General features: G+C 45.8%; 39 protein-coding genes (2 of these 39 only partly in view). 17 read left to right on the forward strand and 22 right to left on the reverse strand.

Annotated features, from left to right (window positions below; all coding sequences use genetic code 11):
• Positions 1-737 carry the 3' portion of a GTPase/DUF3482 domain-containing protein gene (locus tag LJ740_RS04745; RefSeq protein ID WP_229527894.1) on the forward strand. It extends 637 nt beyond the left edge of the window, so 737 of the gene's 1,374 nt are visible here — the last part of the coding sequence; its start codon lies off the left edge, out of view; the stop codon is at positions 735-737.
• A 54-nt stretch (positions 738-791) separates the two neighbouring features.
• Here the strand turns inward: LJ740_RS04745 and LJ740_RS04750 are convergent, their stop codons facing one another.
• From LJ740_RS04750 to LJ740_RS04810, 13 genes are all read right to left on the reverse strand, one after another.
• The gene (locus tag LJ740_RS04750) at positions 792-1,055 is read right to left on the reverse strand and encodes a toxin-antitoxin system YwqK family antitoxin (RefSeq protein WP_229527895.1); all 264 of its coding nucleotides are present in this window, start codon (positions 1,053-1,055) and stop codon (positions 792-794) included.
• A 408-nt stretch (positions 1,056-1,463) separates the two neighbouring features.
• Complete coding sequence (locus LJ740_RS04755; RefSeq protein WP_229527896.1) at positions 1,464-1,751, reverse strand: hypothetical protein; 288 nt, start codon at positions 1,749-1,751, stop codon at positions 1,464-1,466.
• Positions 1,748-3,364: a PepSY-associated TM helix domain-containing protein gene (locus tag LJ740_RS04760; protein WP_229527897.1), complete on the reverse strand. Its 1,617-nt coding sequence runs from the start codon at positions 3,362-3,364 to the stop codon at positions 1,748-1,750. The genes LJ740_RS04755 and LJ740_RS04760 overlap by 4 nt, the downstream gene beginning before the upstream one ends.
• Entirely contained in the window at positions 3,365-3,652 is a 288-nt protein-coding gene (locus tag LJ740_RS04765; protein ID WP_229527898.1) for a hypothetical protein, read from the reverse strand.
• 324 nt (positions 3,653-3,976) lie between these two features.
• On the reverse strand, positions 3,977-6,112 hold the full coding sequence (locus tag LJ740_RS04770; protein ID WP_229527899.1) for a TonB-dependent siderophore receptor: 2,136 nt from the start codon (positions 6,110-6,112) through the stop codon (positions 3,977-3,979).
• 307 nt (positions 6,113-6,419) lie between these two features.
• A complete protein-coding gene (locus LJ740_RS04775) occupies positions 6,420-13,097 on the reverse strand; it encodes a pectinesterase family protein (RefSeq protein WP_229527900.1) in 6,678 nt (2,225 codons plus the stop codon).
• A 102-nt stretch (positions 13,098-13,199) separates the two neighbouring features.
• Positions 13,200-16,139, reverse strand: a complete 2,940-nt coding sequence (locus tag LJ740_RS04780) for a TonB-dependent receptor (protein WP_229527901.1) — start codon at positions 16,137-16,139, stop codon at positions 13,200-13,202.
• A 326-nt stretch (positions 16,140-16,465) separates the two neighbouring features.
• On the reverse strand, positions 16,466-17,740 hold the full coding sequence (locus LJ740_RS04785) for a pectate lyase family protein (RefSeq protein ID WP_229527902.1): 1,275 nt from the start codon (positions 17,738-17,740) through the stop codon (positions 16,466-16,468).
• 152 nt (positions 17,741-17,892) lie between these two features.
• Positions 17,893-18,519 (reverse strand): bifunctional 4-hydroxy-2-oxoglutarate aldolase/2-dehydro-3-deoxy-phosphogluconate aldolase, encoded by a 627-nt coding sequence (gene eda, locus LJ740_RS04790; RefSeq protein ID WP_229527903.1) that lies wholly within the window; start codon positions 18,517-18,519, stop codon positions 17,893-17,895.
• A 25-nt stretch (positions 18,520-18,544) separates the two neighbouring features.
• Complete coding sequence (locus LJ740_RS04795; RefSeq protein ID WP_229527904.1) at positions 18,545-19,573, reverse strand: pectinesterase family protein; 1,029 nt, start codon at positions 19,571-19,573, stop codon at positions 18,545-18,547.
• Between the two features lie 14 nt (positions 19,574-19,587).
• Complete coding sequence (locus LJ740_RS04800; protein WP_229527905.1) at positions 19,588-20,517, reverse strand: sugar kinase; 930 nt, start codon at positions 20,515-20,517, stop codon at positions 19,588-19,590.
• Positions 20,517-22,007, reverse strand: coding sequence for a UxaA family hydrolase (locus LJ740_RS04805; RefSeq protein ID WP_229527906.1), 1,491 nt, complete (start codon positions 22,005-22,007; stop codon positions 20,517-20,519). Before LJ740_RS04805 ends, LJ740_RS04800 begins: the two co-directional genes overlap by 1 nt.
• Positions 22,004-23,470: a tagaturonate reductase gene (locus LJ740_RS04810; RefSeq protein WP_229527907.1), complete on the reverse strand. Its 1,467-nt coding sequence runs from the start codon at positions 23,468-23,470 to the stop codon at positions 22,004-22,006. Before LJ740_RS04810 ends, LJ740_RS04805 begins: the two co-directional genes overlap by 4 nt.
• A gap of 258 nt (positions 23,471-23,728) precedes the next feature.
• On the opposite strand from LJ740_RS04810, the gene LJ740_RS04815 reads away from it, so the two are divergent.
• The 9 genes from LJ740_RS04815 (at position 23,729) to LJ740_RS04855 (ending at position 31,802) form a co-directional block, all read left to right on the forward strand.
• Entirely contained in the window at positions 23,729-24,493 is a 765-nt protein-coding gene (locus tag LJ740_RS04815; RefSeq protein ID WP_229527908.1) for an SDR family oxidoreductase, read from the forward strand.
• Between the two features lie 14 nt (positions 24,494-24,507).
• On the forward strand, positions 24,508-25,353 hold the full coding sequence (gene kduI, locus LJ740_RS04820; protein ID WP_229527909.1) for a 5-dehydro-4-deoxy-D-glucuronate isomerase: 846 nt from the start codon (positions 24,508-24,510) through the stop codon (positions 25,351-25,353).
• Positions 25,354-25,357: 4 nt separating this feature from the next.
• A complete protein-coding gene (locus LJ740_RS04825; protein WP_229527910.1) occupies positions 25,358-26,326 on the forward strand; it encodes a TRAP transporter substrate-binding protein in 969 nt (322 codons plus the stop codon).
• A 10-nt stretch (positions 26,327-26,336) separates the two neighbouring features.
• Positions 26,337-26,828 (forward strand): TRAP transporter small permease, encoded by a 492-nt coding sequence (locus LJ740_RS04830; RefSeq protein WP_229527911.1) that lies wholly within the window; start codon positions 26,337-26,339, stop codon positions 26,826-26,828.
• Positions 26,828-28,126 carry a TRAP transporter large permease gene (locus LJ740_RS04835; protein ID WP_229527912.1) on the forward strand — a complete coding sequence of 433 codons (1,299 nt, stop codon included), beginning with the start codon at positions 26,828-26,830 and terminating at the stop codon, positions 28,124-28,126. Before LJ740_RS04830 ends, LJ740_RS04835 begins: the two co-directional genes overlap by 1 nt.
• Positions 28,127-28,183: 57 nt before the next feature.
• Positions 28,184-29,221: a LacI family DNA-binding transcriptional regulator gene (locus LJ740_RS04840; RefSeq protein ID WP_229527913.1), complete on the forward strand. Its 1,038-nt coding sequence runs from the start codon at positions 28,184-28,186 to the stop codon at positions 29,219-29,221.
• Between the two features lie 3 nt (positions 29,222-29,224).
• Positions 29,225-30,034: a rhamnogalacturonan acetylesterase gene (locus LJ740_RS04845; RefSeq protein ID WP_229527914.1), complete on the forward strand. Its 810-nt coding sequence runs from the start codon at positions 29,225-29,227 to the stop codon at positions 30,032-30,034.
• 12 nt (positions 30,035-30,046) lie between these two features.
• Positions 30,047-31,024 carry a family 43 glycosylhydrolase gene (locus tag LJ740_RS04850; RefSeq protein WP_229527915.1) on the forward strand — a complete coding sequence of 326 codons (978 nt, stop codon included), beginning with the start codon at positions 30,047-30,049 and terminating at the stop codon, positions 31,022-31,024.
• Positions 31,025-31,166: 142 nt separating this feature from the next.
• Positions 31,167-31,802, forward strand: a complete 636-nt coding sequence (locus LJ740_RS04855) for an RpiB/LacA/LacB family sugar-phosphate isomerase (RefSeq protein WP_229527916.1) — start codon at positions 31,167-31,169, stop codon at positions 31,800-31,802.
• 56 nt (positions 31,803-31,858) lie between these two features.
• Here LJ740_RS04855 and LJ740_RS04860 read toward each other — a convergent pair whose 3' ends face one another.
• The 4 genes from LJ740_RS04860 to LJ740_RS04875 all read right to left on the reverse strand — a co-directional run bounded on the left by LJ740_RS04860 (position 31,859) and on the right by LJ740_RS04875 (position 38,487).
• Positions 31,859-34,384 (reverse strand): glycoside hydrolase family 88 protein, encoded by a 2,526-nt coding sequence (locus tag LJ740_RS04860; protein WP_229527917.1) that lies wholly within the window; start codon positions 34,382-34,384, stop codon positions 31,859-31,861.
• A gap of 20 nt (positions 34,385-34,404) precedes the next feature.
• Positions 34,405-35,847, reverse strand: coding sequence for a glucuronate isomerase (gene uxaC, locus LJ740_RS04865; protein WP_229527918.1), 1,443 nt, complete (start codon positions 35,845-35,847; stop codon positions 34,405-34,407).
• A 37-nt stretch (positions 35,848-35,884) separates the two neighbouring features.
• Positions 35,885-37,357, reverse strand: coding sequence for a glycoside hydrolase family 28 protein (locus LJ740_RS04870; protein ID WP_229527919.1), 1,473 nt, complete (start codon positions 37,355-37,357; stop codon positions 35,885-35,887).
• Positions 37,358-37,581: 224 nt separating this feature from the next.
• Positions 37,582-38,487, reverse strand: a complete 906-nt coding sequence (locus LJ740_RS04875; protein ID WP_229527920.1) for a diguanylate cyclase — start codon at positions 38,485-38,487, stop codon at positions 37,582-37,584.
• 577 nt (positions 38,488-39,064) lie between these two features.
• Between LJ740_RS04875 and LJ740_RS04880 the strand changes: the two genes are divergently transcribed.
• From LJ740_RS04880 to LJ740_RS04910, 7 genes are all read left to right on the forward strand, one after another.
• Entirely contained in the window at positions 39,065-40,471 is a 1,407-nt protein-coding gene (locus LJ740_RS04880) for a glycoside hydrolase family 28 protein (protein ID WP_229527921.1), read from the forward strand.
• A 90-nt stretch (positions 40,472-40,561) separates the two neighbouring features.
• Positions 40,562-43,264, forward strand: coding sequence for a TonB-dependent receptor (locus LJ740_RS04885; RefSeq protein ID WP_229527922.1), 2,703 nt, complete (start codon positions 40,562-40,564; stop codon positions 43,262-43,264).
• Between the two features lie 195 nt (positions 43,265-43,459).
• Positions 43,460-44,386, forward strand: coding sequence for a substrate-binding periplasmic protein (locus LJ740_RS04890; protein ID WP_229527923.1), 927 nt, complete (start codon positions 43,460-43,462; stop codon positions 44,384-44,386).
• A 379-nt stretch (positions 44,387-44,765) separates the two neighbouring features.
• A complete protein-coding gene (locus LJ740_RS04895; RefSeq protein ID WP_229527924.1) occupies positions 44,766-45,683 on the forward strand; it encodes a hypothetical protein in 918 nt (305 codons plus the stop codon).
• A gap of 283 nt (positions 45,684-45,966) precedes the next feature.
• Positions 45,967-47,877, forward strand: a complete 1,911-nt coding sequence (locus LJ740_RS04900) for a methyl-accepting chemotaxis protein (RefSeq protein WP_229527925.1) — start codon at positions 45,967-45,969, stop codon at positions 47,875-47,877.
• Between the two features lie 199 nt (positions 47,878-48,076).
• Positions 48,077-49,564 (forward strand): sigma-54 interaction domain-containing protein, encoded by a 1,488-nt coding sequence (locus LJ740_RS04905; protein WP_229527926.1) that lies wholly within the window; start codon positions 48,077-48,079, stop codon positions 49,562-49,564.
• Positions 49,565-49,683: 119 nt separating this feature from the next.
• Positions 49,684-50,523, forward strand: coding sequence for a helix-turn-helix domain-containing protein (locus LJ740_RS04910; RefSeq protein ID WP_229527927.1), 840 nt, complete (start codon positions 49,684-49,686; stop codon positions 50,521-50,523).
• Between the two features lie 83 nt (positions 50,524-50,606).
• On the opposite strand, the gene LJ740_RS04915 is transcribed toward LJ740_RS04910, so the two are convergent.
• The 5 genes from LJ740_RS04915 to LJ740_RS04935 form a co-directional block, all read right to left on the reverse strand.
• On the reverse strand, positions 50,607-53,687 hold the full coding sequence (locus LJ740_RS04915; RefSeq protein WP_229527928.1) for a ligand-binding sensor domain-containing diguanylate cyclase: 3,081 nt from the start codon (positions 53,685-53,687) through the stop codon (positions 50,607-50,609).
• A gap of 192 nt (positions 53,688-53,879) precedes the next feature.
• Positions 53,880-54,608, reverse strand: a complete 729-nt coding sequence (locus LJ740_RS04920) for a substrate-binding periplasmic protein (RefSeq protein WP_229527929.1) — start codon at positions 54,606-54,608, stop codon at positions 53,880-53,882.
• A gap of 86 nt (positions 54,609-54,694) precedes the next feature.
• Entirely contained in the window at positions 54,695-55,108 is a 414-nt protein-coding gene (locus LJ740_RS04925; RefSeq protein WP_229527930.1) for a type 2 periplasmic-binding domain-containing protein, read from the reverse strand.
• Between the two features lie 11 nt (positions 55,109-55,119).
• Complete coding sequence (locus LJ740_RS04930; protein ID WP_229527931.1) at positions 55,120-56,337, reverse strand: porin; 1,218 nt, start codon at positions 56,335-56,337, stop codon at positions 55,120-55,122.
• 21 nt (positions 56,338-56,358) lie between these two features.
• On the reverse strand, positions 56,359-57,671 hold the 3' portion of the coding sequence (locus LJ740_RS04935) for a methyl-accepting chemotaxis protein (RefSeq protein ID WP_229527932.1). It continues 316 nt past the right edge of the window; 1,313 of the gene's 1,629 nt are visible here — the last part of the coding sequence; its start codon lies off the right edge, out of view — the gene reads right to left on this strand; the stop codon is at positions 56,359-56,361.

A 57,671-nucleotide genomic window follows, 5' to 3' on the forward strand; every position in this document is an offset into this window, starting at 1 on the left:
GACGACAAAATCAATTACTGCATAGCGCCAGTATTCTGGAGCAATTGTTGCGGGACGTGTGCAGTTACAGCGTGGCACAAAAAGTCTTGTCTAAATCGCAAGCCAACACCCTAGCACTACCACTAAAACTGCAATTTGAGCAATGGATAAAACAGCGTGAGCAGGACGCCTTTAATCAGGTGTTATCGGTATACCAACACCAAAACACCGCACTGTCCGGCGATGAACTAACCTTTCCACCCAATCTGTTTGAGGTGGAACAATGGTATCTTTGGGGTCTGAACAAACAACAATTAATAGCCGCCACAGCACTAACCGGCGCCATGGGTGGCGCCACTTTGGACATAGTCACAGGTGGAAGTTCTTTGATGTTAGGTGCGCTGGGTGGTGGTGCAGTCGGTGCCTTTGGCGCAGCGATATTCCCCAATAAAATCGCCAGTATGAAAATAAAAGGCTTAAAAACCGGCGGTTGGAATGCATCCCATGGCCCCATGAAAAACGCCAACTTCCCCTACGTGATCCTTGGCCGCTTTTTATATTTCCACAAACAGGTTTGCAATCTCAACCACGCCAATCGCAGTGCCCTTTCCCTGTCCTCTCAGGATTTTCAGAAGATGGTGAGCAACATGGAAAGCGACCTGAAAAAATCCCTCAACGTTGCATGCGACAAACTGGTAAAGCAGCGACCACCAAAAGATTTAAGAGCGATTCTGACCCAGGTGATGAAGGCGTTTTAGCCGGAAAAACTGGTTTGCGAACTGTCCCGGTGAAAAACGTGCAACGAATTTGTGTTAACTCAACTCAACGGTAGCTTTTTGAGCGTTCTTTTTACCATCTTTCATATCAGTGACCTTGTAGACTGCTCCATTTTTATCGTATGTCGTCCACTCACCAACCTGGAAACCATTATCGAAACTACCTGAACGCATCCTTGTCCCATCTTTCCTATACCACTCCCAGTAGCCGACCGGAGTGTTACCTATCACCTGCCCCTTCGCCCAAAGCGATCCGTCTTTGTGACATTGTATAAATTCTTGTGGTGTTTCTTTACTCATCACTGATTTCGCCAAAAATTAGACTTTCACCTTACCGTCAATTAATACACTCATTGAGCCCGATAGTTATAGAGCCAAGCTATACCAGGCTAATACCAGTCAGTGTATAACCTTAACATAACACCCCTTTTAAAATGGTTAAATAACGCATCACGGTTCTGTTCGAAGTACGTTCATTGACGGTCTTCTAGATTCTCCGAATGAGGCTTATATTGACTCACGTCAGGGCTAAATGAGGGATGAAGGTGAACGCCCTTTCGAAAAAGCACCATCAAAGTACTGAGTACTCAATCTGACACCATCAGCTGTTTTTTACTCCTGCATGTTCGGCATTCAAAGCAACCTGGTGGCTCAAATAAAACTAGGGCTAAATAGCCCTGGTTGTTGAATTTAAACTTCAGTGAATCTTTATACAACCGATGCCGGTAGTTCACTCACCAGCCAACCGATAACCGTTAAGGCTCCGGCGTACATCAAAATACCGGCGTAGTTTGCCATCAGAGTTAACGCAATCAGCGGGAGTACCAGACTCCAGGCTAACCATTTTCTGGCCTGGACTGGCACCTGAATATCTACCCTGCGTTTAACATCTGATTTTTCAAATAGCTGTCTTCGTCTGGGGTCTGAGTGAGCCAACAACATCACAATCACAATGGCAAAGATAATAAAAGGTAATGTTTGTATCAGGTGATTCATGACATGGCCTCCTGTTGGTCCGCCAGCGTCTCTTCCTGAGCCGTATGTTTTTCGTTGCTGGCTTTCGCCCGATATAACCCAAACACGCACCAGGCACCACAAAACAGCATCGTCAGATCAATAAACAACATCGCTATCATGTCGTTTTGTGCCGCTTGCAGCCAGCCCACATCCGAGGTGACATAGCGAAACAGTGGCAACAACAAACAGAACAGGCCATTGGCTGCCAGCAGCAAGTTTTTCAGGGTATTCACATTTTTAATCAGCAGTGATACGAGCGTTATAACACCGGCGGCAATAACAAAAGATACCGGCGTCCAGAAACTTTGATTGAGGGCCAAACCGCCACTGATAAAAAAGCCAATAGCGCTGCTAAGGGAGCACAAAGGCAGCCCGTAAAAGCCCCAGACACAAAAACGACTAAACCAACGCCAGTCTGTTTCGGATTTTTCATTGCGGTAGGCGTATAACTGCAGGCCGGTCACGGTCACATAACAGGAGGCCACGCCTAAACTGATCCAGATGATTTTAGAAATCAACCCCGCAAAGGTTCCAAAATGAATGGGATAAATCAGAGACATTATGGCGCTGCCCGCAGAGGGTACTGTACCTACCTGAGGTTTGTATTCTTCAAACTCGCCATTGGTGCCGTTGTACACCAACTGTTCAAAACCGACGCCCCCTTCATTAGGCATAAAAAAGGTAAGCAGGCTGGCCGATTCGGTGCCCCAGTGAGACGCCACCACAAAAATAGGCGCAATGGACTCCCGCTGTGCGGAATCCGCCACCATAGTATTAATATTGGCAGACGCTAACGGTGCTTCGCTTTTTTCCTGCTGTTCGCCGACCAGGGTATGCATCATAGCTTCCTGATCACCGCCAAAGGCCACTACCGCCATGGCCGGTAAACCAAAGGCTGTCGCGAAACTGAAGAAGCTACCGGTAAAGGCCAGTAATATCGCAAACGGTATGCTCCAGGTTCCGGCCACAGTATGGGAATCTCGTTTCAGCGCTTTGCCGTCTCGTTGTTTGCGAATAGAGAACATGTCAGTAAACAAGTGACGGTGCATCATAAAACCAGATACCGCCGCAATCAGCATGGCCAGTCCGAGAATACCGGTAAGCAGTAATCCCCAGGGTGGCGGAATATGTAATTCTGTGTGAATTGCCACTAAGAACCGGCTAAGGGCGTTGCTGTCATCCTGTGCGTAGAGTTCGGAACTGAATCCCTCTTGCTGCAACACCACCTCACCTTGCGGATCGACAATGTATTGAATGCCATATTCGTCCATGTCACCGGATGGATTCTGGCGATGGGTATGAAAGAAATACACCAGTTGCTGGCGATGATTTTCATAGATGGAAATCTCTTCATGGTATTCAGCCGGTGTCTTTTCGGTTAGCCCTTTGATGGTGCCATCCAGATCACTGCTCAACATCAGATTGATGTGGTGATTGCTGTTAGACCATTCGCCGATTTCGTCTGAAACCACCGCCACAGTGCCGGTAAAGATTACCGCGTATAACAACATCCCCAGCACAATGCCCGACCAGGAATGTAGACTTAAAAGCGCTTTGGCTTTGGAACGAATCTCTGTGTTTTTATCAGTCATTTATGCACCCCAAAATTGCAACGCTAAAACAACGCTGTTCACCAGGAACAGCGCCAGCATAATCCATCCGGCTTTCGCTAACTTGTCGGTCAGATAAGTGTAGAAAAACAACGCCGACCAGATAAGTGGAAACATTACTAATGGCATCACGATGTTATTAACTTTGCCGGCACCCGGTGGGAACCAGGCAGCCATAGCCAACATGACAACCAATGCCACTACCAGCGTCACGGGTCCTGTGAGCCAGAAACGTTTACTGGCAAGGAAGGAATTAGATATAGAACTCAAAGCGTTTTCCTGGTCATTGCAATTGCTCTGGCTGTTGCGTGTTATCCACGACAAACTGAAAGCGATTACATTTGATTGATTAACTTTGCCCTAAGTTTACTAGATTGACGAAAAACTGAAAGTATTAATGAGAAGCATTATTAATTTTAATACGAGGATGTATTAAAACAGTGGTTGGCCTGGGCGTCGTTTGAAATATTCGGCGGGTCTCGCTCCGGAATGAGGTGGAACTTGGCAACTCAAACCGGAGCGAGACATACAGTGCTTAAGGAGACCCGTAAAAACCCTAAACACTGCCTACCGAACGCTTTACAATGTTGGCGATTAATAATCCCAACGCAATGTCAGACTGTAGTTGGTCGGGGAACCATAAAAACCCTGATCAGTACGCACAGAATTGATGTACTGCTCGTCCGTTATGTTTTCAAGGTTTAAAGCCAGTGCGATTTGTTCATTAAACTGATAACGCACGTAGCCACCTAATAGTCCGTAACTGTCCTGTGTTATACGGCCATACGCGGTATCGTTATATATTTCACTTTGCCATCTGACAGAAATACCGGCGTGCAGCTTTTCTTCCCATTGAGGCGAATAATCGGCCAATAGCTTGATGGTTCTGCGCGGAATAAAGGTTCTGGCTTCGTCGCCATTTTCATCATCCATAGTCAGCACGGTAAAACCACCCTGCAACGTCCATTCCTTATTCATCTTTCCGGAGAACTCTAACTCAAAACCATTAGAGTCAACGGTTACACCGCGATACAGGGCGTAGTTAAAGTCATCAGAATAATCGTCATCATCAATACCGTCGCCATCGCCATATTCAATGAATTCATACAAGTTTTCTTGTTCTGTTCTGAATACCGCTAAACTCACCAGGAAGTTATTATCGAAACGCTTCTTAAGGCCCATTTCATAACTGCGCCCTTCTGCCGAACCCAGTGGCTGTAAATCTTCGTTCAGGTAGTACTGAGGTTGATAAATATCACTGTAACTACCGTACAGGTTAAGATCTTCCATCACTTCCCAGGTAAAACCCAGGTATGGGCTGCTGCCGTCTTCTGTGGTAGACGTAGACGCGCCCCATGACTCACCTTCGTTTTCGTAATCAACGAAGCTGGCCCCAACGACTAATTCAAAGGCTTCGGTAACAGCCAGTTGCATAGCACCGTAAAAACGATTGAGGGAAATATCGGTAAATCCGGCTTCATAAGCTGGAGCCCATGCAGGTCTGGCAACTTCAGTGCCATTCCAACCAGGTAATCCAGGCATCACGTCAAAGCCGCTTAACGCGCCAAAGTCCATATCACTGGTTTCTGCGTCGGCTAAACTGACTCCCAGATTAAAAGTGTGCTCCAGTCCCCAGGCCATAAAGCTACCCTGCAGATTGTTATCCCAAATCAGGGTGTCTTCATCAGAGGTAAATTTACCCGGATAACCCAGCATACCTAAGCCTGTGTCAGCATCCAATCCGGTGTTGTAATAGGTGTAAAATAGTTCAGACTGATCTTCGTATTTAATGTGATTGACTTTACTGGTGTACTGTAAATCGTCGGTGATATACCAGCTCAGTTCGGCAAATGCGGTTTTATTCAGGGTATCCCAATAGGTCCAGTCCATTGCCGTTGTGGTGGCAACAGAAAAATCCGTTTGAGTACCGTCAGCATAAATTAATGGAATAGCACCCCAGGTTACACCATCGCTGTTGTTGTCCTGATGAGAATAGCCAAAGGTAATTGTTACATCGTCACTTAACTGTCCATCAACAACACCGTAAAAAACAGAGCGGTTGTTTGCATAGTGATCCAGCCAACTTTCTTTGTCCTGATGTACGACTACTGCACGTGCTGCCCAGCTACCAGATTCAGTCAGTGGCGTTGAAACATCGACAACAGCGCGTACATTTGACCAGCGACCTACAGTCAAATCAATACTGGCCTGAGTATCATTTCCAGGGCGCTTTCTGACATAGTTAACAGTACCGGATGGATTGCCTAATCCAGTAATAAGGCCATTTGAACCACGGATAAATTCCACTTTTTCATACATGGCGGTATCCAGATCACCAACAAAAATATCGCCAAACGGGATACCAGCACCATCAACATGCATACTGGTGATGTCAAAACCTCTGGCATTGAAATAGGTACGATCAGTTTCAGTGGAATCAACATTGATACCGGTTACATTTTTGAACAGGCTATTGATATCCGTCAGGTTATAGTCAGCGATGGTCTCGCCTTCCAGGATTGACAACGATTGCGGGGTATCGAAGCTATCCAGACCTAAACCTGTTGCACCTGAGCTAATACGTTGAATTCGGCTTTCTACAATGCGGATGCGTTCAATGCTTTTTTCTGCGTCTGCAGCAGTTTGCGCTTGAGTCGAATCGGTTGTTTGTGCTTCAAGGCTGAATGCCAACATAATTGGCGACAGTGCGAAAAAGTGCTTTTTAGTCATTCGGTTCTCTATAAATTGCGTGTGTTTATGTAAACGCCTACATTATAAATAGAGAAACAAACATTTCAATTGATAATTATTCGTATTTGCGTATTTATTTGCGTTATTTTTGTTTTTACTGTTATTTATCCAATAATTTACAGTCTAAAAAATGCATAGGCTAAAAATACACCCGGGATTCGGACAATCCCCTTTGTGGTCAATATAAAGCGAACTGAATTGAATTGAATTGAATTGAGAGACAAGTGTAGAAACTAAAAAACCACCTGCCGAAACAGGTGGTTTGATAAATTACATTGAGTGAAGGTTAATCCAGATATTCAATGCGCAGATTGTCCAGTACCACGGTACCGCCACTTTCTGTGCGCAGCTGAATAAAGGAGTTTGCGGTTGCCACCGGTCCTTCTACGGTTAAGGTTCCCAAACTTAATTCGGTAATTAGCGTCTGGTAGAATTTAGAACCGCCGCCCAGATGAGACTTACTGCTGCTACTGGTGTTGTTGTCCACATAGATCTGGAAGTTGTTGTCGGCATCCGGATCTAAAGTACTAACGACATCCACCACTATTCGGTACGGCTGGCTTAAATCAAAGACACCACTTACTGACGTGTCATCAGCAGACGTGTCTGTACCCGGATTGCTTTCGCCCAGGGTAAAGCGCGCACTGGTGAGCGATATCTCGCCATTTTCCAGTACTATGCCGCTGCCGCCGCCGGTAACGTTGTACAGTGGTGCACTGCTGTCTTCCGGTAATGATTTATAGTCGGCGCTGAAAAAGCTGTCTTTATCTGCCGCACTAAAGTCCTCAGCAAACGGCAGGCTAACGTCAGTCGCTTCACCGTTGCCTTCACCTTCACCACCGCCCTGCTCTATTGCCGGGATTTCCAGGCCAGACTGGTCGATTTTACCAACACCGGCATTGTTAATTACCTTGTTCTTCACCACATCAGCGGGATCCAACTGGTAATCGTAAGGCACTTCATAACTACTGGTTGGTTCGGCATCAGGTCCGGCACTCACGTCTCCGTCAGCCGGAGTTGACCAGACAACACCATCACCAAACAGGTTGCCAGAAGTATTCCAGTAACCAATTTGCTCAGAATAGAAGGATACGATGGGGTTTTTGGTATTTTCAAATACGTTATTTTGTATCTGTAATTCCGCTCCCATGCGCGAGTTCATACCGGATGAAGAGATGTTGTTATAGTAGTTGTTATACAAATGACCATAACCAAATCTGAACAGTGGTAAACGCGACTCGATATTCTCGAAGCGATTGTGATGGAAGGTAATAAAACGCTCAGTGTTACTGGTATCGTTATCCGTATGACCGTGCAACGAACCTTTCCAGTGATCGTGCAGGTAGTTGTAAGAAATGGTGATATAGCGCGCACCTGATTTGCTGTCGATCAGACCATCGTAATAGTCCTTATCAACATCCAGGGTGCTGTATAACTCGTTGTGATCAATCCAGATACGACTGGTGGTGGAGCCATCGTCATCGCCTTCAATGGAAATGGCATCTTTGCCGCCTGTCAACACATGATGAATTTTCAGGTTCTGAATAATGATGTTGTTGGCACGACGGATGGAAATGCCAATACCATCAAACTCACCTCTGTCAGCCACACCGATAATTGAAACGTTGTCCATATCTTTGATTTCGATAGAACGTCCCGAGCCACCGCTGTTGGCGTCAGTAATCGTGCCATCTACATAGATCGTCACCGGTACATTGGCGGCACTGGCAGTATCCAGCGCATTGATTAAAGACAGGCCGTTATCTACGGTAACCACAGTGCCACCGGCACCACCTGTTACCTCGAAGTTATAACCTGCGAAGCCCAGGTCTGTCAGGTCTTCTTCAATCGTTGGAGCTTCCACCGCAGAAGGTGTCCAGCCTGCGCCGCTGTCGTAGCCGGCAAATACCGCAGCCCGGGTGCTAAAGGCAACCGCTTCGTCCTGAGTCAGTATGTAGCCACCAGCTCGGGCAGAGAGATCCAGTGGGTTACCCTCTAAATCCATACTGCCATACTCACGCCAGCCGGCATTAGCAGTGGCAGGGTCCGGATTCGGTGCAGGTTGACCATTAATACCATTGTAGGCCCAGCCCACGCCCGCAATGTGTGGCCCGAACTTATTGTTGATCAGGGTCACGTTATCAAAGTAGTTGCTGTTACCGCCACTGCGCGCGATGTAAGTAGAATCATCTAACACCAGGTTACCTAATGGACCAGGGCCAGAGGTAAATTCACTGTTCAGGAACACAAACCCCGGATCATCGGCATTTTGAACACGAGCCTGCAATACATAGCCACCAGGGCTATCTTCATCGGCACCGTATTTAGAATCACCAATGCTACGGATCTCACTTTCTTCAAATAATGCAGCTGTGGCATAACCCCAGATAAAGTCCACATTACCTGCCACCAATGAGTTGTAGAACCAGGCATAACCTTTTAACAGTAGCGTATCTTGCTCACTGTAGAAGTTCATGTTGTTGGCTGTCAGACGACCAGTACTATTGAAATATATGGTTTCCGCCTGATTAGAGTTGACGTTATCCCGAATATGACTGTTTTTCAGGGTAAAGTTGTTGAGCAACAGGTTGTCGGCACCTTCCACTAAGAAGACGCTACGGCCTCCTCCTGGCGTGCCAGTGCTCAGCGGCTCGCTGCCACCTGTGCCGCCATTAAAGGACTCATAGTTGTCGTAATACACCAGGCTGGCTGCGCGATCTTCACCCTGAATGGTGAGATTGTTTTTGTTGCGCAGGTACAGAAGTTCGTTGTATTGGCCGGATTTAATGGTAATGGTGGCAGCGTCATCTCTGCCCACATGTTGCATAACGTAGTTCAGTGCACCCTGTACGGTTCTGAAGTCTGCGTTACCGTCATCATCCACGGTAATATCTGTACCGGCAGGCGCAATTTCTTTGGTGCTGAATTGCCAACCCGTATTGGCGCCCAGACCGGTAAAATCGGCACCGTTTAAGGTGGTGCCGGTAACCACACCTTCACCGATAGCCACATAATAATCACTGTTGTAATCCAGTGCAGCTGTGTGCAGTTTAACGGTTAAGGTGTTGCCGCTTATCGTCAGCGGACGATAGTTAACGCGGCGCACGCGATCCTGGCCCTGATAACCGATGTTATCAATTTCGCCGCCAAGAGAAATCACATCAACAATACTGTTGTCACTGGCAGCATACACTCTGACCTCGCCTACCTCACCCAGAGTAGGTGGGCTGTCGAAGGTGATGCTCAGGCTGGTATCAATATACGCGTTTTGCGTGTTGATCACCGGGGATACACGGCTGCTGATATCACCATATTCAGAAACCGGCATAACAAAGCCTTCTTCGACGCTGACGTCAATAGTTTTACGCAAACTATCGTCAGAGCCACTGACAAAGGTCACTGTGGCCGTACCAGCGCCAACCGGCGTTAAAATAACATTGCTGGCGTCAACGGTAACACTGACTACGGCACTGTCAGATGAGGTTGCGCTAAAGCTGTCTTCGGTGACACCGTCATTTTGCACCGCAGTTACATAAACATACAGAGGGTCACTGGTGGTGGTGGTTTGCCATTCGGGTGACTTGTAGTCCAGCGTCAGCTGAACCGGCTTAACGGTGGGGTCGCCAACTTTGATATCGTCGATTTCAAAGGAGCGGTTGTTGGTAAACATACCAATCAAACCTTTCGCCGTGTAACTGCTGTCAGCCACAGAGCCCATTTCTTCGCCGTCTAAATACACGGTTAACAGATCACCTTGCAGGTCAAAACGAACGCGATACCACACACCGTCAGTACCATCCTGTGTACCCAGGATAAGCGGCGTAGATGCCTGCACCGGTCTGCTGATGGAGCCATCAGTGCTGATGGCCACTTCAGCGCGGGTACTGCTAGTAGAATTCTGCAGATTTAAACCGCCACCGTACCAATTACCTTCACTGTCGTAGCGTCCTAACAGATACAGTTGTTTGTTCGCCGTGGTGCTATTTTGTCTGGGACGAATGCGCGCTTCGATAAAATAATCAGCGGTATCCGGTATGGATGCCATCGCAGCATCCGTCAGGCGGATAATTTCACCACCGGCACTGCCTGCGGTATAGCGCAATACGGTATTGCTGTCGTCTTCGACTGTATCCCATTGGCCCACTGCACCATCAGTGTTATCAGCAGTGGCTAACAGTTCCCAGTTAGACAAATCACCCAGAGCAAAATCATCACAGAAATACAGCGATGGTTCATCGTCACAGGAAAAGATCGACGGACCAGTTTCCAGCGGTTCATATTCAATGGCCAGGTTATCAATCACGACCGTGCCGCCGCTTTCCGTGCGCAGTTGCAGGAAAGATGAAGCCGTAGCTTCCAGGCCTTCAATCACAATTCTTTCGCCCACTGGCATCTCATTGATCAGGATCTGATAAAACTTAGACGCAGAGCCGTGAATGGATTTACCACTGCTGCTGGTATTGTTGTCCACATACAGTTGGAAATGATTGTCGCCATCCGGGTCGTCAGCGCTGATCAAGTCAAAGCTCACCTTGTACGGACGACTCAGGTCATAGATACCGGTTGTGCTGGTATCATCTGCTGACGTTTCGGTGTCTGGGGTGCGATTCCCCCAACTGAATCTGGCGCTGCTGATACTCAGTTGCCCGTCTGTAATGGTTAAACCACTACCACCGCCAGTGACAGAGTAAAGTGCGGTACTGGCATCATCCGGAATAGACTTGTATTCAGGTGTGAAGAATAACTCCGTAGAAGTTTCAAAATCTTCGTCTGCCAGAACTAAAGCATCAATATATTCAATGCGCAGATTATTGATAATCACCACACCACCGCTTTCAGTGCGCAGTTGTAAGAAGGAGTTTTGGGTTGCCAATAAGCCTTCTACTTCCAGTGTAGTGCCAGGCTCAAGCGTATTGATCAGCTCACTGTAAAATTTGGAGGCACTGCCATGAATAGACTTACCACTGCTGCTGGTGTTGTTGTCCACATAAATCTGGAAGTTGTTGTTTCCTTCCGGATCACTGACATAAACAATATCCATCACCACTTTATATGGGCGACTCAGATCCAGTACCCCTGAGGTAGTTTGATCTTCTGCACTGGTTTCCACATCCGGAGTACTGTTACCTATGGTGAAACGTCCGGAGTCAATCTGTAATCCGTCTTCCACCACGCTCACAGAGCCACCGGTACGGGTGTACATAGGTAAGGTTTCACCTTGTGCATTGGTCAGAGAATCGAATTCCTCAGAGAAGATATCCGCAGTTACGCCGACAAAATCGTAGTTCAGCGGTAAATTGCTGTTTGGAATTTCCGGTTGCTCTGGTTCTGTGGGTTCTTCCGGCTCTTCAGGTTCTTCCGGGATTTCGACATCCACAGAATCTGCAACCGTTTCAATCTTCAGGTTATCAATGGTAATGCGACCACTGCTGTCGGTACGCAGCTGGAAGAATGAATTAGTAATGCTGGTATCTAAAATCCGGGCATCAGGATCATCAGCCGGTAAGCCGGAAACATCGCTGCCTGGTTCATAGGTATACACGAATCGCTGGCCCTGAGGCAGATTTTCATCATTGATACTCAGGCCATAGAACTTGGATGCGTCACCATGTACTGAATTGCCCTGACTGGTGGTGTTGTTGTCAACATACATGTTGAAGCTGCCGCCACCGTTATGGGAAATCACGTCAAAACTGATGGTAAAACCCTGGCTGATATTATAAATACCTGTGCCAAAAGTATCTGAACCACTGGTAGACTGACCGGGATCTGCAGCCGCGTTACCAATGGTAAAGCGCGCGCCTTCCAGAGTTAACTGCCCCAACTCGGCATCCAGTAACGGGCTACCGCCGGTTTTAAAATACAATGGCCCACTGTTGGGATCATCACTCAGGCGTTTGTAACCAGAAGAGAAAAATGTGGTGGTATCGGTATCAAACTCTTCCAGCAATGCCGGTTCTACCGAGTTCGCCAGTTCTTCCAACGCTGCCAGTTCAATTTCTGCCTGTTCCTGAGACACCACCAGCAGATTGTCTTTCGCATCATCGGCGGCATCACAAGCGGCGACTAAGGACGTTAGCGCGCCAGCGCTGTCGTCTTCAAAACACAGGCTATAAACCTGATTCACCGTATTAAAGGAGCGCGAAATCAGATAAACAGTTTCATCAGCTGCGGTGAGTGCCAGAGCTCTGCGGCCAAAGTCAAAATTGTACTCACCCGCTACATCGGCCTCGTCTGAGCTGTAGATAAAGCTGCCACTCAGTCCATCATCACCAGATGGCGTGAAGGTAATGGATGCCAGTACGGGTGTATTGCCATCCAGAAATGCATGAAATAAGGTGCCGGAAATCACATCCGCATTAAACGCATTGGTCAGCAATGTGCCGTATTCAGTTTCCAGGTATTCTACGAAATGCAATATTGCCGCATCATAATCGACCAGAGTATCGCTGCCACCACCGGCAGCCGGCAACCAGGCTTCCACGTCTGCGGCAAATTCGTCTGCCGGACGATTAAAGAAATCGGCCACGGTTTGACCATCCTGCAACAGCATTTGCGCGGCATCGGCAGCGCTGTCGCTGATGCTAATGCCGTTAGAAGGATCACCGTCGGTGTCCAGCGCCTGCAACAACCGCAAGGTATTAACCACAGGTTGATTGAACACGTTATCCGTGCCGAACATATCCAGTGGGGTTAATACTGCTGACGCAGGTACACCGGGAAAGCTTAACTCCCCGATTGAAAAGGTAATAAAGTCACCTCTGAAATAGGAAAACTCACCATTTGCGGTGGTGCTTCCATTTTGAAATGACTCAGAGTTATAGCTAATTCCCTGAACCGGGCTATCTACAAACACACCGGTCAAAGCGGGAGCCGGTGCTTCTTTTACATTAATGGTTTCGTCATAACCACAGCTGGTTGCTATCAAACCACCTGCGATCAGGACTGCATTGCGGAGTTTCATGTCTTCTCCTTAAAAAGGTTTTGCGTGAATTCCGGAGTGCGCTGCATGAGGCCACACTCCGTTTTTACTTAATTCTGTACTCAACAGAATTGCCCAAATGCATTAATAAAACTTGATAGTGGTACCCAACTGAAACGAGCGACCATACACTTCTTTCTGATACAGGATGTTGCCACCGCTGTATTGATTGCCTTCAAAGTAACGTAAATCTTCAGATTCAGTGATGTTGATGGCATCAAAATAGATTTGAATATTGCTGGTCAGATCGTACTTCAGCTTGATGTCCAGATTGGTGTAGCCGTCCTGATATTGGTCAGCCCAAACTTTGCATTGTTTGGCATTGGATACATCCACACTGGCCGGGCAGGAACCAATCTGCTCTAACACTTCAGAGCGGTAGTTACCAATCACACGGGCAGAGAAGACTTCATTTTCCCAGCCTAAAGTCAGGTTAAAAGTGGTGTCAGCCTGGTCAGGCAACGCCACTTTGGTTTGTCGGATTGAGCTGTCCAGCGTCGCTTCACTGTCCAGGAAGGTAGCGTTGGATTGCACGAAAAAGCCATTTTCGAAATACTGGTTATAGCTCAGCTCTAAACCAAAAACCGTGGCCTTATCACCGTTCAGAGTAATATTGATTTGGTTCAGAACCAGATCCTGAGGAATAACAAATTCAGTGATTTGATTTACCGGTAAGGTCAGTGGCAGATCTGCAATTGACGCCGTCAGGCCATTCACATCAACGATAAAATTATCGATATCTTTGTAGAAAATCGCCGCTTCCATAAACAGGTTTTCACTGGGATACCAACCGATTGAAGCATCGTAGTTAATGGATGTCATGGCTGTCAGGTTAGGGTTACCCACATCAAGGCCATTGTCTGGCCCCAGAATGTAATCCTGCAATTGCTGTACATTGGCGCTGCCCTGATCATCGTCACAATTATCACTATTGGGCGGACACAACTGAATATCACTGTCAAACGTGGCAAAGCCCCGCGCCTGTTTAAAGGACGGCCGGGTAAAGCTGGTCCAGGCGGCGGCTCTTACCAAAATATCGGCTGTAGGCTCATAGCGCAGATGGGCACTGGGGAAGAATTCACTGTATTTAATGGAGGATTCCGGCATGGGAATGGCGATATCCAGACTGCCCTGCCCGGCTCCGTTAAACTCAAAGTCATCATTTTCCAGCGACAGGTAACCGGTGGATGAGAACTCCGTCTCCACCCAGCGAACACCGGTGATCAGCGTGGCGTCTTCACCGATAGGCGTTTCCAGCATCGCATACAATGCTTTGGTGTCTTCGGTGATGGTGTAATCTTGTTTGGTACTCTCTACCGACGTCTCATCATTGGTAGCGCCGGAAATGGTTTGACGGGTAACATTGACAATATCATCCACGGTTTGAGTACTTTCAAACGGATACTGGAAGGTAGAGCCACCCGGGATAGTACTGGCGTAATCCGCGAGACTGGAATTCACCGCGTCAATACAGGCCTGATCACCATTACAATCGTCTGCAGACGGATCAAAGCTCCAGCGATCTTTGTCGCGAATGTGATCCCGCTGGGTCACCAAGCCACCGAATTTAAAGTAATTGATATAATCGTTAAATACGTCTTTTTGCAAATTGAGCTGGTAGGTTTTCAAATCATCTGTACGCACCCCACCTTCCAAAAAGAGGTTATCAAATGCCCAGTTGGACAAATCACTGGCATCGCCGCTACCGGATGTGCCGAACATGCCTTCTTCATAGGTCAAACCGGCCATTTGGGCCGCCTGCTCTGGGGTTAATACCTGGGCGTTGATGTTGTCTCTCAGACCCTGACCATACACTATCAGGTCGCGCTCGCGAAACTGCACCCGACGATCACCACGGGAGTCTTCTTCGGATTTGGAATTGGCAAATTCGTAATCCAATGTCCAGTCATCGCCAAATTTGTTGCTGCCACCAATACTAAAGGTCTGGCTCTCGTTACTGCTTTCCTGAATAAAGTGCTGATGAAATACATCAATATCACTCAGGATAAACTCTTTACTCTGGTCATCCACGTACAGGATTTCACCGCTACCAACAGAACCAGCATCCTGAAAATCGTAAAATTCACGTAATGCCAAGTCACCATCATCAAACTGGGTGTGGGTGCCTTTGATGTAATAATAATCGGTGTCGGTAGGTTTAAACTCTAAATTCAAAGAGGCCGCTTTACGGGTACGGTCGGCTATTTCCCGGCGCACTTCCAACTGCGATGGTCCCAGAATTTCCGGGCCGTTTATCTCGTCATCAGCCAGACCAAAATCCGCCTGATAATATTTCATTTCGTTGGTGCTGTGATGACGGGTTTCGTCCACCTGGGTCTGTCGATCTTCATAGGAAATTGCATAGCCAATCCCGATTTTTTCATCCATAAACAGTTGTGTACCGTCCAGGCTGAATTTCGGTGAATGTTCGCCACGCAAATCGGAATAGGAATCCTGAAGGCGCATCTTTAAGTTGTTTTTACCTCTGTCAAAGGCTGAAATCGCTTTAACATTGACCGTACCACCGATTGAGTTCAGGTTCTGATCCGGGGTCAGGGTTTTTAATACTTCGATTGTTCCCAGCAGGTCAGCCGGCAAGGCATCTAAGCCCACTTTTCGATCATCGCCAACACCTGACATTTCGGCGCCGTTCATATTGACCGAAACAAATCCGGGTCCAAGACCACGCACGGTTACAAACTTGCCTTCCCCTTCGCTGCGTTGCAAGGTTACACCCGGCAAACGACGCAGAGATTCAGCGACGTTCTGGTCGACAAAATTACCTAAGTCATCTGTAGAAATTATGGAGCTAAAACCCTTTTTAAGACGTTCCAGGTCACGGGCTTTTAAATCGGCCTCTTTTACCCCTTTGACCTGAATAACCTCCAGGTCCTGTTCGGCTTCACTGACCGCCGCGGTTTCCTGTTGGGTGGGTTGCTCGTCCTCGTTGCCGGCCTGCTGTGCCACCGTCGGCATCGCCACCATTAATGCAACCAGGACTGTATTCAACTTAAAGCGTTTCATGTGGAATTTCTCCAGTCTCTTTGTTTTGATTCCTAAAAAACAGCAAGCCCAACATCCCGCAAACAACCAAACTGGGACAAAGGCAAAACTGTATGTAGCGTTTATTTAGAGTTATAAAAATATTAATTGCCACCGGTGGCAAATTTAGTAACAAAAAAGCCATTTGTCAACCAATTGTTAATAGTAAATGCGAATTTGTTAAAAACTTTTGAAGTCAGTAAAATTCACAAAAAAGCAGATAAATGAAGTCATTTCCTGCGAATAAGACAGGAAATGACGGGAAATGAATTTTTGATACGGACCCCAAAAGTCCGCTTAGAAAGGAATTAAAAGGCGCCTATTTTATCTAACCAGAGTGGAATTTTTTCCGCAGACGGTAAGGCGTCATCGCTACCGTCTGTGACATATTCCGACCGGTAATGTTGCCAACTGGCAATTACCTGCAGTTCGGTATCGATAATGCCGTTACCGCCCCCCACTTGTCGGGTGTTAATCTGCTGTAACAAACGCTGATCCACCGAATCCATAAATTTGCCTTTTCTGTTGCGATTGGCCCCTATTTCAGCTTGTTCAATTAAACGTTGATAGCTTTGTTCGGCGGTTTCAACTGGCATAACAAAAAATGCCGGCATAAACCAAAAAGGCTCCGTCACCAAACTTTGCCGGAATATGGCCTGACGCTGATCTGCGCTCAATTTTTTGGCATTTTTTATTTCAATGCCCAGCCTGTTGCTGCCGCTTTTCTGCGCTTCCCCGTGCATAACATTGCCATGGATAAAGGCTTGCGTCAGACTGTCACCTTCTCCCCACAGTTGGAAGAATCGCTTTGGTTTACTGGCAGGTCCTGGTAAATAATAGTTGTTTACCAGGTTAAAACGCCCGGCTTCACCGCCGTAGCCACTTTGACTACCCCAGTTGTAAAACACGTTATTGCGCACATCGGTCAGCTCCTCTGTTTGGGCATAAGGAGCACCCAGTCGATAACCATTAATACGCGGGTTGCGGCTGTGGTGATGCGCCATTAAATTATACACAAAACTGGCACGACTGCCGCCCCAGATCCCTCCATAGCCGTGTTCACCTTTAGCGTGACCGGCGTTATTCAGGCTCTCCGAAATAATACTGTATTGCAGGGTAAAATTTTGATTGTTGTAAAAGGAGGCCACTTCATCATTGGCCCAACTCAACGAGCAATGATCGATGATAATATCGCGATGACGTCGGGCCGTCAGGGCATCCCCCTGCGACTGTGCACTTCCGGGTCGAAAGCGCAGATAACGTATAATCACCTGATTGGCTTTGATTTCTGTTTCAGCTCCACTGATCACAATACCACCAGGTGAAGATTGCCCGGCGAGTGTGATGTAATCGTGTTTGATCACGAGTGGCGCTTGCAGTTGAATTACGCCGGACACCGAAAATACCACGATTCTGGGTTCATTCTGAGTCACAGCATAACGCAAACTACCAGGCTCCGGTGAGTCAGGGTTATCGCTAAGGGTATCTACCACAATCACCTTACCACCGCGCCCGCCCTGCGTGTATTTACCAAAACCTTCAGCCTCAGGAAAAGCCAAAGGCGGTAATGTATCAGCCAGCAAAGAGGGTACCGCCAGATAACACAAGCAAGTCAGACAGATGACTCTCCAAAGTGACCTTATTGTCCAATCGCGAGTAAGCAACACTCGCTGATGATCTCTTACAATTGACGCTTTTCTCATGACAGGGTTATCCGGCTTTTATTTAACGTGGTTTATGCCGCTTTTTTATTCGCAGCGATACAAGACTCCGTGATTTTTGCAAATTCACGAGCGCTCACCCATTCCTTTTTCGCAATCCAGGTGCCTCCAACCGCAAAGCAATTGTCTAATTGCAGGTAGTCCATTTTATTGGCTTCACTCACCCCACCCGTGGGACAAAAAGCCAGATCAGGAAAAATACTGCCAAGCGCTTTGATAAATTGATAGCCGCCAGACAGGTTAGCCGGGAACAACTTAAGTTCTTTAAAGCCGTGTTCACGGGCCATTAAAATATCACCGGTGTTCGACACACCTGGCAATACAGGTACCTCAACGGCAGCCAGCTTTTTCAAAAAGTCTGGTGAAATTGCCGGGGTAACGATAAAGTCAGAACCCGCCTCAATAGCTGCGTTCAGACTTTGTTCGTCCACCACGGTGCCCGCGCCGACGATCAGATCCGGTAACTGCTGCTTGATAGCCTCTAATACCTGCAACGACGCCGGGGTTCTCAATACAACTTCCACTAAACGGATATCAGCCTGTTGCATGGCAGCGGCAATGGCCAGTCCGTCATCCACTGAGTCAGCCTGAATAATAGGTAACAAGCATTGATCCTGCATAAGAGTTTTAAATGATTTCATTAGTTATCGCCAAAGTAGAAAAGTGTTAAAAAGTGGAAATATGACCTGTGTCTGATATCTCAGTCAGGTGGTTGCGAAGCGTTTGTAGTTCTTCGCTGGGAAGCCAGGTATTGTCAAAGACCCAGGCCTCTAAAGAGGGATATTGCGCCGGAACCCAGTCTGTTAAGCGCAGATTGTCATTGGCCCATTCAAGTTCCTGCGGAAAGCTGTTGCCACTAAAAAAGTAGCGATCTCCGTACAAGTTTGGGCGTTCGCGATCAGGGTCCTGAGGGTAGCGCTTTTTAAACAAAGGCTTATCTGCCATGCGCTCACTGAAGGTGGAATTTAACAGGAAAAATTGCGCATCATAATGACGACGCCCCAACCAGAACCCCTGAACACCGTCAAACTGGCTGTCGCTGACCACCAGCTTATAATCCGGGTCCAGTTCACCGTCATGCCAAAGTGTGGCGGTTTGAGCGTGATTAAAAAATTCTGAGCGTTCAATCAGCGCGGTGCCTCTGGGGCATACCATGTCGGTGTAACCTGAAAAATAACAATCGGCGTGATAATAGCGTCCGTCTTTGTTCCACAAACTCAGCGTATCATCACCATCGGCAATCAATCGGCAGTTCTTCAGGATAATGCGATCGCTATTGGCAAACCCTCTGACGGCAAACTGATGTTCCGAAGTATTGTGCTGACGGCCATAGTCGTTTTCCACGGTCAGGTTAATCAGACTGATATCCGAACCGTTGATGTTCACCACCGCTGCGCCCCAGTCATTGTCGTGGTTGCTGCGCCAGTGCTTTCTCAGAATGCTCTGTTTAATGATGGTTTTTTGCGCCGATACGCCAATAATGGCCAGCTGATTGCGACTGATAAACAGCTTTTCCTGATACAGCCCTTCGTCTACCAATATAATCGCCCGCTGATAAACACTACTGGCATTAATGGCAGACTGAATGGTTTGATAAGGGGCAGATTTCCCCACCCGCAAAACACCAATATCGGTATCCAATGCCAGACTCTGAAAGCTCAGAATACAAAACAACAGAAGTGCTAACCTTCTCATCTTGCTCATCTCCACTACTGTCCGGCAAATGAGGTATCAACTGGCACTATTGCGCCCTTGCCCTGGATAACCTGTCCCGCCAGTTTGTTACCCCAACTGGCACAGGTTGCGTGATCTTGCTGCAGCAGCCATCCGGCAAGATAACCCGCATTAAAGGAGTCCCCTGCGGCTGTGGTATCCAGCACCTGCTTAACCGGTTCTGTAGGATGATGATGGGTTTGATTATTATATGTGTAAAAGCAACCATTGCTGCCATCTTTAATGACAATTTCAGCAATGTCGTACTTTTGCAATCGAGCCAGGCATGCAGCAGTATCCGGGTCAGCCCAGAGTTGCTGTTCATCATCGATGGTCAATAATGCCAGGTCGCACAAGGCGTATATTTGCTCATACACCTGCCGGGTTTGTGCTACCGATTGCCACAAGCGAGGACGATAATTGCTGTCAAACACAAGTTTAACGCCCTGCTTGCGCAATTCAGCCAGTTTATCCAGCAATAATTGGCGATCCGTTTCCGGTAATATCGCCAGGCTAATGCCCGACAAATACAAGGCATCAAATTCACGCAATGCCTCGAAAATGGCGTCGATATCTTTGTGCTGCATAATAAAACGCGCCGCGGCACTGTCGCGCCAGTACTGGAAACTACGCTCCCCTGAGGCGTCATTTTGGATCAGATACAAGCCTGCATGACGGGATTCGTCCCGCATAACAAACTGACAATCCACCCCGTATTGTTGCCATTCACGTACGATTGCATCACTGAGCACGTCGGTGCCCATGGCGGTAACATAACTGGTTTGCAATCTGTCTTTGGCCACCTGCTTCAGATACACCGCGGTGTTCATGGTGTCGCCACCAAACCGTTGCTGCATGGCTCCCATTAACTCACCAGAAATCTCCACCATACATTCACCCAGTATGGCGATTTTTGCCACTGCCATTACAACGTGACTCCTTTTTTCCAGATGGCTACTTCGCGAATCTGATTGCGCTCGTTCTTCACCGGCTCGCCGTTACAGGCCGCCACCAACAAATCAATAAACTCATCTAACAATTGCGGCATACTGGTGTCCGACATTAATCTGCCGGCATCAAAATCAATCCAGTGCGGTTTCTTGTTAGCCAGTTCTGAATTAGTAGCAATTTTCAGGGTAGGCACAAATCCGCCGTATGGGGTGCCCCTGCCCGTTGTAAACAACACCATGTGACAACCGCAGGCAGCCAATGCACTGGTGGCAATGGCGTCATTGCCCGGCGCATTGAGCAGATGTAGTCCCTGCTCTTTAATGATTTCACCGTATTCCAAGACTGCCTGAACTTTGCTGCGCCCCGCTTTTTGGGTACAGCCCAGTGACTTGTCTTCTAAAGTGGTAATGCCACCGCTTTTATTGCCCGGCGATGGATTTTCATAAATGGGCTGATTGTGATCTTTGTAATAGCGTTTAAAGCCGTTCACCATGTTCACCAGGTCGTGAAAGGTTGCTTCGTCTTTACAACGGGACATCAAGATGGTTTCTGCACCAAACATTTCCGGAACTTCGGTCAGCACAGTGGTACCACCACGGGCGATCAGGTAGTCAGAAAACTCACCCAACAATGGGTTCGCGGTAATGCCAGATAAACCATCACTGCCACCGCATTCCAGACCAAAGCGCACTTCTGATAAACGCCCCGGTTGGCGCTTGTCCTGGCGCATGGTTTTATACAACTCTTCCATCAGTTCCAGACCAGCTTCCACTTCGTCTTCGACGTGCTGTGTCACCAAAAATTTCAGACGGTCGCTGGAAACTTCAGTGACACCGGAGCGAAACGCCCCCACCTGGTTGTTTTCACAACCCAGGCCTACCACCAATACGCCACCGGCGTTAGGGTGTCTGGCCATATTTTGCAACAGTACCCGGGTGGTATCTAAATCGTCACCTAATTGCGAACAGCCAAACTGGTGCGGAAACACAAACACACCATCGATTTCCATGTCTGGATGTGACTGAATAAAGCGATTTACCATTTGCGTGGCCATGCCATTGACGCAACCAACCGTGGGTACCACCCAAAGCTCGTTGCGAATTGCCACAGTGCCATTGTCACGGCGGTAGATATTTATCTCGGGTGAATCGTCTTGCAGTGCAGCAAAGTCTGGCAATTCAGGTACGTAGCTGTACTCCAGTTCGTCATTCAGGTTGGTTTTTATATGGTCTGTATGTACCCATTGTCCTTTGACAATGGCATTCAGCGCATGCCCTATGGGCGCGCCATATTTTATAACATTGTCTCCCTGAGCAATGTCCTGCAGCGCCACTTTGTGACCTTTCTCAACATCTTCGACCAACTCTACGCTGATCCCGTCAAGCTCAACAACGTCCCCTTTTGCCAACGGCGCCAGGGCGACCATTACGTTGTCTTGCGCATGTAAACGAATAAATTTTTTCATACCTCGTCCCTCTCTAACAGGGTGGTTAAGGTGGTTCTGACACCATCTCGTATAAACAGGGTTAGCAGTTCAGTGACTTGCTGTTGTAAATCTGCCACCTGAGACATATCCTGCTGCCAGTGCCACTCGGCGGATAATACCTGCTGTACCAGATCAGTCACTGACAGGGTTTGGGCATCATAGCTTTGCCACAATTCAGCAAAACTGCTTAGCCACTTTTCACCATCAGACAACGGAATTTGCTCTCCGTCCCGCACTCCGCGATAAAACAAAATTTGTCCTGCTATCGCTGCTGCCATGAGTTTAGGTGCTTTGCACGACTGGGTAACATACTTTTGTAGTTGCGGCACAATACGGGTATTGAACTTAGTCATGCTGTTTAATGCAATAGACACCAGTTGATGATGAATAAACGGATTTTTAAACCGCTTAATGACATCATTGGCGAAACCCTGCAATTCATCTTCAGGCAAATCCAGTGTTGGAATGATTTCGTCGAACATCAGCTGTTCAACGTAGCGCGCATACAACGCATCATCCATGGTTTCACCCACGGTATTCAGGCCCCCCAAATAAGCTAACGGCACTAACGCTGTGTGGGCACCATTTAAGATAGCCACTTTGCGTTGCTTGTAGGGATAAATGTCCTCTACCACTTTGATATTGAGACTGCTGTCATCCAGTTTTAAAAAGGATTTCAGTGCTTCAGGTCCCTGAATCACAAACAGGTGGAAATACTCAGCTGTCACCATGAAGTTATCCAGATAGCCAAAGCGTTCCTGCAAGGCCTGATGCTCGTCTCTGGGGAATCCCGTTACAATGCGATCCACCAGGGTTGAACAAAAATGATTGGCGGATTCTAACCAGTTAACAAAACCGTCCTCTAACTGCCACAACTGGCAGTATTGCAGAACGATTTCTTTCAGTTTGTCGCCATTGTAATCAATTAACTCGCAGGGAATAATGATCAGTCCGGATTCTTCACTACCGGCAAAGTGTTGGTAACGATGATGTAACCATTGTGTTAATTTTGCGGGAAATGCCGCTGCCGGCGCATCGCTTAACTTATCGGTGTCGATAAACTCAATTCCCGCTTCAGTGGTATTAGAAAATATCAGCTTAATATCCGGTGATTCAGCCAGCGCCATATAGCGTTCAAATTCTTTGTACACCGGAATTTCTTCGTTAATACAATCAATAATACGAATTTGCTCTACCGCCTCGCCAGACTCGTCAATACCGCGAATGATGCTGGTATAGAGTCCATCCTGCGTGTTGAGCAACGGCAGCGTGTCGTAATCGATGGGACGAATCACCGCAACCCCGGCTTGCAGATCATTCTCTTTGTTTAGGTGATCAATTTGCCAGTCTACAAAGGCACGTAAAAAGTTTCCTTCGCCGAATTGCATGATACGGGTTGGGTAATTTTCAAAAGGAAATTCGGTTCGGTTTAATTTTTTCATCTTCAGCCCCAGCTAAATTCACAGGTCATATAACATTGCCAGCCTATATGCAGAAAGCGTTCGGGTTCTTTCTCCGGAGGCTGAATACTATTTAAATTACGCGATTTTGCCACCGGTAGCAATTATTATTTGACATTTTGCCACCGGTAGCAAAAAATACAACAAGTTATTAACTTGTTAATCAGATGTTGACGCCACGTGTCTGTGGCATAGTCCTTATCTGTGAAGGCACCCTCAATTTAAAAATATGGAGTTGTGATGAGTTCATCAATGTTTTCTCTCTCTGATAAAGTCGCATTAGTTACCGGAGCCAGTCGTGGACTGGGCCAAAAAATCGCTGAAGGTTTGGCGGCTGCCGGCGCTCAGGTTATTTGCAGTAGCAGCAGAGACAATGGCTGTGACGAAACCCTGCACAACATTCATGAGGCCGGTGGTTTAGCAACACAAATCGCCGCTGACCTAAGCGATGTCGATTCCGTTACCCGTCTTGCCGATACGGCCCTGAGCCAACATGCCTGTATCGATATATTGATTAATGTTGGCGGCACCATTTTTCGCAGCCCGGCAGTGGACTACCCCTACGAACAGTGGCAAAACGTCATGCGGGTAAATCTGGATGCCAGCTTTTTACTGGCACAGAAACTGGCGCCAGCCATGATTTCTGCAGGTCAGGGCAAAATCGTCAATATCGCATCGATGCTGTCTTATACGGGTGGCATAACAGTTCCCGCCTACACCGCCAGTAAGCACGCGGTTGCAGGTCTGACCAAAGCACTGGCCAATGAATGGGGCAGCCACAATATTCAGGTCAATGCTATTGCACCTGGCTACTTTAAAACCGACAACACCCAGGCGCTGCAGGACGATCCTGTGCGTAACAAAGAAATCCTGAATCGTATACCTTCTGCTCGCTGGGGCGAACCGGAAGATCTGATTGGTGCCGCCGTATTTCTTTCTTCTCATGCCAGTAATTACGTCAACGGTCATATTTTGGCGGTTGATGGCGGCTGGTTGGCACGCTAAAGGAGTGTAAAACAATGACCCGAACTCACTTTGAAAACCGCTACGCCATTGGACCCAATGAAGTTAAAAGCATGGATACCGGGCAACTTCGCTCGGCATTCCTGGCAGACCAGTTAATGCAGGAAGACGCCATTAGCTGGGTTTACACCCATTACGAACGCTTCATGGTTGGTGGTGCAGCACCGGTACATCAATCCCTGACACTGGACACCTTAGACGCATTAAAAGCTCCCTACTTCTTGTATAACCGTGAAATTGGCATCATCAATGTCGCCGGTGATGGGGTTGTGATTGCCGATGAAGTACGCTACGAACTGGGCAATAAAGATACACTGTATCTGGGCAGAGGTACCCAAAATGTAAGCTTTGAAAGTGTTGATCCACAACAACCGGCACGCTTTTATCTGAATTCAGCACCGGCACACAAAACATATCCCAGTAAAAAGGTCACCCTGGCTGAAGCCAATGTATTACAGCTGGGTAGCCTGGAAACCTCCAATGAGCGCAATATTAATCAAACCTTGATCAACAAGGTCGTGCCCACCTGTCAGTTACAAATGGGGATCACCTGTTTAAAACCCGGCAGTGTCTGGAACACCATGCCAGCTCACCAGCACGATCGTCGCAACGAGGTTTATTTCTATTTTGAAGTCCCCGAGTCACAGGCTGTCTGTCACTTTATGGGTGAACCCGAAGAAACACGTCACCTCTGGGTGCACAATGAACAAGCGGTTATTTCACCGCCCTGGTCTATCCATTCCGGGTGTGGCACACAAAACTACAGTTTTATCTGGGGTATGGCCGGTGAAAACCTGGACTACGACGATATGGATAAGTACCCACCCGAAGCGCTTAGGTAAGATTATGATGATTAAAAAGCCCATACTGGCGCTCTTTGTCCTGCTGCTGAGCGCCTGCGGCCAGGAATCGGATAAAACCCGATTAACCCTGGCCCACACGTTAGACACCCGCCATGTGGTGCACATCGCGATGGAACACATGGCTGAACGTCTGGCCCACTATTCCGGTGATACCATGGAACTGGTGATCTACCCTGGCGGTCAGTTAGGTTCAGAACGGGAATTGGTGGAACTACTGCAAATCGGTAGCCTGGCGATGACCAAGGTATCCGCCAGCTCTTTGGAAGGGTTTGTACCTGAGATCAAAATCTTCAGTCTGCCCTACCTGATCCGGGACCGGGAACATTACTGGAAAGTACTCAACAGTGATATCGGTCAGTCGTTGTTAGAAAAAGCACGGGTAGCGCGGCTTAAAGGCATGGGCTATTACGATGCCGGAAGCCGCAGTTTTTACACCGTCGATGGGCCGATAAATAGCCCTGACGACCTGTCCGGCAAAAAAATCAGGGTGTTAAACAGTCCGACATCTATGGCGACTGTCAACGCCCTGGGCGGTGCTGCAACCCCCATTAACTGGGGTGAATTATATGCCGCACTGCAACAGGGCGTAGTGGATGGTGCCGAAAACAACCCTCCCAGTTACTACCTGTCCCGTCATTACGAAATAGCCCGCTATTACAGTCTTGATGAACACACCTTTGTCCCGGATATCATTCTGGCCAGCTTACCGGTATGGGAAAGCCTGAACCCGCAACAGCAAGGTTGGTTATCACAGGCCATGGCTGACTCTGTGGAATACCAAAAAGCGCTGTGGCAAAAGGCATCCGATGAGGCATTGGCCACAGTGAAAAAAGAAGGGGTTATTGTCACCTATCCCAACAAAGCGGCTTTTCAGGAAAAAGTGGCGGAATTTCATCAGTCTTTCGCTGGTACGCCGGTGGGAGATCAGATCATCAAAATTAAAAACATGTAGGTAAACCATCATGTCTCATCTTCTACATCTGATCTGTCAGCTTCTGGAAAAGCTATTAATGTTCATGATGGCCGCCATTGTGGTTACCGTCAGTTGGCAGGTGTTCTCCCGTTTTGCACTGCGTGCCCCCAGTTCGATAACCGAAGAACTGGCACGCTTTCTGTTAATTTGGATTGGTATTTTGGGCGCTGCCTACGCCTATAAAACCCGGGCACATTTGGGTCTGGATTTATTTCTGGAGAAACTCAACATCCAGGCGCAACGCAAAGTGCGATTGCTGATCGAGGTACTGGTGATGTTTTTCGCCCTGAGCATTATGGTGTTTGGTGGCATTTCGCTGGTGAGTATTACCCTGGAGCTCAATCAAATTTCCGCGGCAATGGGTTGGCAAATGGGCTGGATTTACAGCGTCATCCCCTTCTCAGGCGCGCTGATCACCCTGTTTTGTATCAACAACATTAAACAATTGCTGTTCCAGTCAGTCGCAAAAGGAGAACTGTAATGGATATCACTGCACTGATTCTGGTGGCGGTATTTTTTGCCCTGCTATTTATTAATGTCCCTATTTCTATCTGTATCGCGCTGGCCACCTTACTGGCGATGTTGTTTCACATCGACTTTGTGCCCGCGACAACCACCATTGCACAACAAATGGCGGGGGGTATCGACAGTTTTGCCCTGCTGGCTATTCCGTTCTTTATTCTGTCTGGTTTGATAATGGGACAAGGAGGCATTGCACGTCGTCTGATTGAATGTGCCATGGCCCTCATTGGCTCGCTGCCGGGCGGTCTGGCACTGGTAAACGTGATGTCCTGCATGATGTTTGGTGCCATCTCCGGCTCTGCCGTTGCTGCCACGTCGGCTATCGGCAGCTTCATGATCCCGGAAATGAAAAAGCACGGTTACAGCGAAAATTTCTCTGCTGCTGTTACAGCCACCTCCGCTACAACGGGGATGCTGATCCCACCGTCAAATATTTTGATCATTTACGCCATCGCCAGCGGCGGTGTATCCATTGCCGCCCTGTTTATCGCCGGTTATCTACCTGGCATTTTACTGGGTCTGGCACTGATGACCGTATGTGTGATTTACGCCATGCGCAATAATTATCCGGTGGCTGCCCGCCTGCCACTAAAAATTGCGATGCAAAAAGTACTGGCGGCATTGCCCAGTATGTTGCTTATCTTCATTGTGATTGGCGGCATTATCATGGGGGTATTTACCGCTACAGAAGCCGGTGCTATAGCCGTTTTGTACGCATTGGTGTTGTCAGTGGGTATTTATCGGGAAATCGATTTTAAAGCGTTGCCGGGTATTTTGCTCAAAGCCAGTGAAACTACCGCAATTGTCATGTTGATCATTGGTGCTTCATCAGCGATGTCATGGTTGTTGTCGTATGCCCATATTCCGCAAACCATCAGCGACTTTTTGCTGACCCTGAGCGACAACCCCATCATGATCCTGTTGCTGATCAATATCATTTTAATCCTGGTGGGCGCCTTTATTGATATGACCCCGGCAGTATTAATCTTTACACCAATATTTTTACCCGTCGCTATGGAACTGGGCATGTCGCCTATTCAGTTCGGTATCATGATGGTACTGAACCTGTCCATCGGACTGGTATCGCCACCGGTGGGAAGTGTCCTGTTCGTCAGTTGTGCCGTGGCAAAAACCTCAATTCATCGCATCATTAAACCCATGTTACCGCTATACCTGGTAATGTTTTTGGTATTGATGCTGGTGACCTACGTGCCCGCGATCAGTGAAATACTGCCAAGATGGTTTGACCTGATGTAATGCACACGAAAACCTGTGATAGACTCGACCGATAGGCCTAAAGCATTGACAATAAGAATGGATAAGAAAAGCAATACCACCATAAACGACGTCGCCAGAGTAGCGGGCGTTTCAAAACGCACGGTTTCCCGGGTTATCAACAACTCGGCGCTGGTAGGTGAGAAAACCCGCGTTAAAATTCAACAAGTTATCGACGAGCTGAATTTTCAGCCCGACAAACAAGCCCGGGGGCTGGCCTCCAAACGGTCTTACCTGTTGGGACTGATTTACGATAACCCGGATGCCCTCTATATCGACCAGGTGCAACGTGGCGCGTTAGAAGTCTGTACCAAGCTGGGGTTTGAACTGGTAGTTCACCCCTGCCACTGGAACAATGCCGACTTTATTGAAGATTGTATTAGTTTTATCCATCGTTCCCGTGTTGACGGCGTGTTAATTTTGCCACCGGTGTCTGAAAGTCGGGAGTTAGCTAAAGCCCTGCAGGAGCGCGATTTTCCTTATGTGCGGATCGCCTCTGCAGACTTAGATGATCACAGCAATATCGTGATTTCAAATGACCGCAAAGCCATGACCGAAATCGCCGAGCATTTAGTAACTCTGGGACATGATGACATTGCCATTATTTCTGGTCCGTTACATTTTTGCTCATCAACGGAGCGTCTGGAAGGTTTGTGCAGCGCTTTAAAAGAGAAAGGTCACGAAGTGCCTAAAGAACGGATTCTGGAAGGCCAGAATAGTTACGAAAGCGGCATTGAGTGTGCAAAACAGTTATTTGCGCAACAACCCTATCCCAGCGCAATTTATGCCAATAATGACGAAATGGCAGCCGGTGTGATGCGGGCCGCCAAAGACTGTGGCGTTGCCATCCCGGAACAATTGTCATTGGTGGGATTCGATGACAACATCATCGCCTCGCGAATGATACCTTCTCTGACCACCATTCGCCGTCCGGTTGAGCAAATTGCCTCATTAGCCACTAAAAAGTTAATCCGTTCGTTTGCCACTGAAGCCAGCAATGAAAAGCTGGAATGGGAAGTTACGCCCTATCTGATCGTTCGCGATTCTACCGTTACACCACCTGATAAAGAGAGTTGATAAATGCCTTTACCTCGCCGCCTGACCACCAGCAGTTTAAAAGCTCTGATGTGTAAAAAAGTCATGACCCTGGTTAGCCTGATAAGTCTGATGTTCAGTACCACTGTCATGAGCCAGCAACTTTTTATGGCGGGTGATTCCACGATGGCCATTAAGCACCCAAAAGACCTGCCGGAAACCGGCTGGGGTGTACCTTTCAGCCACTTCTTTTCAGACCAATTGAATATTGTCAATCTGGCTAAAAATGGTCGTAGTACCCGCACCTTCATGAGTGAGGGCTTGTGGCAACAGATATACGACAACCTCCAGGCGGATGATTTTGTATTTATCCAGTTTGGTCACAATGACGAAGTAGAACGCAAGAAAGACCGATACACCACACCGGAACAATATCAACAAAACCTGACAACCATGATCCGGCAAGTACGGGAAAAACAAGCCCATGCGATATTGATGACACCGGTAACCCGTCGTTACTTTAACGAAGAGGGCAGCATAAAACTCACCCACCCTTACAGTGAGTATGTCAGACAGGTGGCGGAACAAACCGGGGTGTTATTACTGGATATGGATACTCTCACCCGCGCCTATTTTGAAGCTCAGGGCGATGCCCTGTCCCGCTTGCGCTTTATGCATATTCCACCGGGTCTGCATCCCAATTATCCAAATGGTGTGCGTGACGACACGCATTTTAACGAATTAGGTGCCCGTGAAGTGGCACAGCTGGTGTTGCAACAATTACGCACATTGGAACATCCACTACTGCAATTCCTTCGGGAAACCGATCCCAAACACCTGAAACTCAGTTACTAAAGGGCTTTTATCATGTTTAAAAAACGTATTGCGGCAGCCGCCGTAGGGTTACTGCTATCTCAAAATCCGGTTATGGCTAATCCGTTAGAGCTTGGAGAAGGCCTCAGAACTGCCGATCCATCAGCTCATGTCTGGCAAGATGGTCGACTTTACCTGTATACCAGCCATGATATGGAATGCCAGGCGGACTTCCACATGCAGGACTGGATGGCGTTCTCATCAGAAAACCTGAAAGACTGGACCAATCACGGGGTTATTCTCAGCCTTGACGATTTGAGCTGGGCCGATAACTACGCCTGGGCTCCGGACGCTGCCTACAAAAATGGTAAGTATTACCTGGTGTTTCCCGCCGGGACCGGCTTTAAAGACAGGGTAAACCCGGAGAAAAGCACCAAATGGATGGGCCTTGGCATTGCCGTCAGTGATTCCCCCACCGGCCCATTTAAGGATGCGATCGGCAAACCTTTGTGGACCGAACCCTATGCCAATGATCCCAGTCTGTTTATTGATGACGATGGCACTGCCTGGTTGTATTTTCATGGTAAAAATCACGATTACTATGTAGCAAAAATGCAGGATGATATGCTCGCCATTGACGGGGATTTAATCAAAATGGATATGGGCGGCTATGAGCCCAAAATGGAAGGCCCCTGGGTTTTTAAACGTGGCGACAATTACTACTACACCATGCCGGAAAATAATCGGGTGCTCACCTATTACATGGCCACTTCACCCACTGGCCCCTGGCAATACCAGGGACAGATAATGGATCAGGAACACCAGGCCAATAATCATCACTCAATTATGCAGTATCAGGGACAATGGCTGCTATTTTACCACCGTTGGTATCAGGCCACTGACTCAGACTGTCACAAAAGACAGCGCCATTCTACGGCCGAATATCTGTATTTTAATGAAGATGGCACCATTCAGCCTGTAAAACGCACAGACAGTGGTATCCGCGATTTTGCCGACAAGGTTATGAAATAACCGTCTCTTCGCCCTATGCCAATGACAGCGAATAAGTCGATTGTTATGGGTTATTCCGGGATTAATTTGCAACATAATGCCACCGGTGGCATTATGTTGCCTGAATCAAATCATTCTTTTTTAACACTCAGGAGTTTGCCGTATGAAAATCGCCTTAATGAACGAGTTTAGTCAGGCCGCCAAAAACCCGATTGTACTTGAACAATTAGAAGCTGTTGCTTATGACCAGGGCCACAGCATTTTTAATGTGGGCATGGACGGTGATAATGACCACCGTTTGACTTACATTCACCTTGGCATCATAGCCAGCCTGTTGTTAAACAGTAAAGCCGTCGACTTTGTGGTTACCGGTTGTGGTACCGGTCAGGGCGCACTGATGGCCGCCAACGCCTTTCCTGGTGTGGTATGTGGTTATTGTATTGACCCTTCAGACGCTTACCTTTTTGCCCAAATCAACAACGGTAATGCACTGGCCCTGCCCTTTGCCAAAGGTTTTGGCTGGGGTGCAGAGTTGAATATTCGTTATATCTTCGAAAAAGCCTTTACCGGTGTTACCGGCCAGGGCTATCCGGCTGAACGCAAAGAATCACAGGTAACCAATGCCGGTATTCTCAGTCAGCTCAAACAAGATGTGGCCAAAGATTACCTTGAGGCACTGAATAGTATCGATGAAGAATTGGTGAAACAGGCAGTTGGTGGTCCGCGTTTTCAGGATTGCTTTTTCACCCATTGCCAGGATGAAAACATCGCTGCGTTTGTCAATAAATTCGTAGCCTGAAGATAAGAAATCTGAGAGGGGATAAGCGCCTAAAGCGCTTACCCCCTTTTTTTATTTTAACGTACAGGTTGCAGCATTTGTTGCATGGCAATACCGGCTAAAATGAAGGGGCCGGTGCCTTTAGGGTCATTCTGCCAGACCGGCTCAGACATATAATATTGATAGCTGCCGTCACGGCCAAAGCCTAATCCAGCCACATAACACTGATTGGTCATACTGATCTCGCCATTGTCATGAACCAACACAAATTCGCTGATCAGTCCGTCATAGGCCTTTTCAGCAACAGCCTGGTATTCAGGTGCAATGTAACCATTGGCCACGGATTTCGCCAGAAAGTACACAAACATGGCGCTACCACTGGACTCCCGGTAGTTACCTGTGGCGCCCGGTTTATCCATAATCTGCCACCAGGTGCCGGTTTCATCCTGACTATTGCTCAGCGCCAGCGCTAACTCTTCTGCCATAGTGATCAGGGGCATACGCAACTGTGCTTTATCTTCGGGGATAATTTCCAGTACATCCACCAGCGCCATGGCTAACCAACCCAGGCCTCTTCCCCAGAAATGCGCTGACAAGCCGGTTTCGGAGTCGGCCCAGTCTTGCTGTTTGGCTTCATCCCAGGCGTGGTAATACAACCCGGTTGTGGCATCTTTCAGATAGTGATGAGTAAGTTCAAACTCTTTAACCACTTCTTCCAGACTGTGACCATCTTCAAACATCAGGCTGTATTCCGCCAAAAATGGCATCCCCATATAAACGCCATCTAACCACAACTGGTGAGGATATTTTTTCTTGTGCCAGAAAGCGCCCTCCGATGTTTTCGGATGGGACACCAGTTGCGCCCTTAAGATATCAGCCGCTTGTTTGTATTTTTGTTCTCCGGTTTCTTTATACAAAGCCAGCACCGAACGACCAGGAGCTACCGAATCAATATTAAAGTTCGACTGCTTATAGCGTTTGATGTTGCCATCATCGCTGATAAAGCTGCCTGTAATTTGATGCAGAGCCTCTTTGTATTTAGCTTCATCGGTGGCTTTCGCCAATTCGTAAAGCGCATAGGGATAAAGCCCGACAATATCATACTCAAACTTAGGCGGTCGCTGGCGATTCACATCCCAGCCATCATGGGCATAAACATAGCCTTTGCGCTCCAGTTCACTGTCCGCCAACTGTTGGCTCCAGTAGAGTGGCTTTTCCAGCGCGGGTGATTGTTGTTTAGCGGCTACAGCACGCTGTGTTTTCAATCTAACCCGTGCCGGTTGCGTTAGCTGTTCAGCGGTGTTGTCAAGGTAGGCTTTAAAGGCCTGCTTATCGGCAATACCACTTTGAGGTTGCCAAACAGCCGCAAAAGAATAGGTTAATTGTGCGGCCATAGGCTCGGATTCGGCACGCTCTTCTGGCGATAAAATCGCCAGATAATTTGCCTCATCCTGGGTAACCTCGTCCAGCAATGTACGCGGAAAGAACACTGCCATACCTAACATACTGCCATCCAGTGATTGTTTACCCCAACTGGCAATGTAAGTGTAAGCTGTGCCGGTAATATTGGTATTACCCTGCAATAATTCAGTGTCTTTGTGTTTTACCACACCCACCGCCATTTGCGACACAGACTGTTGAAAGTCCAGTGTTACATTCACCAGCGGGCTGCCCGCCTGCATGGCAAAGGTTGCCGCCAGATCTTGCTCCCCGGCGGGACTTTCCCAGCCCTGATAATCAATGCTGAAGGCGGATTGTAAAGCACTATTGTCCAAAATAGTGGCCGTGCGTTGGCTGGCATCACTGATCAGATGTAATGTCTCATTCTGCCACAGGCCAAAACCGCCGGCCCCTAATGAGCTTCCTACTTTGAGGATATCCATGCCCCAATCCTGCATATCATGGTATGAAGCATAACCGTCCTGCCCTACCTGTTGCAGTGCCACATCCGTTGTCAGCTTACCGAAAATATCAAAGCCATTGCGGTGATCCAGATAAATGCGATAACCGACCTGATCAGATTCAATACCTGGACCTTCGTAGCGTATCCAGTTTGAATGGTCCGTATAGTGCTCCGGTGGGCTTACCTGTTGTTGATTAACAAACTCACCACCCACATATTCTTTAAACTGGGTATCGGGATATTTTGAATGGGCCTGCCATTCGCCACCTTGTTTTGTGGCTATTTCCGCCTGTGTGCGTTTCACCAGTGCAGATTTTTGGGCACTGTGTGTTATTTCAATATGCCGGGTTTCAGCCGCCTTCAAAGGCACCACGACATAAAGCCCGTCGGCCTGGCCATCTAAATCTTTATCGGCCTGCTCCGCTTGCAGCGTTTCATTGCCGCTACGCACGTTAAGCTGATGCGACTCGCCGTTCAGACCCAGGTCATAATAACTAAAATAAAGCACTTCTTCCGGGCGGGCAAAGTCAGATGGGTTGTGTACTTCGGCACTGGCTACAAGATCAGGTTCTTTCTTGGCAGCAGATTGTGCCGCAGCGTCACCCGTCGGGATTTGGGCTGCATTATTGCATCCCACTATAGCGGCGCCAAGGATGACCGAAGATAACGCCCGAGTGAGCGTAGAGGCAGCGAATTTCATGATCTTCTCCCTACTGTAAATTAAAACTTGTACGCCTTCTTAACCAGGCCGTAAGTTAACTGATATGCAATCTGTTTTGCCTCATCAAAGCTGATTTGATGATTGCACACTAACTCCGCCAGGTAGCGGCAATCCACCCGTCTTGCCACGTCATGTCTGGCGGGAATGGACAAAAATGCCCGGGTATCATCATTAAAACCAACCGTATTGTAAAAGCCGGCCGTTTCGGTGGTTTGTTGTCTGAAACGCAGCATGCCTGCCGGGCTGTCGTGGAACCACCATGCGGGACCCAGTTTTAAACTCGGATAATGCCCGGCCAATGGCGCCAATTCGCGACTGTAGACGGTTTCATCCAGAGTAAATAAGATGATGTTCAAACGAGGATCATTGCCATATTTTGCCAACAAGGGTTTCAAGGCATTGACATACTCAGTATTGGAAGGGATATCTGCGCCTTTATCGCGGCCAAAACGGTCAAACACCTGTTGATTATGGTTGCGGTGTGCGCCAGGGTGGATTTGCATCACCAGGCCATCTTCAATGCTCATACCCGCCAATTCGGTCAGCATTTGCGCGCGGAAAAGCTCTTGTTTTGCTTCATCGGCCTGGCCATTAATGCAGGCAGCAAACAAGGTTTCGCATTCCTGTTTGGATAAATCGGCAGTGCGCGCCGTCGGGTGCCCATGATCAGTGGCCGTAATGCGCCCGTGCGCTTTAAAATAAGCACGACGCGAGCGAATGGCATCCAGGTAACCCTGCCAGGTTTGGGTATTTTCGCCGGTGATTTCACCTAACTTCTCAATATTAGCGACAAAGTCTTCACGACTGGCATCCACTACATCGTCCGGGCGGAATGTACTCACAACCCGCTTTTCCATTTCCGTACCGGCAATATTGCGATGGTGCGGCAAGGCGTCAAGAGCGCCTTCTGTGGTAGCAATGAGTTCAATATTGAATTTATCCATCAGGGCCCGCGGGCGAAATTCCGGTTGCACCAGTTGACGGTTAATTTCGTCGTAGTACTCCATGGCGTTTTCGCTACAGAGCTTTTCATCAAAGCCAAATACGTTGGCAAAGGTAGAATCCAGCCAATACCCCGAAGGTGTGCCGGCAAACAAAAAGTAGTTTTGCGCGAAGATCTTCCAGACCGCCACCGGATCAACATCTCTGGAAGCCTGCATGTCGCCTTTTAATCCATGCTGGGGAATACCCAGTGTTTCCAGTGCAATCCCCTGGCTATAGAGCATGCGAAATACATAATGATCAGGCTTAATCAGCAGTACGGTTGCATTGTCAAAGTTCTGATTTTCGTCAAACCATGAAGGATCAGTGTGTCCGTGTGGGCTGATGATGGGCAGATCCTTAACGTCCTGATAGAGTTCTCTGGCCACAGCCACCACATTGGGTTCACTGGAAAGCAGACGATCCGGATGTAAATTAAGTTTAGTTCTGGTTTGACGCATGATGCGATCCTATTGCTAATGGCCCTAACGGCCTTGTTTAACTGTTTGAAATTAACTGTGCAGCGTCAATCGTCTTGCCGGCGATACTGACATTGTGTAATTCAAATTGATTGATATTCCTGACAATTGAAGATTTCGGCGACTCATTGAGAAAGTGGCAATTTTTCAGGGTCAGGTCGTAAATGGGCTTGCGTTCAAAGCCCTGAATATTAAAGGGACGAACCAAAATGTCCCGACATACCAGGTCTTCAATCACTACATCTCGCACGGTGGGATCAAATTTCCCGGCATCGCCTTCTTCGTAATAAAAATTAATCACGACAGCGGTTTTGGCTCTGCCCACGGTAATGTTTCTGTACCGGAAATGCTCAAGCTTACCGCCTCTGACAGAGTTGGTTTTAATGCGAATCGCACGCTCAAGATGTGGACTATCCATAACGCAGTTTTCCACGTAAAGATGATTAACGCCGCCGGAAATCTCACTGCCCACCACGACACCGCCGTGACCTTCTTTCATATTGCAGTTGGCTATTACCAGATTTTGACAAGGTGTATTTAAGCGACGTCCGTCATTATTGCGACCCGATTTAATTGCGATGCAGTCATCACCAGTATCAAAAATACAGTTTTCAATGACCACATGATCACATGACTCCGGATTACAGCCATCGTTATTGGGGCCATGACTCAAAAACTTCACTTTGTTTACCGTCACGTTTTTACACAACACCGGATTCAATAACCAAAACGGAGAATCCTTAATAGTGACACCTTGCACCAATACGTTTTGGCAATCGTAAGGCTGAATAAAGGGCGGTCTCAAAAAGGCCCCATCGGCGTACTGACGCTGTGCTACCGGAACGCCGTCTTCCACATCCTGCATCAGCTTTTGTCGCGCGGGCTTTTGATCTTCTCCGGGAACGAGTTCCCAATGTTTTTCCTTGTGCGGCCCCTTCCAGGGCCACCAGGTTTGATTGTCTGCGCCACCGGATAACGTACCTTCTCCGGTTATCGCGATGTTAGTTTGTTTATAGGCATAAATAAGCGGTGAATAACCCATTAATTCCATGCCTTCCCAACGGGTAAATACCGCCGGTAAATAGCGCTCGGGTTCTGGGATAAATTGCACGTCAGCACCTTTTTCTATCACCAGATTAACATTGGAAAGCAGGTGAACAGGGCCGGTAGGATATACACCTGGCGGCACAATAACTTTACCACCGCCTTGTTGGTGGCAGGCCGAAATCGCATCAGCAAACGCCTGCGTATAATCATTTGACTGGTTCTCTGGCTGATAGTCAGTTAACACAAAACGCTTCGCCGGGAATGTGGGTACGATAGTATTTTTGCGGATTTCATCCGCTCTTTGCCAGTCATGTATCGAATTTTGCGAGTTGTTCTGCGCTGTATCGCTGGTTTTTGCCAGCGGTAAAGTCGCACAGCCGGAAAAAATCGACGACGCGGTTGCCGCTATCACCCCTTTGCAAAGCTGTCTTCTGTTGAACGTCATAGTTTACCTTTTTGATATTAAAACCATTTTTGCCCTTACCATGCCAGCTTAATGCGCCGGGCACCAGACACGTCCTGTTTGGACAAGATGGCTATTAGTGTTGCCAAATAATGTCAAACTTCATAATGCCACCGGTGGCAATTATTCCTTAATGGCCCGAAGTTTGTCAATATTTTGTTAATGTAAAATTTGCCAATCTGGCACTATGCAATAATCCGATCTGTTCAGGATTCGTCAGATTGCAATGCAAACTCACCTTGCTGAATGCGCTGCCACCCCTGAATTAAGTCTTCCACCGATAAGTTGTACTTACGGCTGTCGATCGCTTCGGGCGTTAAGAACGGATTGTTCAGATCAATGATTTTTCTCTGCTGTAAGTTCGCCCGACGTAAAAACCGCTGTACCCGATCACTGCTGTAAAAAAAGCGGTCAAATTCACCGTCCTGCAACGCGCTCATCAATCCATGTTCAATATCCTGCGCCAGTTCAATACGGTTTTTGTTGACGAAAAAATAAGTGGGTAATGGATAGCGAATTATCAGGTGCTCTTCAACGGCGAGTGACAAGTCTTTATTTGCTTCTACTTCTGCCCAGGCTTCAGTGGCGCCTCTGGGAAAGGCATCAAAGCGCCCTCCTTCCAGCATGTGAAACAGGCCTTTCTTTTTGGAAGACAGCTCGACGGTAAAGCCTGCGGAACGCAAAATGTCGCCATCTTTCCAGCCCCGTCCCTGCCCCATACTAATTTCAAGCAGCTGACTAACATCATTGATCTGACTAAACCTGGCGATTTCATCAGCGCGGATAATCATAAAACGCAAGCTCATCAGGCCGCGATAGCCATCAATTCGCACCGGAATAAAGGTTTCTTCCTGCTCGGGAGAAGTCCCTCCCCAGAACACCGCGATAGTGCCATGCAACGCAGCCTGATATTGGGCATCTTTTGATAACCGGTCATTGGTCTGGACAAACTGATAAGGCTTGTCGCTGTAGCTCAATGCCAGTTTCAACAGATTCAACATGTAGGTATTGTTTTGCGCCCTGACTTTGTTGATACCAACTTGCAGATCCGCTGCCGATGATGTTGCTGACAACATTAAAACTAACATCAAAAAAACGATTTTACGGAACATAAACTGTCTCACTATCAATGGATGTTTGCAGCATTGCGATTTCTGTCGGTACATTATTCAGGGTGAAGCAATCGCATCTTTTTGTGACGCTTCAGAATATCTACTTTGCTTTTTTACCTGCGCCTACCCGTCAGCAATAACCACTCGCTACCGGATGAATTAGTTACCTAATTTAGGGAATGAATCAGAATTTTTTGCCTTCAGGCCCGGGCAACATATGTCCTCTCCTGTGACGGCGGAAAATTTCAGAAAACCCCAATTGCCACCGGTAGCAATTGTTTAACAAAGCAACAGGTGATGTCAACATGGAATTAACATCAAAATAACAAATTGCAATTTAAACACATATATTTCAATGATTTAAGGGTGTTTCTCAGTTTTCATTTCGATACGCAAACACTGTCTTTAAAAAATAAATAACATATTTTTTACAAAAAACATTGCCACCGGTAGCAAGTTTGTATAGATTAAATATGCCACCGGTGGCAGCAATAGTGAAAAAGTCGTGACATTAATTCGACAGCAATGCCATGACAAAAATCTCAAACACGTAACTTCAGAATTTGTGAGCTAATAAATGGAAAATCAGTGTAGTAGGGTTTCAATTGGAAATTGGATAGGCAAAGTCAAACATCTCTTCGCCACCGGACTGGTATTGCTGAGTGTTTCTGCGCACGCCAATAACACCCAACACGATATTGACCAGGCAGTGTCACACATTCTGCAACAAATTGAATTACCCAACATCCCGGCGAGAGAGTATCAACTAAGCGACTACGCAGATGCAGAATCATTGCAAAAAGACATTCTTCCGGCATTAAAACTGGCCATTGCGGATGCCAGCAAGCAAGGCGGTGGTAAAATCACGGTCCCCGCTGGAAAATGGTTTGTGGGTGGTCCGATACACTTGCAAAGTCGCATTGAATTACACCTGTCTGAAGGCAGTCATCTGTTATTCTCAGGAGAGCCAGCGCACTACCTCCCGGTTGTGGAACAACGCTGGGAAGGTACTGAGGTATTCGCCTACTCGCCATTAATTTATGCTAATCATGTTGAAGATATCGCTATCACAGGGACTGGCATTATTGATGGCAATGCAGACAGCCAGTTCCACGCCTGGTATCAGCAACAAGACGCGGACATTCGCGCCCTGAGAAAACAAGGATTCGATGGCGAACCACTGGCCAAACGCGTGTATGGCAAGGGCCACTATCTGCGTCCGGACCTACTGCAAATATTGAACGCGAAGCGCGTCTTACTGGAAGGTTACACTGCACTGAACTCTCCGTTTTGGGTAAACCATATTGTTTACACCGAACATGCCACATTGCGGGATCTCAAAGTAGACAGTCATTTTCCCAATAACGATGGAGTTGATGTTGACTCCTGTAGTCTGGTGTTAGTGGAAAACAACCACTTCAGCACCGGTGACGACTCTATAGTGATCAAGTCAGGACGCGACCTGGATGGTCGTAACATTGCCAAACCCAGCCACTCTATCGTGGTACGCAACAATACCATGGGTGGCGAAGATGGCCTTGGCCTGGGCAGTGAGATGTCCGGCGGTATTTACGACGTGTACTTCCTTAATAACACATTGGTGGGCGGCAGCGCCGCTTTTCGCTTCAAGGCCAATCCCGACCGGGGCGGTAAAGTTGAAAATATCTATATTCAACAAGCCACTGTTGGGCAATACGATCACCTGTTTTGGTTCCAACTGGACTACCCCAGCCAATGGGGTGGCAACTTTAAAACCCAGTACAACAATATTTTCTTCAATGACATCAACGCAGCCCAGGTGGATACCGTGTTCTTTATGCGCGCACCTGACGACTGGCCGCTGGGCAAAGTGCAATTTCAGCAGGTTAATGTGGAAAATGCTGAGCATATTTTCGATGTCAAGAATGTGTCCGATTTAGATCTGCGCAAGGTCAATATCGGCAAGTACCAGATTACTGGTCAGCTTCAATGGCTGGCGGAATAGTAATGACCCATAACTGCAACACAACATACATTACTTTTGCTAAGCGCCCTGGAGTGCTTACATCAGACTATACTTTCTTGGGAGGAAACTATGAATCACACAAAAACTAAACTTGCAGTACTGATTGCCCTCAGTCTGTCCAGTGCCACCTTGAGTGCACAACAGGCAGAAACTGAGGCGGCCGAAAACAACGAAGCGCAAAACCTGGAAGTTATTGAAGTTTCTGGCTACCGGGGCTCGCTGACTAAATCTTTGATGGAAAAGCGTTCTGCGGTTAACTCAAAAGAGTCAATCGCTGCTGAAGATATTGGTAAGTTTCCTGATTTGAACATTGCCGAATCGATTCAACGGGTACCTGGTGTTGCTATCTCCCGGGAAGGCGGTGAAGGCCGACAAATTACATTGCGCGGATTGGGGCCAACATTTACCCGTACAACTTTAAACGGCATGGAAATCCCGGCCAGTACCGACGGTACCGATTCAGGTGGTGGCGTAAATGGTGGACGTTCATTTGATTTTAACGTGTTTGCTTCTGAACTATTTAATCGCGTAGATATTCAAAAGACACCCACGGCCTCCATGGAAGAAGGTGGTATTGCCGGTACCGTAGATCTCTACTCTGCCAAGCCTTTTGACAATCCTGGATTTCATATTGCTGCATCAGCACAAGGTGGCTACAACGAAATCACCGAAGAAGTCGATCCTCGCATGGCATTTATGATCAGCGACACCTTTGCTGACGACACTTTCGGCGCATTATTATCAATCGCCCACTCTGAACGTACAGTACGTCAGGAAGGTTTCGGTACCGTGCGTTGGACAACACCTGTGCGCGACGGTGGTGGTATTTTCGCTGACACCAGCAATACCTCCGTCACCGGTACTACTGACACAGGTCCTTGTGAAGTTGACGGTGAAGCCGTGGATCCGGTTAACTGCTTATGGACACCCCGCCTACCTCGCCCGGATTACTTCGGCAACGAGCAGGAACGACTGGGTGTCACAGCTTCGTTTCAGTGGGCTCCTAACGATGACCTTGTGCTCACTTTCGATACACTGCAATCGACACTGGACAACGAACGTACCATGTACAATTTCTTCGAAATGTTCCGTAGTACTTTCGATGAATTAACACCTACCGCGATTACTGTTCACCCCAATGGCAAGCAGGTATTAGCCGGTACCTATGAAGGCATTAAATCGCGTATTGAGAGCCGTCAGCAAATTTCTTCTACAGACTTTAGCCAATACGTATTGTCAGGAACTTACAACATTAGCGACCGTCTGAGCATGGCTGCCATGCTTGGTACTGCAGAATCTGATGCCCGCTCTGAGCAATATCGTTACAACATGACCAACAACACGGCGCATACTTTCAGCTTTGACTTTAGCAATAATGCTAATGTGCCCACTCTGGATTATGGTTACGACGTTAACGATGCCAGCTTTTATGACTTGTCAGATGGTCGCCTGAGAGCCACAGATGTGCTGCGTGAAAACGATACAGCCAAACTGGATTTCACCTACATCGGTGATGAAGTCACCATTAAAACTGGTTTCGCCTTTAACGATCGTGTAGTGAACTACAGTGAAGAGCAAATTAACGGTTTCCCGGACCAGGCTTCCGCAGTAGGCTTTGCTGAAATTATGCCGGTAGATGACTTTGGCAGCGGCTTTGATGGCCCGCTAAATTCCTTTATTGTTGCCGATTTCGACGCTATCAATAATCAGTTACTGGATAAAACCTGGTCTCCGCGTAATGCCCAAACCTGGAAGGTACAGGAAGAAACCTCTGCCTTTTATCTGGAAATGAGCTCTGAGTATGATATTGCTGACATGGTATTGCGTAGCAACTTCGGTATGCGTTATGTGGAAACCACAACAACGTCTACCGGTTTAATCCAGGCAGATCCGGTCAGCATCGAAAACGATTATAAAAACTTCCTGCCTGCAATGAACCTGTCGCTGGACGCTACCGATGAAGTGGTCGTGCGTTTGGGATTATCTCAAACCATTACCCGCCCCAGCCTGAGTTCACTTAACCCTGGAAATCCCAGCTTTGATTACATCAATGGTCGTATAACTTCAGGTAACCCGTTCCTGAAGCCATTCGTGTCTGATAATGTGGATTTTGCCATTGAGTGGTACTTCCAGCCAGAAGCATTGGTTGCAGCCAACTTCTTTTATAAAGACGTTACCGACTGGATCCAAAGCTCCTCTGAAGAGCGTCTGGTGGATTCCGCTTACTATCCGTTTATCGACAACGACCCTCAGTACGATCCACAAATCGCACTGGACCCGCGGAGCATTCCTTATGAGCACATTACCAGTGTAAACAGTGATGAGAATACGCTAAACGGTATTGAGTTAGTGTATCAGCAACCGCTAACCTTCCTGCCTGGTCCTTTTGATGGATTAGGTGTGGTAGCTAACTTCACTAAAGTATCCAGTTCAGGGGAAATTACAGGCTTATCTGAAAACTCCTTTAACTTTACCCTGTACTATGAAAAGGATAACTACGGAGCCCGTATCTCTGCCAACAAGCGTGACGATTACATCACTGACTTTAGCGGCAGCAATGGTAACGTTGAGCACGGTACCACAGGACCAACGCATATCGATTTATCAGCGTATTACAACTACAGCGATAACCTGACGGTTACGCTGGAAGTGATTAACCTGACAGACGAATATGAGCGCTTATTCACCACAGGTGATGGCACGTTAAACCTGATGCGTGAGTACAATCACACCGGAACTCAAGTGTTCTTTGGCGTACGATACAATATGTAATCAGCCCACCGGGCGACCTTAAAACCAGGGCAAAACTGCCCTGGTTTTTTATTTCTGTCATCAAAAAACATCCCGCATTTACAACCAAAGTTCAATTTAGCAATGCTCCGTAAGTAGCTAAGCTTGCATTAAATCAAGAAAAAACATATTGCCCGGTCGGCAGTATTTTGACTGGCGCGGCTTCGGAGTTTATTGATGCGATTGACCTGTTTTAGCATTTTTACATTTTTGATCAGCTTATCCTTTCATTCGCCTTTGGTACTTTGCCAAACGATGCTCTCCTACGCCGTAGCTAAGGATCAAACCGACGAACGCAGCCAATTCCCTATCAAACTATTGCATGCCATCGTGGCAGAGCAGGACACGCAACTCAACATCACGTCAATCCCGATAGACGCCACTCAACACCGGGTACTGCACCTGCTGGACAAAGGTCACATTGATATGGCGTGGTTTGCTGCAGACAAAGACAGACTGGCCAAATATCACGCGGTACAGATCCCCATTGCCAAAGGGCTTTTAGGTTACAGAATGCTATTAGTGCATGATCACAACAACCTGGCCTTTACACCTATCACAGATCTGCAGCAACTTAAAAACTATACCTTTGTGCAAGGCCTTGGTTGGCCCGACAACCGGATTTTAAAACACCACGAATTAGGACTGTTAACCGTCAGTGACTATCATCGTATGTTTAAGCTCGTGGATGCCGGCAGAATAGATATATTTCCCCGCTCAATTATTGAGATTTGGCAGGAACTCGACTCGCACCAGGCGCTGAATCTGACAGTAAATGATTCCGTGGCATTACACTACCCCAGTGCCCTGTATTACTTTTTCAGAAAAGAAAATGAACAACAGGCCGAAATCATTCGCCGCGGATTTGAGAAACTGATTGATTCCGGAGAATATGATCTGTTGTTTAATGCCTATTTCGGCCAGATTTTACAACGCTCAAACCTGGCAACAAAACGCATCATTGAAATGGACAATCCCTATTTTGAGATACCAGAATCACAGCGCCACTACTTTTACAGCCTGAATGACATTGGCAAAAACCCAAGACATGCAATGGCAAGTAATAGTGCTACAACCAAAGATGCAAAACTAGCAGAACTCTAAACACATATAACACGCAGAATATGCCATTCTTAGTCTCAAGGTGGCAATAGTTGTAACCGGCAAAAAGTTTCCGCTACAAACCATTATCATTAAAAGGTCTTGAGAATTACGCCTTTGGAAAATCTAGAATATTCAAACCAAGACTCTCCACACATGTAATACTTCGCTTTTTATTTGTATCGCCTTTTTCTAAATATCAATATAGCAACCCCACAAATCTGTGCTTTCCCCCTCCCTGTACATCCGAAACAGCCTTATTAAACATTTAAACCAAAACGACTTTTTTTATTGTTCCTCCCGCAAACGCATAAAATTGGTGAGTTTTTTGCAGAAATAAGCGCTCTTACGAAGAATCCTACCAATAAACAGGAAAACAAACATGAAAGTTGAAAATAGCGTACAGTGGCCTGCTAAAGCACATTCTGGCGTATCAGGCGCGTCTGTTTCAGCATCTAAATCTGAAAAATATGACCCATCAAAGGGTATTGCCATTGGAACGGGTACCTCATTGATGCACAAACTTCCATTGCCGCACGAATTACAGAAATTTGAACCCGCTCCAAAAGCCCATGAATTAAAACTTAATGCACTTTCACCCGAAGACACAAGAGCAATGCTGCTAACTAAAGGGCAACAGCGAGACGTTACTGCTATTGCTTATGTAGATGGGAAACCTGCAATGATGTTTGGTGATAGTATCACCAGCCGAAATAATTTTGGTTACATCGCATTGGCCAGCAACGGCAATCACAGTCAGGCAAAACAGGCATTAAAAGAACAGTATGGCGATCGAGTTGAAATTATTGAGTTTTCACCTACCAGTGCACCAACTAACGCAGAAGCATTCGAATTGTTCAACCAAAAGTCCTATAGAGAATTTGTCGAACGTGAATACCATTTAGAGCGACAAAATCAAAGTAATGCTGCAAAGCAACAGTTGGAAATGCATCAAAAACACCTACAGCGTCAAAACACACCCGTTGATGCAGTTTTTACAATGAATGGGGTTATTGTTGCCAGTTTAGGCGCAGACAATTCGACGGATTTACACCGAGGCAATCTACTTATGACTCTTGATGAAATGGGATTAAGCAGCGATGTAGCTAAAGCACTTTATGATGATACTGTGGGTAAGAAATTGTCTACAAAGGAACTAGGGTTAATTTTCGAACAGAATTTACCCGGTCAATACAATATAGAATTCCCCCACTACGAAGCATCGATAACCCGCGAACAAATAACCAACCAGGCACGGTCTCAATATGCACAAAAGGTTGAAGAATACAGTAATAGATAAACCAAATTAAACCTGGCAACCTGTACTAAAAAACAACGAGGAAGTGACATTTATGGTTCTAAATAACGAAATGTCGTATCCCACATACAGAGAATCGTTTACTACTGAATATCGATTTTATTTATTTCATATATTAAACAATGAGTTAAATCATCCTCTACTTTTCTACATTTAACTGGCACGAGTTTTGTTGTCTTTGTTTAACGCAAAAGCAAAGTCCAGGGAAGACTACAACCAGCGTTGAACCCTGCCACAACAACAGTCACACCGGTACTCACAAATAATGACAGATTCGAACAATATCCATGTTGCAGATAAATTACGCATTGAGGATTCATCCAGACTGCACCCGACAATGCCAAATATTAACAAAGCCCCCGTGTGGCTGATCATCACCGTAGTGATGTTGAGTATGCTTCCCGACACATTGAATATACTTGGCGTTGAACTGGGTGTGTCACCATACTCACATAATGCAGCACAAGTAGATAGTCATGTTCTACTGGCAGAAAAAGCTCAACAAATGATTTTGTTTAACCCATCAGCATCCAATGCAATATTCGTCAACCACATGTTTTATGGTCTCAACGGCGCCTTTTGGCATATGATGCTGGAGCTAAGTGCGGTAATGGTTGCAGTAATTACCGCAATATTAGCTTTTGCCCACTATAGAGTTCAGCGTAATTTTGTTGTGCCATTTATTGGTCTGGTATTGTTAGCTGCAGGTGGTATGGATATGTATCACACTGCCGCTGCATCTCGGCTTATTGAGGTCTCTGCACCAGATTCGCAGCTTATCCCATTCACTTGGGCAGAAGCTCGAGTATTCAGCGCCCTAACACTATTATTTGGGGTGTTTTTACTACTGTTTACACGGCTCAAACAAAGCCAACACATTCCAATATTAATCACTACTACCATATTTTTATTTATTGCAGCAGCAATAATTTCTATAACCAGCTCCAGTGCGGAACTGCCTCAGAGTCAATTTGAAGATGCACTCATCAAAAGGCCCTACGATGTAATACCTCTTATATTGTATATAGTGCTTGGAGCAATATTATTGCCCATATTGAACCGCCGTTCCCCATCCATTTTCTACTCCAGTCTCATATTGAGCATGTTGCCTCAGGTTATGGCTCAGATTCATATGGCATTTTCGTCTGAAGTACTTTTCGACAATGGATTCAATATTAGTCATGGTTTAAAAACTTTGTCATACCTTATCCCTTGTTTAGGGATAGTTCTCGACTATGTTGCTATTGCTCAACGAAGTAATTTAATGTCAAACAATTTGGAGCAGATGCACGAGGAAATTAAAACCCAGGTGGCAAAATCAGTTGCGAAACTTAAAAACGTGGCCGAAGATGTAGGTCATAAAGCTGTCGCATTGGCCAGTTCTAGTATTGCATTGAGCGATTTAGTAAACCAACAATCCCTTTGTACCGCACAAAGTGCTTCAGCAATGGAAGAAATGACCTGTTCCGTCGGCGATGTTAGTAACAATGCGAAACAAGTTGCCGGAACAACACAATCTGCCAACAACAACGCCAGTAGTAGTAGCGAAACAGTTACCCAAAGTATTGGTTCACTGACCCAGATTGCTGAAGCAGTTTCCGTAGTTTCTACAAAAATAGAATACCTAAATGACAACAGTGAAGAAATTGGGAAAGTAGTTTCCGTTATAGATAGCATTGCTGAACAAACCAATTTACTTGCGTTAAATGCCGCCATAGAAGCAGCGCGAGCTGGAGAACATGGTAAAGGCTTTTCAGTAGTTGCCGATGAAGTGCGGGGGCTCGCTCGTAAAACCCAAAACGCTACCAATAAGATTGCACAGACAATATCCAGTAATCAAATTGAAACTCAACAGTCAGTTGAAAGCATGAGACAGAGCATGGTTCTGCTTGAAGAAGGCACTGAACTTGCCTCCATAGCTAAGAAAAATATGGAAGATATTGTCGACAGCTTCGAACAGGTTAGTTCAATGATTTCACAAATTGCCACAGCGAATACACAACAGGCGATTGTGGCACGAGATATCTCGCAACAATTAAACCACATTAACAACATAAGCTCTGAGATGGTAAATACTATTTCTGAAGTAACTTCTGCTTCAGAACACCTTTCACGACTTTCAGAAACAGCTCAAAACCTCGCTCAATCATTAGATTTAAGCAATCATAAAAGATAGTTCTCTCAATGAAGTCATTTCAGGCGTTTTCATAATGCCTGACTTACCCACATTTAAATTTAAAGCAAAAAAGTATGTTTTTTTGGACGATTAGGCAACAGTGCTATTGATGTCGTCGCTATTATCAGCCGCCGTAGAATGCAAACGACCGAAAACCTCATAGGTGTTTTTGAAGGCTTATTTTCAGATTTTTTAGTTTATGAATTACACATATAGTCAACTTAAGGGTTTAAACCTTTTACTACTCAACATTACACATGAGGCCGTGCTGGGGTTCAACAGATTCGGAGAAACCGTATTTGCGAATAATGCCGCATCGAGACTGACGGGTTGGACAGACAAGGAACTGACCGGTAAAAGAGCTCATGACATTGTAGGTTGTGATTGTGATAGTAGAAGCGGCCTTCTAAAGCCAGACGATGTAATCAACAAAGTCCTCCAGGACGGTCAGACTCGACGCTATTCGCAATGGACTTTATGGCGAAAAGATGGAACAGACTTTCAGGTACAGTTGTCTTGTACCGCTTGGCTGGAAGATAAAAAAATCATTGGAGCTCTACTGTTTTTTAGAGATATAAGCGCATCAATAATTCAGGAACAAAAGTTAAATAGTGCATTAATTGAAATTCAAAGGCTGCGTAATCTTCAAGGAGATCAAATTGATAAGCCCGGTGATTTCGACACAAATGATGGTTGCACTCCTGAGCTTATTGGAGAACATCACAAAATTAAACAGGTTTTAAACGAAGTAAAACAAGTAGCAACAACCTGTGCAACGGTCCTTATCCACGGAGAAACCGGAACCGGCAAAGAACTCATTGCCAGGATGATTCATAGACAAAGCAATCGTTCGAGTCAACCACTCATAAAACTAAACTGCGGGGCAATTCCTAGAAATCTCGTTGAAAGCGAGTTATTTGGACATGAAAAGGGGGCGTTTACCGGAGCTTTACATGCTCGTGCTGGCCGATTTGAGATGGCCCACAAAGGGACACTGTTTTTAGACGAAGTTGCCGAGTTACCTATGGATACTCAAATAAAGTTATTGCGAGTAATTCAGGAGCAGGAATTTGAGCGTATCGGTGGTAACAAGCCATTAAAGGTAGATGTCAGGATTATTGCCGCATCACACAAGGATCTGAGTGCATTATGTCGTTCAGGTTTATTTCGCTACGACTTGTACTATCGACTAAATGTTTTTCCTATGTGGATACCTCCTATTCGAGAGAGAATTTCGGACATCCCTTTAATAATATCTTACACCCTAAAGAAGTTGGAAAATAAGCTCAACAAAACACTAAAAGAGTTAACTCCGGAATCAATGCATAAAATGCTGGCTTACCCCTGGCCGGGCAATATTAGAGAAATACAAAATGTTTTGGAGCGTGCAGCGATACTTACACTATCTCCGAATATAAAAATTAACGACGAGTTTATCGCACCTGAACTGGCCAACAATTCAGGGGTTATTTCTCACCCGAACAAAGTTGTAGATTCAGTCGGAAAAAATAACCTAACCAGCCTGGCAGAAGTAGAAAAGCAACATATTGAAGAAACTTTAAAAGCCCTAAACGGCAGAATTTCAGGAAAGTTAGGCGCGGCTACAATTCTAAAAATTCACCCTAATACACTTCGTTCAAAAATGGAAAGGCTCGGCATCAGTACAAGTAACACACCAACAAAATAAACACATATAGCTATCTTAAATTGAGTTTACCAGCCTTCAACAGACCACATGAAACTGACTATGTTGAACTATCCAAGGCTGTTTTACATGTTTATAGATTTTGAACACGAGAATAAAATATGCGAGTTTTAAATGGAATAATGGCACAGCATACATTCACCACTAAGATCGAATACCAGGGAAATCTGAGCGGACCAAGGCATTTTGGCAAAACAGGACAACTTCACTTTCTCGAAAAAGGAAACGTCAGGATACTGATACAAGGTAAACAAGTAATACAAGTAGACCGGCCCGCTATTGTTATTGTGCCAGCAGCTGTACCTCATATGATTGAAAGCATCGGTGATCTGCCTGTAAAAATGATAAATGCCAGTATTTCATTATCTACGTCACAAGACTCATTTATCTTCGCCGCCTTACCTGACTATTTTTATTTCCAGTTAAACCCTGAATGTAAAATTTCCTGTACTGCAAAATGGCTCATAGGTGAAATCACTGAGCAGCGCTTTGCCCGACAATCCATGTTGGACAAATTAACCGATATTTTCGTGTTGCAAATTTTCAGGTTTGCAATAGAAGAAGGTCTGATTCAACAGCAAATGTTAACAGCCGCACATCATCCCTTACTATCTCGGGTAATCAAAGAAGTACACCAATTCCCTGCAACAAACTGGAATCTCAATAATATGGCGAAAAAAGCAGCAATGTCACGAACCCGATTTGCAAAAAGCTTTAAAGAGATTCTCGGCCAAACCCCCAAAGATTACGTTACAGATATCAGACTCGCCAAAGCCCAACAACTATTATTAGCAGACAAATCTTTAAATTTTATCGCCAGTGAAGTTGGTTATGAACATCCATCGGCCCTCACCCGAATTTTTAAAAAAAAGCTCGGTCAGACACCTCGTCAATGGTTGAAACTCTCACAAAAAATGCAGTCACAAATCCAACCTCTGTAATTAGTTTTGGTTCGGAGCATTGGTATCGCTGAACTGAAAACGTTTACTACAAACGCCGGGCCCCAATAGTAACAGCAAATTATTCAGGCATTAAAAGGAGTTACCTTTGCTTCAACCTGCCCCCTAGAAATTGCATTTTCTAAACTGATTTTTTCAAAGTTAGAAATTCCCGATTGCAACAGTGCATCTCGACACAAATAAGAAAAACTATTTCTTCCATGATGTTTGGCTCTATACAAAGCAACATCCGCCAGATTAAATAAACTATTCAGACAGGGTACCATTTCGCAATCAACAGGTACTGTGCCATGCCCAACTCCAAATGAACAAGTTATTGAATTATTGCCATTTTTTGAAATTTTACTGAACTCAATTTTAAGAAGCCCATTTATTTTATAAATCAAATCCGTTAGTTGTGTTTGTGATGCTTTTTCAACCAAAACCAAAAACTCTTCACCTCCCCATCTAAATCCATGCACATCCGAAGAACTAACAGCTCTGAGCACCTTACCGACGACTTCAAGAACCTGATCGCCTGTATCATGCCCAAGTTCGTCATTTATTTTTTTAAAGTAATCAATATCAATTAATATTAACCCTAATGAAGCTAAACTAGTGTCCCCTTCCCTTTGCTCAAGGGTGTTAAACAATCTGGCTTTTTCACTTGTCAGAAATTTAAAATAGCGCCTATTGTAAAGACCTGTTAAATAGTCAGTTCTACTTTCTCGTTCAAGTTCATCTTTTATTGCCTGCAGTGATTTTATTGCGTCTGACAGACTTGAAGTTTTCTTTTTGACCTCTAACTCTAATTTCTTTTGGTTGACTAATAGTTCAGTTTCCTTTCGCTTTCTTAAATACTCAATTATCAGAAGTAATAAAACAAAAACCAGTGAATAACCAAAATATGCCAACGAACTTTTCCAAAAAACAGGAGGTACTTCTAAAACAATGGTTAATTCATTTTCAATATTTTTTCCATAGCCATCTCGACCTTTAATACGGATTCGATGAATACCCTCTTTAAGGGGAGAAATACTTAATGTACCATTGGCCATTTTCCTCCAATTATTAGGCATCTCATCGTCGCTCATCCAGTTATAATAATACTCCTGGTTCCGCGGGTAGGCGTAATCATCTATATAAAATCTGATTTCAATGGCGGCGCCATTCTCGACCAAATAATGATTGTTCCCAGATAATTTTGTTGGTTTTAAATTTAACTGGCTGACAATATCTGTAACGCTATCTACATGTATTTTTGCTGTACTCGCTTCTACTTCACCGAGGTAATTGTCAATATTGACCTGATTAAAACCATTACCGCCACCAAAATATAACTTTTCATCGATTGTACTTTTAAAGTATGAACCACTATTAAAATCAGCACCCTGCAAGCCATCTTGTTTTTTAAAATTAACAACTTTGCCTTGTCTTAAATTGATAGCGGAAAGACCTTTTGAATGGCTTAACCAGAGCAAATTATCTTTACCACCACGCAAGCTTCCATAAACAGAGTCAGACACCAGTGGGGAAGTGCGAACATTAAACAATTTTTTTTCTATCTGACGCCTTGAGGCATCCAGTTCAACAATATAAACACCGTTATCTTGTGTCGAAATGGCGTATGTATCCATTCTGCCCAGCTTGGTAATACCCATTACTCGTTCAATACCCAATCTGGAAAAATTGACTTTGTCAGAGAAATAATCCTTGTCAGTTTTCAGACTGACGGACTCTGCACTTCCATCGTACAAACCCAACAACAAACCGCCATTATTCATTGGCGCAAAACTGGTTATATAATTTGAACTGATTGTTTGCGAAGAATGCCCGGTTGCTGCAATTTGAAGCAAAACACCTGATTCAACCTGATACTGGTAAAGCCCGCCACCAAAAGTCGTAAAAAGTATGGAACTGTAATCCAGGGACTTAATGGCACTAACGGAGTCACTCTGCAATACATTGTTATTACTTTTATTTATAACAAGATCAAGCAATCCATTTCTGTTAAACCGCAATATGCCGCTGGCATAAGTACCAACCCAAAGATTGTTTAGTGCATCAATATGTAATTCTACAACGTGTTTATTTTTCAGATTTTCCATTGGCATATTTTTTTGCGAAAAAATTCCATTGTTCCAGGTACCAATAATCAGTCCCCAATGTTCCGATTCAGCAAAAGCAGTAACAACACCACCTAATTCAATGTTTCCATCTGTCAGCTTAAAGTGGTTGAATAAAGAAAGGTCCCCCCAATACTGTTTAACACCAGAATTTGTGCCAAACCAAATAACATTGGAGTTATCAGTTAATCCTGACTGAATGAGAAAAGGTGTTGGTTTTTCAATGATTTTTTGCAGTTCCTTACTTCCACTTTCGAAAATACAAATATGAGACGAGGTCGTCACCCAATAAAAATCTCGTCTCTTGAAAACCCCATTAACTGTTCCGGCACAATTTAATATCTCGGTAGCTTCAATCTCCGAATATGGTTTTTCACTTCTGGAGTAAAGAATGGCTTTGTTTTTTCCGCCAAGTACTAACTGTTCTCCAATTAAATTAATTGTTCTCACCCCTGATACAGAATCACTGCCACGTAAATTAACTGGCTGAAATATATCGATTTTTTTATTGTAAAAGTACAGTGTATTTTCACCCGCAGCCCAGACTTCGTCATTGGCAACTGTCATTGTCAGCATACTCGTATCTTCAAGATAACGATTGATTTTAGTAGCCGTATCTCCGGAGTATTTTATAATTCCGTGATTTCTGGTCAGGATCCATATATTCCCGTCTCCATCAATCCCAGATTTTCTGATATCGATATCTTCTATCCGATTTAGGCTTAGCAGCGGTTCAAAAGCAGCTTTTTGACTATCAAATTTATCAACGCCTTCTCTATGTGTGACTAAAATGTCACCACTTTTTGATTCCATTATTTCAACAATATAATTATCACTGAGCCTCGATTTGCCATCATTTGTCAGAAAATTCTCTATTGAGAGACCGTTGTACCTTGAAAGTCCGTCCTGCGTGCCAAACCACATATGACCTTTTGAATCACGATAAATGGTCTCAATGGACAAATGAGCTAATCGGTCATTTAAGTGAAACTCATTCAGATCAATAGTCATTCTAAATTTGAAATTTTCATTTGCAGACACCTGAAAACCGAACGAGAGTGTTAAAAACACCAAGAGTCGCAAGAGCAATTGTGAAGCTAAAACTAGAAATGTTTTGAACACATTTGAAGATTTAGTGAGAGCTATAGACGTACAAATTTTTGACATTAACTTATATTTTTCACACCTTAGAACAAATAAAAAACTGTCGGCTTTCAACCTGTCACGCTCAGATCAGAAATCTAAAAACTGAATGAATAACTCTTCTATTTTTTCTGAGGACTTAAATTCAGCCAATTGTAAATTGAAGTTATTGATGATTATTCTGTAATGAGGTGATTGCGTGCTAATTGCAAATCTGACAGGTTTTAACGCAATATTTTCTGCAATTTTAAATTGATCAACATATGAACATTTGTGAACCAAACTAAAAAACGACAATTCTTCAGCCACAGCCCCGTCAATTCTGCCCATATTTAACAAAGAATATAGTATGTCATCTGTACCAACTAATACCTTATTTGGTATGAAATAAGAAGTTGGAGATCCTCTAACCCCACCAAGTAGTAAATTACTTCCTTTCATAAAATCACGAACGACAATATTGGATGTCGCTTTGGTTATCAAACTCAAACTCGCATTGTAGATAACGTCTGAATACCAAAGATTTGCATCTTTGTGTTCAATAAACGGTAACGCTGTTAAAAAGCCGTCAATTTCACCGGATAATATCAACCTTTCAGCCCGGCCCCGAGGTAGAGGAATAATAGCCAGATCAGTAATACCAACATTTTCCAAAATGCCGCGCATTATTTCTACATCTATCCCCGTCACCGCGTTGTTGTGTTGAAAAATAACGTACGGTTCAATATTTTCTGCAGTGGCCAGAGTTAACTTGTCACCTAAACAAGGAAGTACCGCAAAGTAACCAAATAGAAACACCGAATACCAGCAATGATTCATCGTCCTTTAGTGCCATTTCTGTCTTTGACACCACTCCATTGCAACTGAAAATGTAAAAGGGGCAAAAGCCCCTGAAACAACGAAGTTTAAAATGTAGAAATAACCCTTAAATCCCCTACAGCAGCATCACTTACGAAGCCAATATAAGCGGGATTACCCTTTATTTTTTGTAATATTGCCTGCTCATCCGTTAGTACTTCAGGGGGTTCGCCTTGCCCGGTAAAAACCAGTTTTGCCCAATAAGATTTCAGTTGTGCCGGTGACTTACCCAGAACATCAGCAACAAACTTATCAGTAGTAGGGTTTGACTCCGGCAACGAAATCGGGACTGCCGCCCCCCCTCCAGGAAACTCGCTTTGTTTTCCGAGGAAGATTCGCACAATATCATCTTTTGATAGCGCACTACTGTTAGACGGGTGCACAACAATACTGACTGAATTTGCAAACAATGGCAGCAACAAACACGATAAAAAAACAGCCTGGCTTAATACTTTTTTCATTATTCCGATTCCTAAAAGACGATATCAACACCTAAAGTAACTACATCAAATTCTCCCTTTTCCCCTAGAGGTAAAGTCAACGGTCTGTCATCGTCACCAAAGAAGTAGTCAAATTTTAAGGCTGCGTTCGGATGGAAATCGTAACGCATACCTACCCCATAGCCATCAATCAAACCTCCACCGGTAGCTATATGTAAAGCTTGCGCTGCGCCTTCTAAAATGGGATGACCAAGAAAGTCAAAACTTTCCAGCTCCAAATCCCGGTCCAGCTTCTCTTTTCTGACAGTAAGCAAAAGGTCGTTAAACCGATAACCTAAAGATAAATACCATCCATCCACATCGGGAAATGCAGTGTCATCCAAAGTAACCTGAGTGCGTTCATAGGACACTAAAACATCCTGATAACTCCAGTTAAAGCCAGCATAAGCGTAAATACCGTCTTTATCGGCGTAACTTAACAAGTTGACTAACTGTTGACCCTGAGCTTCTGTAGCGCCATTAGCAATGGCGGCTGCAGCAGCTCCCTGCCCTACGCCATTTTGCAATTCAATTAAACCGCCTTCGTCGTCAAAGGTAAGCGACATAACACCCGAAAATAGCGACCAATTGTCTTTAGAGACTTCCGCCCTAAACGACAATAAACTATCGAAAGAGGCAGAAAGCTCACTACCAGTTGCACCAATAAAAATATCGCCATCCCAGGTACCATACAGGGTTTTTGTTTTAAGCAAAAAATCGCCTATAAGATGCTGCGTATCCAGGGAAATACCTTCGACTACATTAAACTCATAGCCAAAATATACTGACTTAGGCAGGCGGCCATAATCATGTGCATAGCCCACCAACTCATATTCGGATTGGTAGAATATGGGGTTGGCCATACGACCTGCATTAATAGTAAAATTATCATTCAGCTTGTAAGACAAGTAAGCCCAACGGGCCTCCAAATCAAAATCGTTTCGGCCTTCAGCAACCATTTGAATAGTTGCTGTTAAACCGTCAGCTAAATCAGCGCGTGCCTGTAACCCAAATACTGAATCGTTTTTAAACGTAAATTCATTGTCATCTGGTAACTGATTAATAGGTACTACGATATTGTCGTATGAGGCATACGATGCCTTCACAGATGCAAATCCATTCCATTGAATTTCAGCAAAAACGGTTGAAGAGGCAAAACTACCTGCTATCAGCAAGCCCGTTTTTAGCATGCCAGTGTTGTACTGCTTCATTTTTTATTTTCTCTTATTGTGTTAAACGTTAAATTCGTCAGTTATCTGTGTAAGTTCATTTGCCATCTCAACTAAATGAGCACTGACAGAGGCCAGTTCGCCAGACGCTTTTTCATTTTCCAGAGCTGAAGTAATCACCTTTTCAACTGTGCCGGTAAATGTGCGAATTAACTCAACCTGATTACTTGTTGCTTCCGCGTTGTCTTCAGACAGTTCCCTGATACGATTGATATCAAGAGCGATTTGAGTAAGCGCTTCGTTTGCAACTTCGATTTGTTCAAAACTGCTTTCAGCCTGACCTCTTGAACCTGACAATGCCGTAGACACCCTTTTTGCACCGGATTGCAATGTTTCGATGGTATCCTGAATGTCAGTGGCTGATTCCTGTGTTCGGGTTGCAAGCATGCGCACCTCATCTGCAACAACCGCAAACCCGCGTCCTTGCTCTCCCGCCCTGGCAGCTTCTATAGCCGCATTTAATGCTAATAGATTAGTTTGAGAGGCAATGTTTTGAATTACTTCTAAGACTGAGGTTACATGAGCGACATCTTTTAGGAGTTCATCCATATCCGTGACCGCCTGTTCAGCGGCCCCTTTCAACAACCCTATTGATTCAACGGTTTGAGAAAACATCTTCTTACCCGCTTCAGTGTTGTCATAGGCAGAAACAGATATGGCTTTAGCTTTATGAGAATTGTCAGCAATTAAATCTGTATCACAAGTAATTGAGTTAATTGCGGTTTCTGCACTTTTTGCATTTTGTGATTGCAAACCAGAAATCGTACTGGTTTCTTCAGCAGCCGAACTAACATTGAAAGCATGTGTAGAAAGCGGGCTGGAAAGTTCAACAACTCTTTTAAATGTACTATTCAGCTTTTCAATAAAAGCATTGAATGCAAAAGACAGAGCAGCAATCTCCCGGGTACCAGTGCTTTCCAATCTGACAGTCAGATCACCAGTACCATTAGAAAAACTTCTCAATGAATTTGTAACACGCAGGAGGGAATCTGAAACACCGCGCTGAACAGGAATTGATATTCCAATAGACAAACAAATACTAACCAACCCCAACACAACGCCTTGTGAGATTACTTTTTCACTTTTTGAACGCGCTAATTGGATATTTGCAGTAAGATTTTGATTTATTTCGTTGCGATAACTCGCATATTCCGTCTTGAGCGTCTCTAACAGCTCATTCATTTTCGCTCTATCCTGACCTGTCGGGATATAACCTGAATCTGAACTATCAATCAACGCCATCACCAGGCGTTTCGACAACGCAAAATAGTTTTCAAGAGCGTTTACCTGGCGTGAAAGAAATTCACTTCTTTCCA

This window comes from Planctobacterium marinum (assembly GCF_020687805.1).
Classification (GTDB): domain Bacteria; phylum Pseudomonadota; class Gammaproteobacteria; order Enterobacterales; family Alteromonadaceae; genus Planctobacterium; species Planctobacterium marinum.

Coding starts and splice junctions, on each gene's coding strand:
- LJ740_RS04750 (WP_229527895.1), bottom strand. CDS start 1,055: ATGAGTAAAGAAACACCACAAGAATTTATACAATGTCACAAAGACGGA.
- LJ740_RS04755 (WP_229527896.1), bottom strand. CDS start 1,751: ATGAATCACCTGATACAAACATTACCTTTTATTATCTTTGCCATTGTG.
- LJ740_RS04760 (WP_229527897.1), bottom strand. CDS start 3,364: ATGACTGATAAAAACACAGAGATTCGTTCCAAAGCCAAAGCGCTTTTA.
- LJ740_RS04770 (WP_229527899.1), bottom strand. CDS start 6,112: ATGACTAAAAAGCACTTTTTCGCACTGTCGCCAATTATGTTGGCATTC.
- LJ740_RS04775 (WP_229527900.1), bottom strand. CDS start 13,097: ATGAAACTCCGCAATGCAGTCCTGATCGCAGGTGGTTTGATAGCAACC.
- LJ740_RS04780 (WP_229527901.1), bottom strand. CDS start 16,139: ATGAAACGCTTTAAGTTGAATACAGTCCTGGTTGCATTAATGGTGGCG.
- eda (WP_229527903.1), bottom strand. CDS start 18,519: ATGAAATCATTTAAAACTCTTATGCAGGATCAATGCTTGTTACCTATT.
- LJ740_RS04795 (WP_229527904.1), bottom strand. CDS start 19,573: ATGAGAAGGTTAGCACTTCTGTTGTTTTGTATTCTGAGCTTTCAGAGT.
- LJ740_RS04800 (WP_229527905.1), bottom strand. CDS start 20,517: ATGGCAGTGGCAAAAATCGCCATACTGGGTGAATGTATGGTGGAGATT.
- LJ740_RS04805 (WP_229527906.1), bottom strand. CDS start 22,007: ATGAAAAAATTTATTCGTTTACATGCGCAAGACAACGTAATGGTCGCC.
- LJ740_RS04810 (WP_229527907.1), bottom strand. CDS start 23,470: ATGAAAAAATTAAACCGAACCGAATTTCCTTTTGAAAATTACCCAACC.
- LJ740_RS04815 (WP_229527908.1), top strand. CDS start 23,729: ATGAGTTCATCAATGTTTTCTCTCTCTGATAAAGTCGCATTAGTTACC.
- kduI (WP_229527909.1), top strand. CDS start 24,508: ATGACCCGAACTCACTTTGAAAACCGCTACGCCATTGGACCCAATGAA.
- LJ740_RS04825 (WP_229527910.1), top strand. CDS start 25,358: ATGATGATTAAAAAGCCCATACTGGCGCTCTTTGTCCTGCTGCTGAGC.
- LJ740_RS04830 (WP_229527911.1), top strand. CDS start 26,337: ATGTCTCATCTTCTACATCTGATCTGTCAGCTTCTGGAAAAGCTATTA.
- LJ740_RS04835 (WP_229527912.1), top strand. CDS start 26,828: ATGGATATCACTGCACTGATTCTGGTGGCGGTATTTTTTGCCCTGCTA.
- LJ740_RS04840 (WP_229527913.1), top strand. CDS start 28,184: ATGGATAAGAAAAGCAATACCACCATAAACGACGTCGCCAGAGTAGCG.
- LJ740_RS04845 (WP_229527914.1), top strand. CDS start 29,225: ATGCCTTTACCTCGCCGCCTGACCACCAGCAGTTTAAAAGCTCTGATG.
- LJ740_RS04850 (WP_229527915.1), top strand. CDS start 30,047: ATGTTTAAAAAACGTATTGCGGCAGCCGCCGTAGGGTTACTGCTATCT.
- LJ740_RS04855 (WP_229527916.1), top strand. CDS start 31,167: ATGAAAATCGCCTTAATGAACGAGTTTAGTCAGGCCGCCAAAAACCCG.
- LJ740_RS04860 (WP_229527917.1), bottom strand. CDS start 34,384: ATGAAATTCGCTGCCTCTACGCTCACTCGGGCGTTATCTTCGGTCATC.
- uxaC (WP_229527918.1), bottom strand. CDS start 35,847: ATGCGTCAAACCAGAACTAAACTTAATTTACATCCGGATCGTCTGCTT.
- LJ740_RS04870 (WP_229527919.1), bottom strand. CDS start 37,357: ATGACGTTCAACAGAAGACAGCTTTGCAAAGGGGTGATAGCGGCAACC.
- LJ740_RS04875 (WP_229527920.1), bottom strand. CDS start 38,487: ATGTTCCGTAAAATCGTTTTTTTGATGTTAGTTTTAATGTTGTCAGCA.
- LJ740_RS04880 (WP_229527921.1), top strand. CDS start 39,065: ATGGAAAATCAGTGTAGTAGGGTTTCAATTGGAAATTGGATAGGCAAA.
- LJ740_RS04885 (WP_229527922.1), top strand. CDS start 40,562: ATGAATCACACAAAAACTAAACTTGCAGTACTGATTGCCCTCAGTCTG.
- LJ740_RS04890 (WP_229527923.1), top strand. CDS start 43,460: ATGCGATTGACCTGTTTTAGCATTTTTACATTTTTGATCAGCTTATCC.
- LJ740_RS04895 (WP_229527924.1), top strand. CDS start 44,766: ATGAAAGTTGAAAATAGCGTACAGTGGCCTGCTAAAGCACATTCTGGC.
- LJ740_RS04900 (WP_229527925.1), top strand. CDS start 45,967: ATGACAGATTCGAACAATATCCATGTTGCAGATAAATTACGCATTGAG.
- LJ740_RS04905 (WP_229527926.1), top strand. CDS start 48,077: ATGAATTACACATATAGTCAACTTAAGGGTTTAAACCTTTTACTACTC.
- LJ740_RS04910 (WP_229527927.1), top strand. CDS start 49,684: ATGCGAGTTTTAAATGGAATAATGGCACAGCATACATTCACCACTAAG.
- LJ740_RS04920 (WP_229527929.1), bottom strand. CDS start 54,608: ATGAATCATTGCTGGTATTCGGTGTTTCTATTTGGTTACTTTGCGGTA.
- LJ740_RS04925 (WP_229527930.1), bottom strand. CDS start 55,108: ATGAAAAAAGTATTAAGCCAGGCTGTTTTTTTATCGTGTTTGTTGCTG.
- LJ740_RS04930 (WP_229527931.1), bottom strand. CDS start 56,337: ATGAAGCAGTACAACACTGGCATGCTAAAAACGGGCTTGCTGATAGCA.